Source organism: Vibrio sp. B1ASS3 (genome assembly GCF_905175355.1).
Taxonomy (GTDB): domain Bacteria; phylum Pseudomonadota; class Gammaproteobacteria; order Enterobacterales; family Vibrionaceae; genus Vibrio; species Vibrio owensii.
On record NZ_HG992743.1, the window covers coordinates 2,076,172 to 2,133,842 of the forward strand.

The 57,671-nt window shown below is 46.1% G+C and carries 49 protein-coding genes and 3 pseudogenes (1 of these 52 running past the window's edge); 27 read left to right on the top strand and 25 right to left on the bottom strand.

Translation table 11 applies throughout. The features are described from left to right. Window positions 1-485, bottom strand: the beginning of a protein-coding gene (locus tag KJB05_RS27470) for an IS4 family transposase (RefSeq protein WP_213053078.1). The gene continues 895 nt to the left of window position 1, outside the view; 485 of the gene's 1,380 nt are visible here — the first part of the coding sequence; it begins with the start codon at window positions 483-485; its stop codon lies off the left edge, out of view. 394 nt (window positions 486-879) lie between these two features. Between KJB05_RS27470 and KJB05_RS27475 the strand changes: the two genes are divergently transcribed. Then, the gene (locus tag KJB05_RS27475; RefSeq protein WP_208446514.1) at window positions 880-1,977 is read left to right on the top strand and encodes a YdcF family protein; all 1,098 of its coding nucleotides are present in this window, start codon (window positions 880-882) and stop codon (window positions 1,975-1,977) included. A 53-nt stretch (window positions 1,978-2,030) separates the two neighbouring features. On the opposite strand, the gene KJB05_RS27480 is transcribed toward KJB05_RS27475, so the two are convergent. Both KJB05_RS27480 and KJB05_RS27485 read right to left on the bottom strand, forming a co-directional pair. Continuing rightward, window positions 2,031-2,366: a type II toxin-antitoxin system RelE/ParE family toxin gene (locus KJB05_RS27480; protein WP_208446513.1), complete on the bottom strand. Its 336-nt coding sequence runs from the start codon at window positions 2,364-2,366 to the stop codon at window positions 2,031-2,033. 13 nt (window positions 2,367-2,379) lie between these two features. Next, window positions 2,380-2,622: a type II toxin-antitoxin system Phd/YefM family antitoxin gene (locus KJB05_RS27485; protein ID WP_045421516.1), complete on the bottom strand. Its 243-nt coding sequence runs from the start codon at window positions 2,620-2,622 to the stop codon at window positions 2,380-2,382. A gap of 336 nt (window positions 2,623-2,958) precedes the next feature. Between KJB05_RS27485 and KJB05_RS27490 the strand changes: the two genes are divergently transcribed. Then, on the top strand, window positions 2,959-4,338 hold the full coding sequence (locus KJB05_RS27490; RefSeq protein WP_213053078.1) for an IS4 family transposase: 1,380 nt from the start codon (window positions 2,959-2,961) through the stop codon (window positions 4,336-4,338). A gap of 64 nt (window positions 4,339-4,402) precedes the next feature. On the opposite strand, the gene KJB05_RS27495 is transcribed toward KJB05_RS27490, so the two are convergent. Continuing rightward, window positions 4,403-4,825, bottom strand: a complete 423-nt coding sequence (locus tag KJB05_RS27495) for an organic hydroperoxide resistance protein (RefSeq protein ID WP_005374640.1) — start codon at window positions 4,823-4,825, stop codon at window positions 4,403-4,405. Window positions 4,826-4,962: 137 nt separating this feature from the next. Here KJB05_RS27495 and KJB05_RS27500 point away from each other — a divergent pair, with 137 nt between their 5' ends. The 3 genes from KJB05_RS27500 (at window position 4,963) to ahpF (ending at window position 8,025) form a co-directional block, all read left to right on the top strand. Next, complete coding sequence (locus tag KJB05_RS27500; protein ID WP_208446491.1) at window positions 4,963-5,421, top strand: MarR family transcriptional regulator; 459 nt, start codon at window positions 4,963-4,965, stop codon at window positions 5,419-5,421. A gap of 305 nt (window positions 5,422-5,726) precedes the next feature. Then, the gene (gene ahpC / locus KJB05_RS27505; RefSeq protein ID WP_005374632.1) at window positions 5,727-6,284 is read left to right on the top strand and encodes an alkyl hydroperoxide reductase subunit C; all 558 of its coding nucleotides are present in this window, start codon (window positions 5,727-5,729) and stop codon (window positions 6,282-6,284) included. Between the two features lie 172 nt (window positions 6,285-6,456). After that, window positions 6,457-8,025: an alkyl hydroperoxide reductase subunit F gene (gene ahpF / locus KJB05_RS27510; protein ID WP_208446490.1), complete on the top strand. Its 1,569-nt coding sequence runs from the start codon at window positions 6,457-6,459 to the stop codon at window positions 8,023-8,025. 145 nt (window positions 8,026-8,170) lie between these two features. On the opposite strand, the gene KJB05_RS27515 is transcribed toward ahpF, so the two are convergent. From KJB05_RS27515 to KJB05_RS27530, 4 genes are all read right to left on the bottom strand, one after another. Next, window positions 8,171-9,705, bottom strand: a protein-coding gene (locus tag KJB05_RS27515; RefSeq protein ID WP_208446524.1) for an IS3 family transposase whose coding sequence is annotated in 2 segments (ribosomal slippage) — window positions 8,171-9,243 and window positions 9,243-9,705 — 1,536 coding nt in all. Because the reading frame shifts where the segments join, the coding sequence is not laid out codon by codon here. 129 nt (window positions 9,706-9,834) lie between these two features. Next, on the bottom strand, window positions 9,835-10,755 hold the full coding sequence (locus KJB05_RS27520) for an IS5 family transposase (protein WP_213053073.1): 921 nt from the start codon (window positions 10,753-10,755) through the stop codon (window positions 9,835-9,837). Between the two features lie 724 nt (window positions 10,756-11,479). Next, window positions 11,480-12,019 carry a CAP domain-containing protein gene (locus tag KJB05_RS27525; protein ID WP_208444796.1) on the bottom strand — a complete coding sequence of 180 codons (540 nt, stop codon included), beginning with the start codon at window positions 12,017-12,019 and terminating at the stop codon, window positions 11,480-11,482. Between the two features lie 144 nt (window positions 12,020-12,163). Continuing rightward, entirely contained in the window at window positions 12,164-12,616 is a 453-nt protein-coding gene (locus tag KJB05_RS27530; protein ID WP_208444795.1) for a GNAT family N-acetyltransferase, read from the bottom strand. Between the two features lie 354 nt (window positions 12,617-12,970). Between KJB05_RS27530 and KJB05_RS27535 the strand changes: the two genes are divergently transcribed. After that, window positions 12,971-13,666, top strand: a complete 696-nt coding sequence (locus KJB05_RS27535; protein ID WP_005434212.1) for a VC0807 family protein — start codon at window positions 12,971-12,973, stop codon at window positions 13,664-13,666. 103 nt (window positions 13,667-13,769) lie between these two features. Here the strand turns inward: KJB05_RS27535 and KJB05_RS27540 are convergent, their stop codons facing one another. After that, a complete protein-coding gene (locus KJB05_RS27540) occupies window positions 13,770-15,803 on the bottom strand; it encodes a TonB-dependent receptor (protein WP_208444794.1) in 2,034 nt (677 codons plus the stop codon). A gap of 275 nt (window positions 15,804-16,078) precedes the next feature. Between KJB05_RS27540 and KJB05_RS28990 the strand changes: the two are divergent. The 3 genes and pseudogenes from KJB05_RS28990 (at window position 16,079) to KJB05_RS27555 (ending at window position 18,207) form a co-directional block, all read left to right on the top strand. Continuing rightward, a pseudogene (locus KJB05_RS28990) lies at window positions 16,079-16,483 on the top strand (helix-turn-helix transcriptional regulator). Between the two features lie 60 nt (window positions 16,484-16,543). Further along, the gene (locus KJB05_RS27550) at window positions 16,544-16,933 is read left to right on the top strand and encodes a VOC family protein (RefSeq protein WP_041059193.1); all 390 of its coding nucleotides are present in this window, start codon (window positions 16,544-16,546) and stop codon (window positions 16,931-16,933) included. Between the two features lie 188 nt (window positions 16,934-17,121). Beyond that, entirely contained in the window at window positions 17,122-18,207 is a 1,086-nt protein-coding gene (locus KJB05_RS27555; protein WP_208444793.1) for a methyl-accepting chemotaxis protein, read from the top strand. Window positions 18,208-18,309: 102 nt separating this feature from the next. On the opposite strand, the gene KJB05_RS27560 is transcribed toward KJB05_RS27555, so the two are convergent. Together KJB05_RS27560 and KJB05_RS27565 are read right to left on the bottom strand one after the other, a co-directional pair. After that, window positions 18,310-19,323, bottom strand: coding sequence for a zinc-dependent alcohol dehydrogenase family protein (locus KJB05_RS27560; RefSeq protein WP_208444792.1), 1,014 nt, complete (start codon window positions 19,321-19,323; stop codon window positions 18,310-18,312). A 95-nt stretch (window positions 19,324-19,418) separates the two neighbouring features. Beyond that, window positions 19,419-20,018, bottom strand: a complete 600-nt coding sequence (locus KJB05_RS27565) for a LysE family translocator (protein WP_005429054.1) — start codon at window positions 20,016-20,018, stop codon at window positions 19,419-19,421. 120 nt (window positions 20,019-20,138) lie between these two features. Between KJB05_RS27565 and KJB05_RS27570 the strand changes: the two genes are divergently transcribed. Then, the gene (locus KJB05_RS27570) at window positions 20,139-20,621 is read left to right on the top strand and encodes an Lrp/AsnC family transcriptional regulator (protein WP_005434199.1); all 483 of its coding nucleotides are present in this window, start codon (window positions 20,139-20,141) and stop codon (window positions 20,619-20,621) included. A gap of 41 nt (window positions 20,622-20,662) precedes the next feature. Here the strand turns inward: KJB05_RS27570 and KJB05_RS27575 are convergent, their stop codons facing one another. After that, a complete protein-coding gene (locus KJB05_RS27575; protein WP_208444791.1) occupies window positions 20,663-21,478 on the bottom strand; it encodes a helix-turn-helix transcriptional regulator in 816 nt (271 codons plus the stop codon). Window positions 21,479-21,562: 84 nt separating this feature from the next. Here KJB05_RS27575 and KJB05_RS27580 point away from each other — a divergent pair, with 84 nt between their 5' ends. The 4 genes and pseudogenes from KJB05_RS27580 to KJB05_RS27595 all read left to right on the top strand — a co-directional run. Further along, window positions 21,563-21,805 carry a hypothetical protein gene (locus KJB05_RS27580; protein ID WP_005429049.1) on the top strand — a complete coding sequence of 81 codons (243 nt, stop codon included), beginning with the start codon at window positions 21,563-21,565 and terminating at the stop codon, window positions 21,803-21,805. A 55-nt stretch (window positions 21,806-21,860) separates the two neighbouring features. Further along, window positions 21,861-22,553: an MOSC domain-containing protein gene (locus tag KJB05_RS27585; protein ID WP_208444790.1), complete on the top strand. Its 693-nt coding sequence runs from the start codon at window positions 21,861-21,863 to the stop codon at window positions 22,551-22,553. 232 nt (window positions 22,554-22,785) lie between these two features. Next, a pseudogene (locus KJB05_RS27590) lies at window positions 22,786-23,391 on the top strand (LacI family DNA-binding transcriptional regulator); the annotation flags it as partial. Then, window positions 23,385-24,356: pseudogene (locus KJB05_RS27595) on the top strand (aminotransferase class I/II-fold pyridoxal phosphate-dependent enzyme); the annotation flags it as partial. The pseudogenes KJB05_RS27590 and KJB05_RS27595, both read left to right, overlap by 7 nt. Before the next feature lie 73 nt (window positions 24,357-24,429). Here KJB05_RS27595 and KJB05_RS27600 read toward each other — a convergent pair. The 3 genes from KJB05_RS27600 to KJB05_RS27610 form a co-directional block, all read right to left on the bottom strand. Beyond that, a complete protein-coding gene (locus KJB05_RS27600; protein ID WP_208444789.1) occupies window positions 24,430-25,668 on the bottom strand; it encodes a DEAD/DEAH box helicase in 1,239 nt (412 codons plus the stop codon). Between the two features lie 162 nt (window positions 25,669-25,830). Continuing rightward, complete coding sequence (locus KJB05_RS27605) at window positions 25,831-26,373, bottom strand: peroxiredoxin-like family protein (RefSeq protein WP_208444788.1); 543 nt, start codon at window positions 26,371-26,373, stop codon at window positions 25,831-25,833. 109 nt (window positions 26,374-26,482) lie between these two features. Further along, on the bottom strand, window positions 26,483-27,019 hold the full coding sequence (locus tag KJB05_RS27610) for a nuclear transport factor 2 family protein (RefSeq protein ID WP_009706635.1): 537 nt from the start codon (window positions 27,017-27,019) through the stop codon (window positions 26,483-26,485). Window positions 27,020-27,168: 149 nt separating this feature from the next. Between KJB05_RS27610 and KJB05_RS27615 the strand changes: the two genes are divergently transcribed. After that, window positions 27,169-28,059 carry a LysR family transcriptional regulator gene (locus tag KJB05_RS27615; RefSeq protein WP_208444787.1) on the top strand — a complete coding sequence of 297 codons (891 nt, stop codon included), beginning with the start codon at window positions 27,169-27,171 and terminating at the stop codon, window positions 28,057-28,059. A gap of 65 nt (window positions 28,060-28,124) precedes the next feature. Here the strand turns inward: KJB05_RS27615 and sigZ are convergent, their stop codons facing one another. From sigZ to KJB05_RS27645, 6 genes are all read right to left on the bottom strand, one after another. Further along, window positions 28,125-28,685, bottom strand: a complete 561-nt coding sequence (gene sigZ / locus KJB05_RS27620) for an RNA polymerase sigma factor SigZ (RefSeq protein WP_020195529.1) — start codon at window positions 28,683-28,685, stop codon at window positions 28,125-28,127. Window positions 28,686-28,761: 76 nt separating this feature from the next. After that, a complete protein-coding gene (locus tag KJB05_RS27625; RefSeq protein WP_171306006.1) occupies window positions 28,762-29,160 on the bottom strand; it encodes a rhodanese-like domain-containing protein in 399 nt (132 codons plus the stop codon). Between the two features lie 24 nt (window positions 29,161-29,184). After that, complete coding sequence (locus tag KJB05_RS27630; protein WP_208444786.1) at window positions 29,185-30,360, bottom strand: aminotransferase class I/II-fold pyridoxal phosphate-dependent enzyme; 1,176 nt, start codon at window positions 30,358-30,360, stop codon at window positions 29,185-29,187. Window positions 30,361-30,551: 191 nt separating this feature from the next. Beyond that, complete coding sequence (gene uxuA / locus KJB05_RS27635) at window positions 30,552-31,739, bottom strand: mannonate dehydratase (RefSeq protein WP_005434165.1); 1,188 nt, start codon at window positions 31,737-31,739, stop codon at window positions 30,552-30,554. Window positions 31,740-31,868: 129 nt separating this feature from the next. Beyond that, on the bottom strand, window positions 31,869-32,660 hold the full coding sequence (locus KJB05_RS27640) for an FCD domain-containing protein (RefSeq protein WP_208444785.1): 792 nt from the start codon (window positions 32,658-32,660) through the stop codon (window positions 31,869-31,871). A gap of 107 nt (window positions 32,661-32,767) precedes the next feature. Further along, the gene (locus KJB05_RS27645; RefSeq protein ID WP_045385795.1) at window positions 32,768-33,751 is read right to left on the bottom strand and encodes a TRAP transporter substrate-binding protein; all 984 of its coding nucleotides are present in this window, start codon (window positions 33,749-33,751) and stop codon (window positions 32,768-32,770) included. Window positions 33,752-34,073: 322 nt separating this feature from the next. On the opposite strand from KJB05_RS27645, the gene KJB05_RS27650 reads away from it, so the two are divergent. From KJB05_RS27650 to KJB05_RS27680, 7 genes are all read left to right on the top strand, one after another. Further along, window positions 34,074-34,586, top strand: a complete 513-nt coding sequence (locus KJB05_RS27650; RefSeq protein ID WP_009706639.1) for a TRAP transporter small permease — start codon at window positions 34,074-34,076, stop codon at window positions 34,584-34,586. 14 nt (window positions 34,587-34,600) lie between these two features. Then, on the top strand, window positions 34,601-35,902 hold the full coding sequence (locus KJB05_RS27655; protein ID WP_009706640.1) for a TRAP transporter large permease: 1,302 nt from the start codon (window positions 34,601-34,603) through the stop codon (window positions 35,900-35,902). Window positions 35,903-35,983: 81 nt separating this feature from the next. Next, window positions 35,984-37,447: a fructuronate reductase gene (locus tag KJB05_RS27660; protein ID WP_208444784.1), complete on the top strand. Its 1,464-nt coding sequence runs from the start codon at window positions 35,984-35,986 to the stop codon at window positions 37,445-37,447. A gap of 12 nt (window positions 37,448-37,459) precedes the next feature. After that, window positions 37,460-38,872, top strand: coding sequence for a glucuronate isomerase (gene uxaC / locus KJB05_RS27665; RefSeq protein ID WP_208444783.1), 1,413 nt, complete (start codon window positions 37,460-37,462; stop codon window positions 38,870-38,872). A 3-nt stretch (window positions 38,873-38,875) separates the two neighbouring features. Then, complete coding sequence (locus KJB05_RS27670) at window positions 38,876-39,853, top strand: sugar kinase (protein ID WP_208444782.1); 978 nt, start codon at window positions 38,876-38,878, stop codon at window positions 39,851-39,853. Window positions 39,854-39,862: 9 nt separating this feature from the next. Next, a complete protein-coding gene (locus KJB05_RS27675) occupies window positions 39,863-40,492 on the top strand; it encodes a bifunctional 4-hydroxy-2-oxoglutarate aldolase/2-dehydro-3-deoxy-phosphogluconate aldolase (RefSeq protein WP_208444781.1) in 630 nt (209 codons plus the stop codon). A gap of 331 nt (window positions 40,493-40,823) precedes the next feature. Then, complete coding sequence (locus tag KJB05_RS27680) at window positions 40,824-41,333, top strand: YgjV family protein (RefSeq protein ID WP_020194163.1); 510 nt, start codon at window positions 40,824-40,826, stop codon at window positions 41,331-41,333. Window positions 41,334-41,361: 28 nt separating this feature from the next. On the opposite strand, the gene KJB05_RS27685 is transcribed toward KJB05_RS27680, so the two are convergent. Both KJB05_RS27685 and arcC read right to left on the bottom strand, forming a co-directional pair. After that, entirely contained in the window at window positions 41,362-41,979 is a 618-nt protein-coding gene (locus KJB05_RS27685; RefSeq protein ID WP_208444780.1) for a TetR/AcrR family transcriptional regulator, read from the bottom strand. Between the two features lie 126 nt (window positions 41,980-42,105). Continuing rightward, window positions 42,106-43,014, bottom strand: a complete 909-nt coding sequence (gene arcC / locus KJB05_RS27690; RefSeq protein WP_208444779.1) for a carbamate kinase — start codon at window positions 43,012-43,014, stop codon at window positions 42,106-42,108. 399 nt (window positions 43,015-43,413) lie between these two features. Here arcC and KJB05_RS27695 point away from each other — a divergent pair, with 399 nt between their 5' ends. The 4 genes from KJB05_RS27695 (at window position 43,414) to KJB05_RS27710 (ending at window position 48,467) form a co-directional block, all read left to right on the top strand. Continuing rightward, complete coding sequence (locus KJB05_RS27695) at window positions 43,414-44,817, top strand: APC family permease (protein ID WP_208444778.1); 1,404 nt, start codon at window positions 43,414-43,416, stop codon at window positions 44,815-44,817. Between the two features lie 15 nt (window positions 44,818-44,832). Beyond that, window positions 44,833-45,924: an agmatine deiminase gene (aguA, locus tag KJB05_RS27700; RefSeq protein WP_208444777.1), complete on the top strand. Its 1,092-nt coding sequence runs from the start codon at window positions 44,833-44,835 to the stop codon at window positions 45,922-45,924. Between the two features lie 75 nt (window positions 45,925-45,999). Continuing rightward, on the top strand, window positions 46,000-47,046 hold the full coding sequence (gene argF / locus KJB05_RS27705; protein ID WP_208444776.1) for an ornithine carbamoyltransferase: 1,047 nt from the start codon (window positions 46,000-46,002) through the stop codon (window positions 47,044-47,046). A 143-nt stretch (window positions 47,047-47,189) separates the two neighbouring features. After that, window positions 47,190-48,467: a RidA family protein gene (locus KJB05_RS27710; protein ID WP_208444775.1), complete on the top strand. Its 1,278-nt coding sequence runs from the start codon at window positions 47,190-47,192 to the stop codon at window positions 48,465-48,467. A 697-nt stretch (window positions 48,468-49,164) separates the two neighbouring features. On the opposite strand, the gene KJB05_RS27715 is transcribed toward KJB05_RS27710, so the two are convergent. Together KJB05_RS27715 and KJB05_RS27720 are read right to left on the bottom strand one after the other, a co-directional pair. Beyond that, window positions 49,165-53,481 (bottom strand): Ig-like domain-containing protein, encoded by a 4,317-nt coding sequence (locus KJB05_RS27715; RefSeq protein WP_244142913.1) that lies wholly within the window; start codon window positions 53,479-53,481, stop codon window positions 49,165-49,167. A 385-nt stretch (window positions 53,482-53,866) separates the two neighbouring features. After that, window positions 53,867-54,868, bottom strand: coding sequence for an arginine deiminase-related protein (locus KJB05_RS27720; protein ID WP_208444774.1), 1,002 nt, complete (start codon window positions 54,866-54,868; stop codon window positions 53,867-53,869). 405 nt (window positions 54,869-55,273) lie between these two features. Between KJB05_RS27720 and KJB05_RS27725 the strand changes: the two genes are divergently transcribed. Further along, on the top strand, window positions 55,274-57,112 hold the full coding sequence (locus KJB05_RS27725; RefSeq protein WP_208444773.1) for an ABC transporter ATP-binding protein: 1,839 nt from the start codon (window positions 55,274-55,276) through the stop codon (window positions 57,110-57,112). The last annotated feature ends 559 nt before the right edge of the window (window positions 57,113-57,671 follow it).

A 57,671-nucleotide genomic window follows, 5' to 3' on the forward strand; every position in this document is an offset into this window, starting at 1 on the left:
TAAGGACGAGTCGCGTGTTGGTGCTTTTGCCCACGCTTAGTAATATCTCGGCTCCATCGTTGTTGCTCTATAAGACCAACAATGGTCTGACTTTGTGGTGCAAAAAGTAACGTCGAATGTACATGGAGAGCTCGAATTCTGTCGCCTTGATTCGTGTGCCCGAGTTCATCTTTTATACTTCGATGAGGAAAACAGAGCGTTGTTGTATCTTCAAGCGCGAGTAATTCCTCATGCTCGTTAGCTCGAGATACCGTTGATTGAAAACCTGCTTCAGCGATGTCTTTTGCATCGATGTTTTCATTGCGGATAAAGCGATATGCCCCTTCCATATCGGCGGGAGAAAAAGGAAGTTTAGCCACGGAGACTCCTGGTTGATTAGCAATGGAAGTCGCTAAACTGATGAGGCGTTGTGTTCTTCGAGGATCTTTAAGTTGTGCTTGTCCAAATTGTTCTTGCGCCCAAAGTTTAGCGTCTGAGTGTGTCATCTTAGTGTTTCAGTAAGGATTCTTAAGTGATCAGATCGCACACACTTGAAAGAGTTCAAAAAAAAATCCCTAAGCTACAAGCTTAGGGATTTGTGTATAAGAGACAGGCATCGTTGCAGGCTTTGTCATTTCTTACTCTGGTTGCTTAAATCCGTTCTTCCAAACGCTGTTTATCTTTTAATCCAATTACTTAGAACACGAACGAATACCTCAATATTTTCGTGATCCTACTTCGCGTTTTGACCACGCGCGCTCATTCGCTCGGCTGAGTTGGGATTCATTTCACAGATTATTCATGAAGCGAACCTAGACTGAAAAAATTCCATCGACCCCGTTCGACCTACAACGCTAGGCACAATAAAAACTAGGTACTACAGCACCTCTAGGACATTCCATGAAGAAGAACTTACTTGCCATTGCTCTTGGTAGCGTGATTGCGCTGACTGCTGCCCCATACTCTATCGCAGCTAACGATGCTGCCGTCCAATCTTCCGCCGACTACTCACAGATCGTCACCAAACGTCAGGTTGTCGACCAACTGCTGAATGACGCGGTACAAGCATTCAAATCCCCTGCGCGTATCTCGCATGCAGGTTTTACCGCCAAAATGCCGAGCAACATGGAGATTGTTACCGACCGCTTACTAGAAGCATACAAACTTGAGCCGTACCGTACTGACCTACTGATTTCTGCAGCAAACGCGCAGATCTACAACAAGAATGCAGATCGCGCGATTGAACTGTTTGAACAAGCCCTTTCTGTTGCACCAGACGATGTGGATTTGCACGCTTACTTAGCGGTATGGCAACGCTTTGAGGGCAACCAAGCGGAATCAGCGAAACACATGGCGACACTCACGAAGCTCAATGCAGGTAAAGCGGCAGACATCCAACGCATCTTCGACACCGTAGACCGCGTACTTGCAACGCCACTAAAAGAGAAAGCCGACAAAGGCAAATTGGATGACAAAGGCGCAATCGTCACGCTGGGATACGCGCTGAACCCAGATGGTTCGATGCACCAGATCTTGGTTGAGCGTTTGGAAACCACGCTAGCCATGGCAAAAGCAAACCCAGACGCGTTGATCGTATTGACGGGCGGCGTACCGAAGAACCACAAAACCGAAGGCAAGTTAATGGCGGATTGGCTGATTGAAAAAGGCATCAGCAAAGATCGCATCATTGAAGAAAACTACGCCACCAGCACGGTAGGCAACGCCCTATTCAGCAGCTACGCATTGGCGCGTCATAACATTAAACACGCGACCATCATAAGCTCAGCGAGCCACGTACGTCGTGGTCAAACCTTGTTTGAAATCGCAAGCTGGCAAACTGGCCCGCAAGGCATCACTTTTGACACCGTAAGCTACCCAGACAAACCACTGAAAGACTTAGCCAAAGCCAGCGGTAGCGAGCTGCTTGGTATCTACCGCGATGCACTGCGTACCTACGGCATGTGGAGCTACCGCTCTTACCCGCTAGAGTCGCGTTAATACACTAGAGCCAGATAGCAAAAGAGACCGCGTTAATGCGGTCTCTCATAGAATCATTTGAACATGATGCAGTGGTCAATCAATGCGTTTTGTAGGTTTTGTTTGTCACTCAGAATCACGAGAGCATAGATAGTATTTTTGTCACCAATTCGGTAAAGCAGCTTGAATCCATCAAAGCTAAATTGCCGGATGTCGTAAACACCGATTGTTGTCAGTTCATAACAAGGGGGATAGATAGACGGGTTATTCAAAACGTTGTGTTCAAACCTCTGCTGAACCGCAATTAATCTATCAATCACATCGTTGCGAGCGCTCCAGTTCGATAAATAGTTAATAGTCTGAATAGCCGCATTTTCAAAGGTTTGTGTATAGAGAACTTTTGCTTCCATGCTCTTATCAAACTCAATCTTTGAGTGCTGCTAACGTGCTCTTCATATCTTCTGATGACTTTACACGTTCATTCGCAACATCATTTTGAGCAAAGCTAACAAACTTCATTAAAGCAATGGCTTCATCACGCCTCTGACGTTCTTCATAAGACTCAACGACATAAATAGGCTTACCATTTTGCGTAATCGTCATTGGTTCATCCAGTTCAAGCTTCGCAGCATTCTTTTTTAGATAACTTACCGTTTCAGTGCTCATCACATGACTCCTATCGGCAACCTCGCTGGTGTAACAACAAGCGAACCCAGCCGAGCTATACTGCAGGTTTGACCGAAATATTTGAATCAATAGAAAGTGCTAATCACATTCTATTTTTCGTTTAGATTTTGACCTAATCTTGCCAACTATACCCGTGCATTTCGAACAAACCAAATTAAGTTTAAATTTAGACTCCTACTTCAAATATAGAAAAAGCCTGCGTACTTGCCTGTCTCTTATACACAAATCCCTAAGCTTGTAGCTTAGGGATTTTTTTTTGAACTCTTTCAAGTGTGTGCGATCTGATCACTTAAGAATCCTTACTGAAACACTAAGATGACACACTCAGACGCTAAACTTTGGGCGCAAGAACAATTTGGACAAGCACAACTTAAAGATCCTCGAAGAACACAACGCCTCATCAGTTTAGCGACTTCCATTGCTAATCAACCAGGAGTCTCCGTGGCTAAACTTCCTTTTTCTCCCGCCGATATGGAAGGGGCATATCGCTTTATCCGCAATGAAAACATCGATGCAAAAGACATCGCTGAAGCAGGTTTTCAATCAACGGTATCTCGAGCTAACGAGCATGAGGAATTACTCGCGCTTGAAGATACAACAACGCTCTGTTTTCCTCATCGAAGTATAAAAGATGAACTCGGGCACACGAATCAAGGCGACAGAATTCGAGCTCTCCATGTACATTCGACGTTACTTTTTGCACCACAAAGTCAGACCATTGTTGGTCTTATAGAGCAACAACGATGGAGCCGAGATATTACTAAGCGTGGGCAAAAGCACCAACACGCGACTCGTCCTTACGAGGAGAAAGAGAGTTACAAATGGGAGCAAGCTTCTCGCCGTGTCGTTGAGCGCCTAGGGGATAAGATGTTAGATGTTATCTCGGTCTGTGACCGAGAAGCAGACCTATTCGAATACTTAACTTATAAACGTCAACATCAGCAGCGCTTTGTCGTTCGCTCAATGCAAAGTCGTTGTCTAGAAGAACACGCTCAAAAGCTTTACGACTATGCGCAAGCGTTACCAAGTGTCGAGACAAAGGAGCTTACCATCCCCCAAAAAGGAGGGAGAAAAGCGAGAGATGTAAAGCTTGACGTTAAATATGGTCAGGTGACATTAAAGGCTCCGGCAAACAAAAAAGAGCACGCAGGCATACCTGTTTATTATGTTGGTTGCCTTGAGCAAGGGGCATCAAAAGACAAGTTAGCATGGCACCTCTTGACGTCGGAGCCAATAAACAACGTTGAAGACGCCATGAGAATTATCGGTTATTACGAGCGTCGATGGCTGATTGAAGACTTCCATAAAGTCTGGAAAAGTGAAGGTACGGATGTGGAGTCACTAAGACTCCAAAGTAAAGGTAACTTAGAGAGGTTAAGTGTCATCTATGCCTTTGTTGCGACTCGTTTATTGGCGTTACGTTTCATTAAAGAAGTTGATGAGCTATCAACAGAAAGTTGTGAAAAGGCCTTGGGCACAAAAGCTTGGAAGCTGCTGTGGTTGAAACTAGAAAGCAAGACATTACCTAAAGAAGTACCCGATATGAGCTGGGCGTACAGAAATCTTGCTAAATTAGGCGGTTGGAAAGATACCAAGAGGACGGGCAGAGCTTCAATAAAGGCACTATGGGAAGGATGGTTTAAACTGCAAACCATCCTTGAAGGCTACGAGCTCGCAATGTCTCTTGATCACTAGACTTGTGATCAAGAGACAGGCGTACTTGCAGGCTTTCTTGTCTTTGTGCAGTGGTTGAAACCGCTTAAATTGCTTCGCCGTTTACCGTTACTGCCACATCAATGTTGCCACGAACTGCGTTTGAATATGGGCAAACTTGGTGTGCAATGCGCGTTAGCTCTAGCGCTTGTTCTTGTGGCATGTCTAGCTCTACCGCTAGGCTCACTGTTAGTGCAAAGCCGCCGTTGTCGTTCGGACCAATGCCCACTTCTGCCGTTACAGGAGCGCTTTTCAGGTTTACTTTACCTTCACGTGCAACGTGAAGAATCGCGTTAGAAAAACACGCTGAATAGCCCGCTGCGAAAAGCTGTTCTGGGTTAGTTGCTGCGCCTGTGCCGCCCATTTCCTTCGGGTATGACAGCTCTAGATCGAGAAGACCGTCATCAGTTTTTACTTGACCATTACGACCAGCCAAAGCGGTAGCTTGAGTTTTGTATAGAGTAGTCATACGAGTGTCCTTCTTAATTTAAGTTGCGCACAATTTAATTGTTTGCAATCTTATATCGAAGTAAAGATCGTTTGCAACTATATTGTGCACAATTTATTTTATGACTCTCTTTCTCTATGAGCAGGTAGGCAACGCCAATGAGCCAGTGTTACACCGACAACACCATGACCGACGACGATAAACTCTTACTCGAAAACCAAGTTTGCTTCCCGCTCTACAGCGCAGCAAATGCAGTGATCCGAGCTTACCGCCCATTGCTGGACGAGCTTGATCTGACTTATTCGCAGTACTTAGTGATGATGGTGCTGTGGGAGAAAGACGGTGCCAGTGTGAAAGAGTTGGGGTCACAACTGCATTTGGACTCAGGCACACTCACGCCGCTGCTTAAACGCTTAGAAGCAAAAGGCTATGTAGAGCGTGGTCGCAGTGAAACCGATGAGCGCGTTCGCGTACTCAATCTAACCGAGCAAGGTCGTGCCCTTAAAGAGCAAGCTAAGTCAGTGCCAAACGCCATGATGTATAAAATCACCTTAGAGCTAGATGAAATGATCATGCTGAAGAAGTTGTGTGGCAAAGTCCTCGACAATCTGAGCTAACAAGATAGAAGCATCCGCTTCCCCACTTCCTATTAGAAAGAGCCTGCCGAGATGCAGGCTCTTTCGATTTTAGCTAGACGATCTACTCAAAGTCATCATCGGTATTCTCTATTACTAATCTGCGTTCATCTTCAATAAAACCTATCAAAGCAAACTCACTTACATCGGATTTCCCTATCAAGGGAAATAGGAAATGGCTATCAATAGGATAGTTACAAGCGATTTTCCTTAAACACACTCCGATGAGAATATACTTTCCGAAAGCAACAACAGCTCAGCTTAAAACATTCAAAGGAAAGTAAATTATGATTAATACTCAAATCAAACCATTTGCAGCTACAGCGTACAAAAACGGCGAATTCGTTGAAGTAACAGAACAAGACGTTCTAGGTAAATGGGCAGTATTCTTCTTCTACCCAGCAGACTTTACGTTTGTATGTCCAACAGAACTGGGCGACCTAGCAGACCACTACGAAGAGCTACAAAAACGTGGCGTAGAAGTGTACTCAGTATCAACTGACACACACTTCACTCACAAAGCATGGCACGACAGCTCAGACACAATCGGTAAGATTCAGTACTACATGCTTGGCGACCAAACAGGCAACATCACAAACAACTTCGGTGTGATGCGTGAAGGTCAAGGTCTTGCAGACCGTGCAACGTTCCTAATCGACCCAGAAGGTACTATCCAAGCAATGGAAATCACTGCTGAAGGTATCGGTCGTGACGCAGAAGACCTACTACGCAAAGTGAAAGCAGCTCAATACGTAGCAGCGCACCCAGGCGAAGTTTGCCCAGCTAAATGGAAAGAAGGTGAAGAGACACTAGCTCCATCACTAGACCTAGTTGGCAAAATCTAAGCCACTGAAATTTAAGTTCTAATCAGTTCCCGATTTCCTTTTTCTGATTAGAACTGAATTAGAGAGCACTTCAGGTTAGATACCTTGACGACCTTCTGCCTGATTTGCTCTCTCCCCCTCAGGTTTTATCTACAGTAACCACTTTTTAGTTTTAATTAAGGTAGTAACAACTATGTTAAACCAAGCGATCCAACAACAACTCAAACAATATCTGGCTAATGTAAAAGAAGAAGTTCGTTTAGTGGTTAGTCTAGATGAAAGCAAAGCATCGAATGACATTTTGTCTCTAGCGAACCAAATCGCAGAGATGAGCGACCTAATCACCGTTGAACGTGACGACAACGCAAGCGCACGTAAACCAGTGATGGCGGTAACTAACCCAGCAAAAGGCACAGCACTACGCTTTGCAGGCTTGCCAATGGGTCACGAATTTACCTCTCTAGTATTGGCACTGCTTCATTCGGGCGGTCACCCAATCAAACTAGAACCAGAAGTGATTGAGCAAATCGCAGCACTAGACAAAGATCTAGACGTAGAAATCTTCATTTCACTGTCGTGTCAAAACTGTCCGGACGTGGTTCAAGCGTTCAACATGATGGCGGCAATCAACCCGAAAGTAAAAGCAACCATGATCGACGGTGGTTTGTTCCAAGATGAAGTGAAACAACGCGACATCATGGCAGTACCAAGTGTATTCGTGAACGGTGAGCTATTCGGTCAAGGCCGTATGTCTCTGACTGAAATCCTAAACAAAGTGGATGACGGCGCGAGCGAGAAAGCGGCGAAAGCACTAAGCGAAAAAGACCCATACGACGTGCTTGTTGTCGGCGGTGGTCCTGGTGGTAGCGCAGCTGCTCTATACGCCGCTCGTAAAGGTATTCGCACTGGTGTTGTTGCTAAACGCTTTGGTGGTCAGGTTATGGACACCATGGCAATTGAGAACTTCATTTCGGTAAAACGTACTGAAGGTCCAAAACTAGCAACTGACCTAGCAGAACACCTAAAAGAATACGATGTAGACGTCGTGACTGAGCAACAAGCTGAGAAGCTAATGGGTGCAGCACACACAGAAGATGGTTTGATTCACATCCAACTTGAAAGCGGCGCAACGCTGAAGAGTAAGAGTGTCATCCTTAGCCCTGGTGCACGCTGGCGTGAAATGAACGTTCCAGGTGAGCAAGAGTACCGCAACAAAGGCGTCGCGTACTGCCCACACTGTGACGGCCCACTGTTCAAAGGCAAGAAAACTGCAGTTATCGGTGGTGGTAACTCAGGCATCGAAGCCGCTATCGACCTCGCTGGTATCGTAGAACACGTAACGGTTCTTGAATTCGCAGACGTACTTCGCGCAGACCAAGTGCTTATCGACAAAGCGAACTCACTACCAAACGTAGACATCATCACGATGGCGCAAACAACAGAAGTAGTAGGTGACGGTACTCGCGTAACAAGCTTGAAGTACAAAGACCGCAACACAGATGAAATCAAAGAGATTGAACTGTCAGGTATCTTTGTTCAAATCGGTCTAGTACCAAACACAGAATGGCTAAAAGATTCAGAAGTAGCCCTATCTGAGCGCGGCGAAATTGAAGTCGGCAGCCGTGGCGATACTAGCCTAGAAGGTGTGTTCGCAGCCGGTGACGCAACAACCGTTCCTTACAAACAGATCATCATTGCGATGGGTGAAGGTGCAAAAGCAAGCTTAGGCGCATTTGACTACCTAATCCGTAAGCAAGGTTAATCTCCAATTTCTTGAGCACAAAGCGCACGGTGCTGTGTTTTCTTCCCCGGAAAACCAATCGGGGCACCGTGACAGCGATGAGTAACAAGAAATAAAATCAAAAAACCGGCGTTTTTCAAGGTAGTTGTCATCATTCGCTTACTTATTAAGCGGCTTCTTTATCTGGATTTAAGTGAACCACTCCAGCTGGCTCACAGTTCCTAATATCATCTGACCATCGCTCTGGATTCTTGCGCTTTGCTGCAAGTAACACCTTTGCGCGACGCTCTAAAATCTCTCGGTCTTTACCATTGTGTCGCTGTGAAGGTGTCACATAATTTATCTTGCTATGCTTGTGTTCCGTATTGTACCAACGTACAAAAGCCTCAACCCAACAGCGACTCGCATCCAACTGTTCAAAGCCTTTTGTTGGCCAACTCGGCATATACTTTACCGTTCGGAACAGTGACTCCACATACGGGTTATCATCGCTTACTCTTGGGCGACTATAAGATGAGGTAATGCCTAGCTCATCCATTTTTGCTTTGAACGTCAGTGATTTCATTGGTGCTCCATTATCCGAGTGCAGCACCAGCGGTTGATTAAAGCATTGTTCACGCATCAACGTTCGTTGCAATAACTGTGACGCTAGCTCACCACACTCACATTCATAGACATCATAACCAACGATTTTGCGGCTGTAGATATCTTCTATTACGTACAGATAGTAGTGCTGTCCACGAACTCTTGAAGGCAAGTAAGTAATATCCCATGTATAGACTTGGTTCGGTCCTGTTGCTGTATAACTTGTTGGCTTAGGTGGTTTTTGCCGACTTCTCTGACGCCCTCGATTATGAAGTTGACCTTGCGCTCTCAGAACCCGATAGTAGCTCGCTTCAGAGGCGATATACTCGCCTTTATCAAGAAGCGTCGGAACGATTTGAGTCGGTGGTAGACTAGCGTATTCCGAGCGATTACAGACCTCTATAATCGCATCCCGCTCTTGTTGTGATAGCTTATTCGCTGGCTCTGGCCTAGTACATATTGGCCTTTTGTCAGCTTGAACTTCACCTTGCTGATACCAACGCCGATAAGTTCTCAGGTCGATTTGGGCTTCATGGCAAGCTGGCTCTAAACGGCAACCACTTTGTCTAGCCTCGTGTATAAGACCAACCAAGCACTGCCTTTCATCGGTTGAGGTTAGTCGTCCTCTGGCTCTTCCCCGTAAAAGGCTCTCAGCTTTTTTCGCAGGACTAACAGAGCTGCGGTTTCAGCGAGCGCCTTTTCTTTGTGTCGTAGTTCTTTTTTCAGCTCTTTAATTTCAAGCTTGTCGGCTTTCGCTTGTTTCTTAGCTTCGGCTTCACGCTCTTTACTCGACATGAAGCCTTGCATACATTCGCTTCGCCAGTTTTCCACTTGCTCGGGGAACAGGCCTTTTTCACGACAATATTGGCTGAGTTCATTCTCGGTCATCGAGTAAGTTTCAGCGACGATGGCAAGTTTAGTTTGAGCAGACCACTGCTCTGATGAAGTATTGCTATTTGGCACAGCGGCTCCTGAACGTCTGAGTTGCTGTCGCCAATGATACAGGGTTGCTGTACTAATACCTTCTTCTTTTGAAACCTGGCTTACCGACATGGAGTATGGAGGCAGTAGTTTCTTCAATATAGCTTCTTTTCTTTCTGCTGGAATACGAGACAAAATTCATTCTTTACCGCCCAAACTGGTTAAATTTTAACAGTGACAACTATCCTGCCAGAGGGGGAAACCTAGAAGGGCTTTGTTGCTTAATTCGGTGAGAAGACATGGCAGTCCCATGTTGAACGCTTCTTAAACAACATACTGAGTTTCAGGCATACCAAGCCCTGTTAGCTTGTTCAGCGCTTTGATCATGGCATAAGTTTCGCCAACCTGAGCGTTGTAGTTTCTTAAGCTTAATTTTCCACCTAACAACTGTTTCACCCGATGCATTGTTGTCTCTGATAGTGAGCGCTTATGATAGCCATACCGCTTTTTCCACTTCTCGTTGGAACCGTAGAGCTTCTGGCAACCTACTGCTAAATTTCGAGGGTGTCCTTGCTCCCAGAAGGCTGCCCCTTCTCGTGGCGGAATGAGCGGAACTGCTCCCTTGATTCGTATAGCATCGTGACAACTCCTTGTGTCATAAGCACCATCACCTGATATCTCGATGATTTTACGACGTGTCTGCTTGAGTAAGTTGGGGAGCACTTCGGCATCGGTTACGTTCGATAAACTCAGCTCTGCTGCGATTATCTCGTGGGTGCTCGTATCTACTGCGATATGCAACTTACGCCATACTCTGCGCTTCCCATCAGTACCATGCTTCTTAGCCTTCCATTCACCTTCGCCATAAACTTTGAGGCCAGTGGCATCAATTGCCAGGTGTTGTATCGCACCTCTGGTTTTAGTTTTAAATGAAATCTCAACTTCCTTGGCTCGACGGCTTATACAGGTGTAGTGTGGACAAACTAGCGGGATATTAGCTAGCTTAAATACAGAGTCTAGAAAACCTTGTAGCGCTCTCAATGGCATAGAGAAAATGCGTTTCACCATCAGTGCAGTAGTAATGGCTAAGTCGCTGAACCGGCGAGGTCTACCACGCTTGCCTTGTTTGTTTTGTTTCCACTCAGCTATCGTTTCCTCATCAATCCAAAAGGTCAGAGAACCACGGTTGATTAAGGCTTTGTTGTACTGCTTCCAGTTAGTTGTTTTGTAACGAGGTTTAGGCATGAGGCTACGACGATTGATGGGTGTAGCCGATCAGATCGTAGCTTCTAGATTTAGTTCCATCGATTTAAGCAACAAAGCCCCTTCAGAATAACGGTGGGAAAGCCTGATCTCACAGCAGCAAAGAATAACCCTCCCCCTTGATAACCACATCCAAATGCTTGACAAACCATGTCGAGAAAAGGGGGAGTTGGAGGGGGTTGCAAGCACATAACCCAGCATTCAACCTCAAACCACCAACCCCACCTAACCTCCCCTTGTATCAAACTCCAAAGCTCTCAACACTCCGATCTCAAAGGGGAGGGACTGGTTCTGCATTCGCGGATAATTCAATTAACAATGTAACATCACAACGCGCTGAAAACAGATTCTGAATAATCGCTTAGGCTCTTTCAGAATGACGATGGGAAAGCACGGAACTAACAGCAGCAAAGAATAAACCTCCCCCTTGTATCAGACTCCGAAGCTCTCAACACACCGAGCTCAAAGGGGAGGAACTGGTTCTGTGCTCGCGGATAATTTAATTCACACTGTCAGCATCGCAACGCGCTGAAAGTAGATTCTGAATAATCGCTTAGGCTCCTTCAGAATGACGATGGGAAAGCACTGAGCTCACCGCAGCAAAGAACACTCTCCCCCTTGATAGCCGCATTCAAATGCTTGGCAAATCAGGTCGAGAAAAGGGGGAGTTGGAGGGGGTTGCAAGCACCTAACCCAACGTTAAGCCTCAACGCTGCTTAGCAAACACTTGAGTCCAATAATAGCGATAGCTTGCTGACTGGTTTTCAACCATGGAGGCACCCATCTGGTCGAAGTTGGCATTCATGATATTGAGGCAGTGGCCTTCACTTGATAGCCAAGAGTTCATCACGGCATTAATTGAGCTTTGCCCGGCAGCCACGTTCTCACCCAGTCGACTCCAAGTGTAACCCGTCGCGTTGACTCGGCTTGAAAGTGTGCTGCCATCCGACCCTGTGTGACTCATAAAATCACTGTTTGCCATATCACTAGAGTGCCCATAAGCGGCGCTTTCGAGATCGTAACTCCAAGTCAGTGCGCCAACCGGTGGCATTGTTTTAGAGCCACATTGCTGAGTTTTAGAACGAGCATCGTTTACAGCGGCCAGCATCTGCTCAGCAAAAGTGGTTTCTGTCGGTGGCGTATCTGGGGATTGTGAGCCACTGTCTGCAGGTGATGACGAGTCTCCATCGCCACCACATGCGCTGAGAAGTAGCGCCAATGCTGGCACTAAGATCTTTGTTGGCATTGTCTGTCCTTATATTCATAACGAAAGGCAAAATACGCTTTCGATAACCAAGAGCAATAACCTAACAAAAATTCATTTGAGCGCCATATGGTGCAGAGTGTTTTGACCGAATACTCACATGGCGTTTTCAATAGGCGAATCTGGCTACTTTGGGAGATTCAATTCCATATCAATACGGTGCATATCCTTGCCCCATCCATCGGGAATGTAGTTCAGTTCTACGGCACCATATTTGGCAAAAAACGGCGCAGATAAATGACTTGCCGCAATTTTGATTTGTGGGATGTTTAAGCGCTTAGCACGATCAATCGCTCGGCTCATAAACTCATGCCCTATCTTCATGCCTTGCGCTTTAGGTGAGATTAAAATCCAGTTCAAGCTATGAAATGCCAGTGTTTTACCACTCAAACCATAAGCACCAACGAGTTCACTATTTAGAAAGCACACTTCATAACCTGTTGGTTCGCTATCAAGAAACTCCGCGTAATCTTCTCTTTCATTGGTTGCGAAATATTCAGGGCAGTTTTCATCGAAGATGCGTAGGCAATCCTCTTTATCACTTGGTAGGAAGGCTCTGAAAGTTATGTTATTTGCCATGCGACTGCCTCTTTCGATTATGTATTTGGAGATGCTAACCGATCTGTTTGGCATTGGCATTAACAAAAGTTAAAACCATCGTTCTGAAGGAGAGAGAATGCGCTTTTTAGTACTTGGTGAACTCTGCCAAATTTAGCGTCTTAAGCGAACACGACTTTTGAGATCTCGATGCAGCACATTTTTGCCCCACCACTCGTAAATATGAACAGAGATCTCCATATATGTGGATAATTGGGCGTTTATTTCATAAGTCGTTACACAACTCGGGGCTTTAGGGCTTTACATCTGGCGCAATGAGATGAACACTTCCCACCAAAGTAAAATCGCAGCCGACATAGTAGAGTCAGTAAAATTATGAGTAACACGACGGCGAAAAAGTCGAATCCATTATTCGAGATCCTGTTTAACGTCATCATTCCTTCATTCATTTTGATGAAGTTCAGTGGTGAAGAACACCTAGGTACAGCATTGGCATTGGTTGTCGCTTTGATGTTCCCTTTGGTGTACGGCGGTATGGATCTTATCCGCAACAAGAAGTTTAACTTCATCTCTGCACTGGGCTTTATCAGCGTGCTCTTAACCGGTGGTATTGGCCTGTTAGAGCTAGACACGCGCTGGTTGGCATTGAAAGAAGCCTTAATCCCAGGTTTGATTGGTCTTGCTGTGTTGGGCTCAACCTTCACTCGCTACCCACTTATGCAAAAGATGCTGTTGAATGACACGATCTTGAACCTCCCGCTGATTAACGAGCGTCTGGCTCAGAATGGCAAAACACAAGCGTTTGACCGCTGCCTAATGTCTTCAAACTACATGTTCGCAAGTACGTTCGCATTCTCTTCAGCGATGAACTACTTCCTTGCTACGTGGATTGTAACCAGCCCAGCAGGTACAGCAGCGTTCAATGAAGAGCTGGGTAAACTAACGCTCTACAGCTACCCAATGATTGCGATTCCGAGCATGTTGATGATGTTTGGTATTTTCTACTACATCTGGCGCCAAGTTCGTGCAATGACGTCGCTAGAGACTGAGCAGATTTTCCATACCAAATAACGCTCGTTCCGCCTTGATAGGCAAAGTGAGATAAAAAGAACCCCGATAGTTGAGCACCAATTATCGGGGTTTTGTTTTTTTGGAGTGATTTAGTTAAGCGTGATTAGAAGCTGTAAGCCACAGACGCTTTAAAGTTACGACCTACTTCGTAGCTGGTGTATTTCACTGACCCCCAAGAGATACCAAAGCCTGTATGCTCTGCGTATAGCTTGTTGAACACGTTGTCGACCGCTAGATTAACTGATAGGTCTTTCGCGAAATCTGGTACGTACACAGCCCATAGGTTATGTGTTGCGAAACCAGGGCGTTCCACTTTCTCGCCATCTTCGTCTGTGTAGTCGTTACCCGGAACGAAGCGTGAATCCCAACCGAACACCACTTCACTGGTTACGTCATATTTGAAGCCCGCCTTGATGTTGTGAATACCCGTCTTGTTCATGTGGCTCGTCTTGCCGCTTTCTAGACTGGTTTGCTCACCATCAGAGTATGAGTGGTTTGCGTACAGGTCGAAATCTTCAATGCTGTAAGTAAATACGGTTTCTACACCCCAAACTTCTACATCATTTTGGTTAGCCAAGGTTCTGTTGTTCTTGGTCGGGTGCATTTGGTTATCCAGATCATACTGGTAAGCAGTGAAGCCAAGAATCGCATTCTCCGCCATCAACAAACCAGACATATCGTAATCGAAGCCCGCTTCGTAGTTATTACCTGTCATGGCTTTGGTGTCTGCCTGAGTTACGTCAGCCGCCGATTTCATGGTCAGTGTTTCAGGTAGTGAAGCGCCTTTGAATAGACGACCGTATCCAATACGCAGTCTTAGGTTATCTGTGGTTTGGTATTCACCTTGGAACTTAGGCGACAGCTGGTCGTATTTACCTTTAAATACACCACCCAGTTCATGCACGTCATAACGAAGACCAGTAACAAAACGGAAGTCATTAATCTCGAATGCGTCTTGCGCGTAGATGCCGTAAGCCGTTACTGTACCGCCGTCGATGTCGTAGTTCTTCGTCTCACCGAGTTTCGAACCCGACGTGTAATAACCAAGGCCAGAATCAACCCACTGCTCTGATTTGTAACCCTCGAAGCCGTAAGTCAACTCATGCTCGCCCACCCAAGAGATGTTGCGGATGTCACCACCAATTGTCGTCACGTTGTACTCACGAGAAGGAATTGATAGATCACCATCTTTGGTAAATTCCCAAGCGCCATTCACTTGGTTCCAATCGCCATACTCTTCAGTTAGCGCATCACGATCCATGTACTGACGGTTGTAGTATAGGTTCGTCTTTAGATTCACTAAGTCACTGCCATTGTCATAGCGATGCATGAACGTCACCGTATCTCGGTTAATCGAGTGGTAGTTGTGCTCATCATGTGCGTACAGTGCACCCGCTTTCTCACCCGATAGCTGACGTTTACCACCGTCTTCGTACGTGTCGTAAGACAGTTTAAACTCGTTCGCGTCGTTTGGTACGAACACCACTTTCACCAAGCCAGACTTCAGCTTACCTTGCTTAGAAGTTACATCATCTTTACCCGGAATGTGCAACTCACCGTCATCTGAGTAGTTCGCAATACCCATCAGTTGGAGCTCATCGTTCAGTTTCGCGTAAACCGCAACGTTCGTCGTGAAGCGTTCGTAAGCCGTTTGATACCCCGTTTTAACGCGAGCACCGATGCTTTCGTCTTCTGCAAGGAGGTCACTGGGATCTTTCGTTTCGTAGCTGAATGAGCCGTTAATCGCACCCGCACCCGACAGTACCGAGTTACCGCCTAGGGTGATTTCAGCAGATTTAAGCATGGCTGGGTCAAACGTCTGGTCACCAGAGTGGTGGAATAACTGACCTTCTTGGCGTGCACCATCAATGGTGACAACCGAGTATTTGTCTTCCATACCGCGAATGTAAACCTTGCGCGAGTAACGTGCGTTACCGTCAACCGTTACACTCGGCATGGTGTTCAGGATGTCTTTAATATCAGACGCTTGTTTTTGTTCTAATGTCTCTGAGTTGATTTCAGTTTGAACAAGTTGATCAAGAGCAGAACCGACAACGACGATGTTTTCGTCAGAAGCGTGAGCAGCAAAAGAGGCAATCGCAAAGGTGATGGCTGCGGAAAGTGACTTCAGTTTCATAATACTACTTATATTTTATAAACAATAACGAGGGAGCGCAGCATAATACATGAACTTAATGATAATTAATCTCATTTACATTCTTTACGTTAATGAGTGATTTCTTTTTAATCAGATCGAGCAAATCACCATCAAATAATCCGCATTTAGGAAGGAGGTTGGGATGAGGTATGAAAGGTATTTCGTGCAAGGTCGAGCACTTAACTCACTCGTTTGTCCAATCTTGCCGAAGCAGTGTTAGACTCAATACGATGCTTTCAGAATATGGAAATACGATGTCATCTCGCCCAAAGACCTTCTATGAACAAGAAATTGACCGCGTATACAGCGAGATGCCGTTGAGCCCAAAGCAATTTCTCCTGATCAGGCAATCAAAAGCGTTTATGGAAAAGCATCACTCAGAAAACATCGAATAAAACGACTTAGCCAAAGCCGCCTTTATGTCGCGCTTTCACTATGTGCGGATTTTCAAACAGATGTATGGCGTGACGCCACGAAGCTATTTGAGAGATATGCGGATTAAGAAAGCCAAAGCGCTGCTCAAGGAAGGTCACTCGATAACAGATACTTGTTTTCAGGTTGGCTATGAGAGCTTAACCACGTTTTCGAGCGTCTTTAGAAAGAGCACAGGTTACTCACCCAAAGCGTTTCAAAAAATGCATATAAGCAATCTAGAATAAGTTTTTGAGCCTCACTTTCAGTATCTTTTCCTCATCCAAACCCAGCAAAGGTAAATACCCGTGATCAGAATTTCCCTAACCAGCGTGCCTGTGGACGATCAGGACAAAGCCCTTGATTTCTACACCAATGTTCTTGGCTTTATCAAAAAGACCGAAGTACCAATCGGTGAACATAAATGGCTAACCGTCGTCTCTCCACAAGAGCAATCAGGTGTGGAGCTATTGTTAGAACCGATGGCATTTGGTCCAGCAAAAGTGTATCAAGCCGCCCTAAAAGAAGCGGGGATCCCGTGGACGTCCTTCGCTGTCGATGACCTCAATGGCGAGTATGAAAGGCTGACTGCGCTTGGCGTACAATTCTCTATTGAGCCAAGAGAGGCGGGCACTGTGATGATTGCCGTGCTTGATGATACTTGCGGAAACTACATCCAATTGATGCAAGAGCTCTAAAGCTATAACAACTAAGTGTAAGTAGGTGGAGGCTGTCAGATCTTTCTTAAGATTTGAAGCCTCTGCTTGGTTATAACCTTACATAAAAAGTGTGATTCGACCGAGCAAAGATATGAAAGTCATCGTGTATTCGATACTCAACTCGATTAACATGGTTTTTTTAACATTCTGTAATATTTATAAAACCTATGTTTGGATTAAAACGAATCAAAGCAGAAAATGAGGCGCTAAAACAAGAGTTAGCAGACCTTAAGCAGAAGTATCAAACCGACGTTGCCGTTCTAGAAAATCAGCTCCAAGAAACCCAACAACTTGTTGGCTCAGCACAACAAGATCACCACAACTGTGATGAGTTAATGTCGAGCAGCTTAAAAGGGGGCGATATGCTCCAGACCATTCGAACTGAAATGGTCGAAAGTGCTCAGTCCATGGCGAATGAAAACCAAGAGCTGCAACAGCTTGATGAAATGTTTAAGCAAACACATCAGGCCTTAGCACGGCTTGATAACAGGGCTGTAAAGATCAGCACTCAAGCCTCACAAAGCATTGAATCTGTTCAAATATTAGATAACACCGCCACTTCTATTTCCCACCTTGTATCTACTATTCAAGAGATTTCTGACCAAACTAACTTGCTCGCTCTCAATGCCGCCATTGAGGCCGCACGAGCCGGTGAAGCAGGTCGTGGATTTGCCGTGGTCGCAGACGAAGTGAGAACACTTGCGGGTAAAGCGAGCGAGGCCAGTGAGAAAATTGATTCGTTGGTTAACCAAGTACTCACACAAGTCAGCGCAATTAAAAACTCCATCGATGAAAACCAAACTTGCGCGGAAGAAGTCTCTGCCTCTTCGGCTCAAATTGGCACCATCGTGAATGAAGTGGTGGTGAAGTCAGAACACATGAAGCAAGTGATTCATATCGCTTCAACGCGTGCCTTCTTGGATACGGTCAAACTCGACCACGCCATCTGGAAAAACAACGTTTACCGCCTCCTACAAAGCGGCGCATTCGGTGAAACGGTGAATAGCCACTCAGAGTGTCGTTTAGGCCAGTGGTACTACCGTGGAGATGGCAAGGCTTACAGCCACCTAAGAAGCTATGCGCTACTTGAAGAACCACACAAAGGCGTGCATGACAGCGGACGTGAAGCGATGAGCCAAGCCAAATCTGGCAACATGGCCGGCATGGTGACCGCAATTAACGCTATGGAAGATGCCAGCGAACAAGTAGTCGTTCAGATAGACCGCTTGATGGAAGAAATCATCGCGAGTTAAAAGTTCCTCGATTCATCTTTACTAAAACGCGAAAGGGATGGTGAATTCCATCCCTTTTTTATTCTTCAATTTACCCAGTAACCTAAAGGCGCTTGAAAATCATCACGGCACGGTCAGAATAATTTTGCCTTGCAGCGTGACCGACTCATCTTCTATCAGCTCGAAGGCACGCTGGAACTGTTCTAACGGAAGGTAGCAATCCACATCAAGTTGTATCTGGTGTTCCATAAAGTGTTCTAGCATCTCAGCAAAAACTTGCTTACGAGCGGTCTTACCAACTGACTCTTCCCAATAGCGCAAAAAGAACGTACTGAAGTCGATATTGCTTTGCTTCATACAAGCGAAGAAAGCAGTCTCATAAGGGGTGAGTGAAAGCGTTCCGTAATTGATGTATGTTCCCGAATTACGTACAACTTGGATGAGCTCTGTGCCCACTTTGCCGCCAATAGCATCGAACGCGACATTCGGTTGAAGCAACTCTCGGGCATCAATTTGAGATTGCAGATCTTGCTTGCTATCTAACACTGCAATGGAGTCGAATGGATAACGCTCTGGTGCGGAGCTTATCGCAATTAAAGTAAAGCCAAGTGAGTGCGACAACTGAGCGAAGATCTTACCAATCGCAGAATTACCCGCGTTGATGATCACCACATCCTTTTTGCCTAACTTGGCCACTTTAGTAGTGATCACCCAAGCCGTCAGGGCATTGATATACAACTGGCAAGCGTAGCCATTCTCAAGATCTTCTGGCACTGCAAAGACATTCTCCGCAGGCGCATCGACATAGCTTTGCCAAGCCCCACTCTGTGCCACCAGCACCTTTTGCCCGATGTAAAATTCGGTTTGATGCGGATCGTTTATCTCAACCACACACCCAACCGCTTCAAAGCCGGGGACTCGCGGCGGAACATGGGTACGACGATACTGCCCTACTCCCTGAATCGACAATCGGTCACTTGGATTAATGTTTGTGGCTTCGATTTGTACACGAACTTTACCCAAAGCCAGTGGCTCTAACTCTAAATGCTCCAACACCAACGATTCACTTGGCAAACCAAAGCTCAGTTGATTAACGCGAGTATTTATCTTGGCCGAGTTGGTCTTTGTTAAGCTCATCTGGATACCACGGGATTACTAGAGGAAGTATGGCGCGCCATAGCGAAACGGGTATATAACGTTTTCTCGGCGCGCGCGTCAAATTGGATAAGAGTTTAAACGGGCTGACTCAGCATAAACACCACCACTAAAGCGAGGCTGCTGCCCATGCATCGGTTTACCCACACTACCTTTTGTGGTGACTGAATAAAGCGGTTCAATACAGTGCCAAAGTACGCCCACGCAAACATCCCCAGCACACCGGTTCCCACCATCACGCTGATAATGATCACCACCTGAGTCAGGTAATCATTGTTTGGCGAGATAAATTGAGAGAACACCGTCAGCGAAGCAACCCAACTTTTCGGATTTAGAATTTGCACCCAAACCCCAGATAAAAAGCCGGACTTTTTCGCATTCGAATCATTGTCGAGTTCCATCGTGGCAATCGACCATGCGAGATACAACAGGTACGCCGCGCCAATCCACTTTAAAGCCGTGTACAAATCTGGGTAAAGGGTAAACAAACTGACAAGCCCCACACTTGCACCAACCAACATGATGATCACCCCGACTGCGTTGCCCAATACAAACGGCACTGTCGCGGAAAACCCATATCGGCTTGAAATACCTAACAGCGCGACGTTACCTGCTCCCGGCGTTAAAGAAATAGAAACGGCAAACAACAAAAATGCCGCCAACAATTGAGCACTCATGCACTCTCTCCCAAAAAGTAATCAACGAATATGGAAACAGTCTAACGATTTGGGTAGAAAGAAAATTGCTATCTGCGCTACGATAAAAGTCAATTTGAGCAAACTATTTCTAAAATGATTATGAAAAAGAAAGAATCCACCAATTTTGAATTGGATAGTACCGATTTCGCCATTCTTGACCATATTCAGAAAGATGGTCGCATGAGTAATTCCAAGCTCGCAGAGACCGTTAACCTGAGTGAAACGCCCTGCTGGCGACGCTGGAAAAAGATGGAAGAGGAAGGCTACATTGAGGGTTACGCCGCGAAGTTAAACCGCAAAAAGCTCGGCTTCCAAGTCTCTGGTTTTACGCTAGTGACATTAGGCAGTCATGAGGTAGAAAACACCACGCCTTTTGAAGACTTCGTAGCAGAAACCGATTGGATCTTAATGTGTCACTGCATTGCAGGCAGCGCAGATTACATGGTGCAAGTGGTGGCGAGAGACTTAGACGAATACTTTGACCACATCAGTGCCATTCGCCGCGTAAAAGGCATCAGCGCCATTCAATCCAACGTCTCAGTTAAGGAAATCAAGAGTACTTTCCAGTTGCCGCTAGAGTAGTGTGATGGTCGAGATTGATATTGTGGACGAGATTGTACTCGCTATCCCCGTCGACCATTAACGCGAAACTGTTGTGGGGTGACATCAAAATAGGCTTTAAACGCTTTGATGTAGGAAGAGTCGTTTTGATACCCCACTTGATCGGCAATGCTTTGGATAGAGAGCTCTTCGTCCAACAAAGACAGCGAATAAATCAGCCGAATTTGTTGTCGCCAAAGTTGAAACGACGTGTTGAACTCTTTGGAGAACAAGCGCGACAACGTTCGCTCGGATGCACCGACTTTCTCTCCCCACTGTTTGAGTGACCAATCCAATGCTGGTGTGTCGGTCAGCGCTTCAAATATCAACTTTAAACGCCTGTCTTCAGGCAGCAGTAACTGAAAGGTCTGCACGTTATCTTTCATGATTTGATCATGCAACACGCCAAGCAATCGTGATACTTCCTCATCACTGACGAACCCTTCGCATTGGCGGCGTATTTCCTGTAACAACTCATTCAGAAACGGAGTAAGTGTGATGGTTCGAACTTGATGCTCGTATTCAATGCCGAACTTAGGGTTTAGATAGATACCGACAAATGTCGTATGGCTTAGCGCGATGGATTCATGTTGAATACCCGCAGGCACAAACAGCGCAGAGGTATGAGGCACAAGGTGTTGGTAGTGCTCGGTTTTGGTTTGCAATAGCCCTTTGATCGGGAAAATGACTTGATGCCACGTGTGTTGGTGCATCGCATCAATGTAACCTTTCGGCATGTCGATGGTCTTAACCAAAGCTGGTGAGTGGGGATTGGCAGCCATCATCTCATTGGAGGTCATGACACCGGAGTGAGAATCGATTTGGCGGGTTGGCATCATTAACTGTCCTTACATCCCTATTCTGACACAAGTTCACTAGGCTATCATGCTCGGCAAAGTGAATGAAGCCGTGAGGTGCGACGTATGCGATATCAAGTTGAAATATCCAAAGAAAACCAACTCTTATTCAAAGTTGATATTGATAACATCAACCAAGACAAGTGCGAAGCATCGCTTGAAACCGTGTTAACCAAGTTTCCTAAAGCGGAAGGTTATCAACGCCATGTGTTGGTTTCAGATAGCGAAACGCGTTACCTAAAAAGCACAGAAAAGCGCATTGAAGTACTGGCAGCGATTCCGGTATTTAAGTCATTGGGCGAGCGCTAACGTTGTCTTGTCTCACGCCGTTTGGCAAATCAGTTTCAGGCAATAAGGAAAGAATATGAAGAAGTTAGGCGTAGTTAACAGCGTATTAGCAGGTAAAACCGTTGCCTTTGCACATGGTGCGAAAAGTGCAATTAACAAACAGGTTCTGCCGCAGCGTCAGCACGCAACAGAGCTGGGTTTTACCAACGACGAACAAGGCGATCCACGCTTTCATGGTGGGATTCAAAAAGCTCTTCATATTTACCCAAGCGAGCACTATTCGGTTTGGCAGCAAGAGTTAGGCGATAAAGCAATTTTCCAAGCAGCTGGCGCGTTCGGCGAAAACCTGAGCTCAAGTGGCGTAACAGAAGATTCCATTTGCTTGAAAGATAAGATCCGCATCGGCTCAACCTTGTTAGAAGTATCCCAAGGGCGCATGCCCTGCTGGAAACTCAACGTGCGCTTTGAGCAAAACGACATGGCGAGAAGACTGCAAGACACGCTTCGAACAGGCTGGTACTTCCGAGTGCTACAAGAGGGCGATATCGGCGCAGGTGACGAAATTATTCTGTGCGAAAGACCTTACCCAGACTGGTCATTGGCTCGCATCATGGGCGCAGTATTTACTGGTTGCCTAGATGAAACGGAGCTAAGCCAACTGGCGGAACTTCCATTGGTTGAATCTTGGGGCAAGCTTGTTGAACGCCGCTTAGAAACAGGCGAAGTCGAAGATTGGGAAATGCGTTTGGTTGGTCCAACTGCGGGTTAATTCCTTCCTCTCTTCCCTAAAATGACCAAATTTATAGGCCACACACCTGATATCGTCAGGTTTGTGGCTTTTTGTTCTTCCTATCTTGTTGAATTACCAACACAAGCAAACAGCCTCTTTTTCTAAAGTTCTATCCTTTGAGCTTACTAACATAACCAACAATAAATAGCCGCTACACTCAGCCACGTTTCATCTTCCTTTGTTTATCCTGTTACCCTCTTGGAGAAATCTAGTGGCAACCATGAAAGACGTCGCGGACATGGCTGGCGTATCTACGGCAACAGTCTCGCGTGTTATCAATCGCACCAGTTATGTTGAACCAGTAACGCAAGAGCGAGTCGAACGCGCCATTAAAGAGCTCAACTACCGCCGAGATGCGCGAGCAACAGCGCTAGCAAACCGCAGCAATAACACGCTAGGTTTACTCACGGGGAACTTGGCTGACCCTTTTTTCGCCTTGATCGCCAAAAGCGTAGAAGAAGTGGCCCGTGCCAATGGTTGTCAGTTGGTCGTAGTCAGTGGTGGGCACAATGCGCAACGAGAAAAAGAAGGGCTCGACTTTCTCATCAGTCAGGGCTGTGAGGCGATGGTCGTACACTCAAAGATGCTCGATGACACCACGCTGATGCAATACGCTGCACAGCTTCCGGCGATGGTGTTACTCAACCGCACCATTGCACAAATCTCCAATCGTTCTGTCTGGGTAGACAACCGAGTCGGTGCGCGCAAATCGGTCGAATATTTGATTCAGCAAGGTCATCGCAAGATAGCCTGTGTCACCAGTGACTTACCCATTGAAGATCGAACCGACCGCCTTGAGGGTTATCGAGACGCGATGATGCGTACTACCAAGCCACTATCGATTGGTATCAAAACCAACATGCTACCCACGTTGAGCGTGACTGGATCACTACGGTACATGGCGTACTTCCTGGGCTCGCGATCGCATTACAAATGCTCACCGAAAAAGGCGATGGCATCGTAATGCAAAGTCCGGGATATGGCTCCTTCCGTAAGATCATTGAATTCAACGATCGTGTTGTCGTCGAGAACCCACTGACGGAAACCAACGGCGACTATCAACTCGACTTTGATCATCTCGAAACCTGCTTTGCTAATGGCGCAAAAGCAATGATCTTCTGCAATCCACATAACCCAACGGGGCGAGTTTGGTCTGAAAGCGAAATGACAAAGGTTGCCGAACTGTGTGAGCAATACCAAGTTTGGCTGCTAAGTGATGAAATCTGGGGCGATTTAGTGGTTGGTGATGCGCAGTACTACTCTGCTTTGCGTTTGCCACAAGCGCTCACAAAACGTCTAATCGTGGCTACGGCTGCAAGCAAGACGTTTGGCTTGTCTTCACTGCGAATCTCTAACTTTATGATTCCAGATGAATCACTCCGAGCGCAGTTTACTCGCAGGCTAGATGCTCATGGCATGGACGTGTTCAATAGCCTATCGATGAGTGCGGCGACCATCGCTTATCAAGAGTGTTCTGATTGGTTAGTGGACTTAAAAGACTACTTGCGAGTCAACATCGCCAAACTTGAGCAGTTTGTGCAAACGGAACTCCCAGAAGTGAAGTTTGTTGCGCCACAAGCAGGCTATTTGGCTTGGTTAGATTGTCGTGCGCTTAACTTGACCGACGCCGAGCTGGAACAAAAATTTGTCTCGACTGGACTTGTCCCAAGTATGGGCATTGCTTTCGGTAAAGAAGGCTCAGGCTTTGTTCGCCTTAACTTAGGTTGCCCAACTGGCACACTGGATGAAGCCTTGGTAAGAATCAAACATGCGCTAAGCTAACCATACAAACAACAGATATAACAAAGCCACGCTTCTCTCATTGAAGCGTGGCTTTTTGTTTATTTTGCTCTGTTTATTTAGCTTTTGGCGCTTGGCGTTTCGGCTTGCCTTGGAACTGCTTAATACTCTTCTTGGCATTGGTTCGGCGATTGGCTTTTTTATCACGTGGAGCACGTTTGCTTTCGCCTGTTGATGGCTTATCCGTTACTGGGAAACCTTCAAGATCTTGCGTTGGCAATTCACGTTGAGTCAGGTTACGGATCGCGGTAAGCGCTTCGGCTTCGCCATGGCAGACTAGCGACATTGCAACACCTTGCTCGCCTGCACGGGCTGTACGTCCTACTCGATGAACATAAGTCTCTGCGTGCATTGGCAACTCAAAGTTAATCACTACTGGTAGTTGCTCGATGTGAATACCACGGGCTAATAGATCGGTGGCAATTAGCACCTGTGTTTGCCCAGATTTAAACTGCGCCAGCGCTTCTTCTCGCTCTGCTTGGCTCTTATTACCGTGCAGCGCATTGGTTGTGATTCCAGCTTTGTTCAACTTCTTCGCCAAACCATCAGCGTTCTCTTTCGCACCAATAAATACCAATACCTGCGTCCATGTATTTTGCTTGATCAGTTCAATCAAGGCTTTGGTTTTGCTGCCTTTGTTGACGAGATACAGCGTTTCGGCAATATCTTGATTGGTGCTGTTTTCTTGATGCGCTGCTACCTGTTTTGGTGCATGCATGAGCTTCTTGGCTTTGCCCTTCAACTCATCAGAAAACGTTGCTGAGAACATCGCGGTTTGACGCTGGTTTGAAACCTGCTCTGCAATGTTTTGTACGTCAGGCCAAAAGCCCATATCCAACAAGCGATCCGCTTCATCCAACACTAGGTGATGGATGTTACTCAGCTCCAACCCGTTGTTCGCCAGATCAACTAAACGACCTGTTGTCGCCACAAGAATGTGAGGATTTGACGCAAGTGCTTGTAGTTGCGCCTCTTTATCCACACCACCGCACAAACACACTGCGTTGAGACCAATAGATTGACCAACTTGGTTAATCGCCTCGCTCACTTGTGTCGCCAGTTCACGTGTAGGCACTAGAACCAACGCTTTTTGCTCTGGATTTACACTTAGCTTTTCCAACAGAGGCAAACCATAAGCAAGGGTTTTGCCGCTGCCCGTGTTTGCTAATGCCAATACGTCTTTACCACTGAGTAGCTCAGGAATTGCCAAAGCCTGAATATCGGTTGGCTTCTTGAAGTCTTTTGGCAGTGCTCGAATCAGCTCAGAGCTCAAAGAGAGAGTAGAAAATGGCATTAGCTTAACCTTGTGCTTTTGGTTGAAGAGGCAGTAAAACAATATAGATGCAGTAAATCGCAGGCGCGGACTTTACCACAATCCATTAGACGAACAATCCCATTTTAGAAGAGGAAGTCTGCAAACGTCGTTGGTTTTTAATGCCTCAAACAAAAACAGTGATTAGATTGCCGCTTGGTAGGTACCACGAATAGGATAATCATTTTCTGGGTTACGGATAAACGCCAATCCTGAGAGCAGAACTTCTAGATCAGGTCGAGCGAATGGACCGTTGGAGATATCGACTAACTGAACTTGTCCTTTACTGTTCACCACAAACAGGCCCGGCTCTGCAAAGAGACGGTCTGTCTCTTTTTCTGAGCGAGGCTCCGAGATATACAAACCTAACGTTTGCATCTGCTCTACTGTCAGGCCATAAGCGACTGAGAACGTGACGCTCAGTTGCTCCATATGCTGCTCTAACTGTGCTTGGCTATCTGCGGAGACTGCCACGATGTCCATCCCGAGTTGTAAGAATCGCGCTTTTAGTGTCTCTAGCTCGTTGAGGTAACGAGTACACAAAGGGCAGTGTTTGCCGCGGTAAACTATCACTAAGCGCCAATCGACATTCTCAGAAGGTGTACCCAGCTCGATAGTTTCGCCACTTAGCGTTGGCAGAGTGATAGAGGGGAACAAATCACCTGCGGTAAATTTTGTGGTTGTCATTATTCAGTCCTATTTACTTCACGTTGTTTAAGATAAAACGAGCGCGACACAGGTTGGAGTGGAGAGCATTGCAGCCCTCACATGTCGCGCTCCAACTAACAGACCGGAGTTATCGTTGAATGTATTCGTAACTTTCGTCAAATTTGTTGCGTTTACCTACGTACTTATCTTCAAAGTTTGGGGACCACACTGCGCTTGCATCTTGGTTTTGGTTCCAATCAAAAGCGGTAAAGCGGTGCACCATTTTCCAAACACCATCACGACGTTCAAAACGGTACAGGTGGCGACCACCTAAAATGCCTTCTTTGTCCACGCCATCTTCTTCATGCACGTGGTACGCCCACACATAGCTCTCTGCAGTTGCTGTATCACCATCTACTTCGATGAGAACGTTACTAATGCGGTGCTGTGTAATTTTGATTGCTTCAAACCCCTTCATTGCTGGTTCAACAAAAGCGTGGGCATTATCGTTATAGAAAAACAAATCTGGAAAGATTGGGTCTTGATGGTCTTCAATAGCATCTTCCCAGTAAGTGGACTTCATCAGCTCTGCGTCCATACGGTCTAAAGAGCGAGCATGACGGAAAATCACCTCAGTAATATCTTGTTTATCAAGTAGTAGTTGCAGTTTTTGTTGCATGTCCATAAGCGCCTCCATTGGCGAATCAATCTTGGTTAATCTTTCTTACCGATTTGTCTTTCGGCTTGGGATGTATCTTAGAACCAACCAATATCGACTAAAACTGAGCTACAATGACTAGCATCTATGCTTATTTGGAATAATTGAGAACACTAATGGACCAACTAAGTGCAATGCGCGCATTTGTTCGAGTGGTACAAACGGGCAGCTTTTCTGCCACAGGTCGAGAGATGAATACCTCACAAACGACGATCAGTAAAAAAGTGGCAGCGTTAGAAAAGAAAATCGGCGTCAAACTCCTCGCTCGAAGCAGTCGCGATCATGCTTTAACGCCTGCGGGCACGAAGTATTATCAAACTTGCGTGGATATTTTAGGAGAACTGGATGAAGCCGAAGCTGAGGCAAGATCGGAGGTGGCTTCTCCGCAGGGAACGATTCGCATCTCAGCACCAGTGGCGTTTGGTCGCATTCTGCTTGCCCCTATCATGTCAGAGTTTTTCCAACGTTATCCTGATATCAAGGTAGATTTACAGCTCAGTGACCAGCACACCGACTTGATCAGTGATGGGATAGATGTCGCAATTCGAGCTAAACAACTGGAAGACTCGACGTTGATTGCGCGCCATTTGTTTGATAACCCAATGCTAGTTTTAGCCGCGCCGAATTATTTACAACAGCACGGTGAACCCAAAACTCCTGAAGACTTAAAACAACACAATTGTTTGGTTTATTCGCGGATGAAAGACATTAATGTATGGAGCTTTACCAAGCAAAATCAGAAACATGCCGTCGCGGTAAATGGTAATTTTCAAAGCGACAATGGGGATGTATTACTAGAGGTTGCATTAACTGGAATGGGGATAGTCACTCTTCCGATTTGGATGGTTGAACATCACTTAAAAGAAGGGCGACTTACACAATTGATGAGCGACTACACAGGGCAAAATTTACCTTTCAATGCTGTGTACTTACAAAGCCGTTATACGCCTCTTAAGGTTCGCTGCTTGATTGATTATCTCAAAGAAAAGCTTCCCAACGTTGAGTAGCAACAAAAAAGCGCAGAGCCAAAACTCTGCGCTTTTACATTGTAAATCGAGCGGATATCTTGGCTTTATGCCACTTCAGCACTGTACATTTGAGCCATGTGAAGGCACTGCGGTTCTGGTGAGAAATCAACGATACCTCCTCGACCTGCTTCAACATTGCAGTACTCAACTAACAAGGCTTTGAGCTTAACTCGACCGCGTTGAATTCGGCTTTTCGTTGCAGAAAGCGAAAGCCCTAACTGGTCCGCGACCGTTTGTTGAGGCAAACCGTCGAGTTCAGACAGAATCATGGCTTGGCGATATTTCTCTGGTAGACATTCAAACATTGGGCGCAAACAATGCCCCATGGTTTGGAGATTCTCCAGCTCAATCGGCATTTCCTCTTCAACCTGATTGTCTATCAACTCTTCGTAACTTTGGTGCGTACGATAGTGATCCATGATCGCGTTGTGCGTGATGCGATATAACCAGCTTTTGATTTTGCTTCGCGCTTCTAACTGGTCGATCTTTTGACTCGCCTTGATGTACACCTCTTGCAAAATGTCATCGGCTAAATCTGGATCACTGGTCTGTTTGACAATGTAGTTTTTAAGCTGCTCTTTGTGTGCCAACCACTCTGCTAACATGCGACGGTCTCTATACATAAAACAATAATTCGATATTAATCGAAATATAAACCGTATGGCAAGTATGATCTATACATTATGACTCAGACTCAACCGCGCCATCTGCTTTCACCCATTCAGCAAAACCACCAGCAAGGTTAAGCACAGGCCCAAGCCCCATGTCAGCGGCTTGTTTTGCCGCATAGAGGGAGCGAAGTCCATGCGCACAGTAAAAGACGTACGTTTTATCTTGAGCAAAAACTGGGTTGTGCACTGGGCATTGTGGATCAATCAAAAACTCCAACATGCCTCTTGGACAGGTAAATGCCCCCGGGATCACGCCAAGTTTGCGCCTTTCATCGGCTTCTCGTACATCCACGAATACGTAACCTTCGTCTGCAAACAGCGCTTTGGCATCCTCAATAGAGAGGTCTGCCACACTCAAGCGCGCTTCTTCTGCTAGGGCTTTGATGCCTTTAGTGATGGTTTGTGTCATCGTTTTATTCTCCTACCACTTCACTTACTTACGTTTATCGACAGCGGCTTTAAGCAACTCAAACGAGGTTTGAATTTGCTCTAAAGAACAAGCGAAATTCATGCGGTAGTAGTTTTCATTGGGTTCACCAAACCAAGTACCTGGCGTCAGTGCCATTTTAGCTTCTTCTGTCAGCAAGGTTTTCAGCTGAGAAGATTCCAATTCTAAACCAGAAAAATCCAACCAAATTTGATTGGTTCCTTGTGGCAAGAATGCTTTCACCTGTGGCAAGTTGTGCTCAATAAACTCAATAATCCAGTTACGATTGTTTTGCGTGTAAGCATGAAAACCTTCAAACCACTCTTTACCTTGTTGGTAAGCCGCAATGGTCGCGTAGGTGGTAAACGCATTGCCATGATCGATAGAAAGTGAAGCGGATGTCGCTTTGATCTTCTCGAAAAGAGCCTGGTTATCGCTGTAAATGTAGCCGTTAGAGATGCTGTTCAAACCAAAGTTTTTCGCTGGAGAACCAATGATCGTCAGGCTGTTTTCATAACCTAATGAAGTCATACTGGTAAAGGTTGAACCTTCAAATACGATGTCGGCATGCACTTCATCGCTGATGATCATCACATTGTACTTCTCAGCTAACGCCACCATGCGCTCTAGTTCTGCTTTAGTCCAAACACGCCCCACTGGGTTATGAGGATTGCACAGCAAAATCATTTGCACTTCACCACTTTTCAACTGGTTTTCAAGCAGTTCAAAGTCCATCACGTAGTGGTCGTTTTCAATTTTCATTGTGTTGCCAACAACGGTTCGGCCAGCTGACTCAATCAAACGTCGGAACTGATGATAAACCGGAGTTTGAATCAATACGCCCTCACCTTCTTTGGTGAATTCGCGGATAAGCAACGCAATGGCACTCAGTACGCCCGGCACTTGAACAAAGTTATCAGTGCTAAGTTCAAGACCATGCAAATCCTTATTCCAATCAGCAATGGACTGAAAAACCGTCTTGCTATCAAACTCGTACGAGAAGGTTTCACGACTAACAAGTTGCTGCATCGCTTGCGAAATAGGTGATGCAATAGGGAAGTCCATGTCTGCAATCCAATACGGTACAACTTGGTCTGTTCCGTACACTTGGTTGAGCATTTGGCTATCATGCTTGATGAATTTGTCTTTAATATCTGAGTGCGTTGGCTGTGGCTTGAACATGGCATTCTCCGGTCGAAATCGTTTTTATACAGATAAGACGACTGTGGTCAGAAAAAGACGCAAAATATTTTTGGGTATTCATCTGACAGAACATTGCAGATACTTTTTATATATAAGATTCAGAGAATTAAGAACGAAAAAACGCAGAGCCTAGACTCTGCGTTTTGTTAGATGGGTTTGCGGTTTTTTACTTATTTGGTGTAGAAAGCGCGTTTTAGTGCCATTTCTAGACCACGCACTTCAGCAAGGCCTTTCAAGCGACCGATGGCTGAGTAGCCTGGGTTGGTCTTCTTCTTCAAATCATCCAGCATTTGGTGACCATGGTCAGGACGCATAGGAATCAAACGGTGATCGCCTACTTCTGCGCGGCGTTGTTCTTCATCCAAAATCGCCATCACCACGTTGTACATATCCACATCGCCATCTAGGTGCGCGGCTTCGTGGAACGTCATTGGGTTGCTTTCTTCACGCTTGGTTGAACGCAAGTGAGTGAAGTAAACACGATCGCCATGCTTTTTAATCATCTTCACTAGGTCGTTGTCACCACGCACACCGTAAGAGCCGGTACACATGGTTAAGCCGTTCATCTTGCTCGGTACTTTTTCGGTTAACCAATCGATGTCTTCGATGGTTGAAACAATGCGCGGCAAACCAAGAATTGGGCGCGGTGGATCGTCTGGGTGTACCGCCAATTTCAAGCCATGCGCTTCACACACTGGCATTAACTCCGCTAAGAAGTACGCCATGTGCTCACGCAGTTTGTCTTTACTGATACCAGCGTAGCGGTCCAATTGTGCTTGGAACTCTTCTAGCGTGTAACCTTCTTCTGCGCCCGGCAAACCAGCAATGATGTTGCTTGTCAGTTGTTGGATTTGCTCTGCCGTCATGTTGTTGAAGTACTCAAGCGCTTGAGCTTGCTCAGCTTCGGTGTAATCCGCTTCTGCGCCCGGGCGTTTAAGAATGTGCAGCTCAAATGCTGCAAATGCGATTTGGTCAAAGCGTAGCGCTCGAGAACCATCTGGCATTTCAAATTCAAGGTCAGTACGCGTCCAGTCGAGTACTGGCATAAAGTTGTAGCAGACCGTATCTACGCCGCACTCTGCAAGATTACGTAGCGTTTGTTTGTAGTTGTCGATCCATTGTTGGAAGTTGCCCGTCTGAGTTTTGATTTCTTCGTGAACAGGAACACTTTCAACCACCGACCACGTTAAGCCTTTCTCTTCGATGATGGCTTTACGTTTTAAAATCTCTTCTTTCGACCACACTTCACCATTTGGAATGTGGTGTAAGGCATTCACGATGCCTGTTGCGCCAGCTTGACGAATATCGTCTAGCGACACTGGGTCATTCGGACCGTACCAACGCCAAGTTTGTTCCATGACACTCACCTTTTTTAAGACGCACTCAGCCCGCTCGAATTATTCAAGCTAAGTGCACAACGACTTCTTAATATGCAGCCACGATAATGCAGCTGCGCTGACTAGAGCCGACCGAAGTCGGCAATGTGGTTAACCGTTTTCAGCGCCCTGCAGAACAACAGGGTTGGAACTGAATAAGTAACCATCAAAATTTGGGTCATCGATGTCAGACAGCTCCAACAGGCGCTGTTTAACGTTTTCAAGGTGTTGCCACATGGCATTTTTTGCAGCGATAGGATCTTTACGCTGCAATGCGGCGAGGATTTTGGCGTGATCGTCTAACCACTCTTCACGGTAGTCTTGACCAGCAATGTGAGAATGAAGTTTCTTCCACATTGGGCTGTTCTCGCGTCGCTCCCAAGATTGCTTCAGCATGTCCACCAGTACAGAGTTTTGAGTTGCCTCTGCAATGCACATGTGAAACTTCTCATCACCGTTGCAATCTGCGGTGCCACTGGCGAGTTCTTCTCGTTCTAACTCAAGGGCTGCGCGCATTTTCACGATGTCGCCAGGCGTTACTTGCATCGCTGCAAATTCCGCAATGTTACTTTCAAGCAACTGGCGAGCTTGGAGCATTTCAAACGGACCGGCATCATCGCTGATCACGTTCTCACGGGAGTTCGGTTGAGATGGAATATTGATGACATACACCCCAGAACCTTTTTTCACTTCGACAAGGTTTTCCAGCTCAAGCATGATGATCGCTTCACGCACTACCGTGCGGCTAACGTCGAGACGTTCTGCGATATCGCGCTCAGGCGGCAACCTATCACCAACCTTGTACAGGCCGTTGATTAACTCTTGTCTTAGGACTAGACCGGTTTCTTGATACGGTCTTTTCGGTTCAAAAGGCATCATGATGATATTATCACTATATTCCATCTAACTTCTCACGCCATCATAACGACCAATAACAATTGGTCAACCTCTATGTACCAGAATGTGGTAACACCTTGTTTTCGATTGTTTCGTACTAATTAAATTGTGAATTATTGAACGGCTTTAATTTTCTCAACCAATTCATTTAATTCAGGATTTGTCTTTTCTAGGTCCGCATACATTGGTTGAACCGCTTCAACAAATGCCGCTTTGTTTGGCTCTACAAAAGTCACGCCCATCTTCTCTGCTTTCGCGCGCTCTTTCGCTTCTGACTCAGCCCATAGCTTCTTCATGTATTCCGAAGAGTCAGCCGCTGCTTTCATCAGTGCTTTTTGCTGCTCTGGCGTTAGCTTGTCGTAAGTCTTCGTTGAGATAACCAAAACGTCCGGAACCATTGTGTGCTCATCTAAGCTGAAGTATTTCGATACTTCACTGTGACGGCTCAAGCTGAACGATGGGATGTTGTTTTCCGCAGCATCCACCACACCTTGTTGCAATGCTGTGTATAGCTCACCGTATGCCAATGGTGTTGGGTTACCACCTAACGCTTTTACCATCGCAATCGCAGATGGGCTCGGCTGTACGCGCACTTTCAGACCTTTTAGATCTTCCGGCGTATTGATTGGTTTATTGGTGTAGAAGCTACGCGCACCCGCATCGTAGTAAGTCACACCAATAAAGCCGCTGTCCGCTGAAGAATTCAGGATTTCACGACCTACTTCACCGTCTGTCACTTTGTAGTAGTGGTCTTTATCGCGGAACAAGTAAGGCATGTTGAATGCTGCGTAAGCTGGGGAGAAAGCTTCCAATTCTGCCGCGTTGCTCTTCACCATATCTAGAGCGCCGTTTTGCATTAGCTCCATGGATTCACGCTGTGTACCTAGCTGTGCATCAGGGTAAATGCGGATACGAACTTCACCGTCTGTCATTTCACGAACTTCTTTTGCCATAAAGTCCATTGCTTTATGTACGGCATGGTCACGAGGGTGGTTGTGACTCAGCTTCAAAGTGGTCGCAGCATAAGCAGAAGCGGTGGCGCCGAAGGTCATTGCAGCACCTACTACAGCGCTTAAAAGAGTCTTACGCGTCATCATTGTTCTATTCTCCTTGGATTGGTTGTCCAATATGTAGGGTAGTTTTAATTTTTTAACGGTATTTTTTGTTTCGAGGCCATTATTGGCGATCAAAAAACCTATCGTCAAAACAAAAATACAAATTGATTGACCAAAATCACAATCAAAACGTTTAAATTGGTCAACCAATCCAATTGTGAACCTGCTCACGTGACAACCAAATTGGCTAACTTATAATCCGACCAGAAAGATTAGCGTATGTTACTGCCCTACACAGAAACAACTTCTTACATTGGTTAACCAGTTGTTATGAGGTACGCGTATTTACTTAAAGGAAATAAAAATGAATAAATTGGTCAAATACATCAACAGGGGGCTGGCCGCCTTTACGGTCTCTCTCTCGACCTTCCTCGTCATTTGCGTAGTCTGGCAAGTGTTATCACGCTATGTGATTGGCAAACCAAGCACCGTTACTGACGAACTTGCTCGCTATCTCTTTATGTGGGTTGCGTTAATTGGCGCGGCATACACCACTGGTCTTAAACGTCACCTTGCTATCGACTTGCTAACAATGAAGCTGCAAGGCAAGCGCAAACTCATCAATGAAATCGTCATCCAAATTGCCATCGCACTGTTCTCTTACGTGGTGTTGGTTCACGGCGGTACACAACTCGCACTGAAAACACTGGCAACTGGCCAGTTAACACCAGCGCTCGGCTTGGAAATGGGTTACATCTACTTCTGCCTACCAATCAGTGGCGCACTGATGATCTTCTACTCTGCGGTATTTGCTTTCGACCGTGTAAAACAATTGACGTCTGGTGAAGCCCTACTCACCGACACACAACTTGATTAATCGAGGGTTCCACAATGGAATGGCAATTAATTCTCACCCTATTCGGTAGCTTCGCGGTCTTATTGACGATTGGCGTACCGGTTTCTTTCGCTATCGGTTTGTCATCGCTAGCCACTATTTTAATGAGCTTACCGCTAGAGCCTGCGATCGCCGTTGTGGCGCAGCGTATGGCGGCAGGCCTTGATAACTTTGCTCTACTCGCAATCCCGTTCTTTATCTTGGCGGGTAACATCATGAACCAAGGTGGTATCGCACTGCGTCTTATCAACTTTGCAAAAGTGCTTGGTGGCCGCCTTCCTGGTTCACTTGCACACGTGAACGTAATGGCGAACATGATGTTTGGTTCGATTTCTGGCTCTGCGGTAGCGTCTGCAGCAGCGGTTGGCGGCACCATGTCTCCTCTGCAGAAGAAAGATGGCTACGATGAGAACTTCTCTGCGGCAGTGAACATCACTTCTTGCCCATCTGGTTTGTTGATTCCGCCAAGTAACACACTGATCGTGTTCTCATTGGTGTCTGGTGGTACGTCTATCGCGGCATTGTTCCTAGCGGGTTACATTCCTGGCATTTTGATGGGTCTTAGCATCATGGTGGTAGCAGGTATCATTGCAAAACGCCGTGGTTACCCAGTGGCAGCACGCCCTTCTCTGGCAATGGTTTGGAATACCTTCTTGAAAGCAGCTCCATCTTTGGCACTGATTGTGATCATCATGGGTGGCATCATTGGCGGTATCTTTACGGCAACAGAAGCATCAGCTATCGCGGTGGTTTATACCTTTGTGTTAGCGGTGTTGATTTACCGCGAAGTGAAATGGCGTGACATTCCAAAGATCATCCTAGAGTCTGCGGTGACCACTTCTATCGTATTGCTACTGGTTGGCGCATCAATGGGCATGTCTTGGGCGATGGCGAACGCCGACATTCCTTACATGATTGCAGATGCCCTACTTGCTATCTCTGACAACCCAATGATGATTCTCTTGATCATCAACGTCATTCTGCTGATTGTCGGTATCTTCATGGACATGACACCAGCGGTACTGATCTTTACGCCTATCTTCCTGCCAATCGCACTGGATATGGGTATTGACCCTGTACACTTCGGCATCATGATGACCTTCAACTTGGCTATCGGTATCTGTACCCCACCAGTAGGTAGCGCGTTGTTCATCGGTTGTTCTGTGGCGAACGTTGCCATCGACAAAGTGATTAAGCCTCTACTTCCATTCTACGTTGCACTGATTGCAGCACTAATGGCCGTGACCTTTATTCCTCAACTAAGCCTGTTCTTGCCTAATCTTGTTCTTGGCTACTAAGCGCTTGGTTATAAGTTTTAGATTACGAATTATTAAAATACACCATCCCGCAGGTTCGCCTGCGGGAAAAGGGATACCAAAATGAAGACTATTTCCAATTCCACTCTGAATGACCACGTTCTGCTTCCGGACTACGACCGCTCAACACTTAAAAGCCGTATTGTTCACCTTGGTTTCGGTGCTTTCCACCGAGCGCACCAAGCTCTATTCACCAATGAAATGTTGAGCAAAACGGGCTCTGACTGGGGCATTTGCGAAATCAACCTATTTGGTGGTGAAGACTTAATTCAATCGCTGCGCGCCCAAGACCACCTCTACACGGTGGCAGAAAAAGGTGCAGAATCGACTGAGGTAAAAGTGATTGGCTCAGTCACCGAATCACTCCACCCAAGTCTCGACAGCATTCAAGCGGTGTTAGAAAAAATGGCCGAGCCACAAGTGGCAATCGTTTCAATGACGATTACCGAGAAAGGCTACTGCGCCGACCCTGCGACGGGCACACTTGATAAAAACAACCCGCTAGTCATTGCTGATCTTGCCAACCCAACGGAGCCAAAGTCAGCACTGGGTTACATCGTGCAAGCACTGAAGATGCGCCGTGAACGCGTCCTAACGCCATTTACCGTGATGTCTTGCGATAACGTGCAAGAGAACGGTCACGTAGCAAAAGCAGCGGTACTTGAGTTCGCTCAACTGCTCGACCCTGAATTGCGTGACTGGATTGAAACCAACGTTACCTTCCCTTGCACCATGGTTGACCGCATTGTGCCAGCAGCAACCGAAGAGACACTGACTGAAATCGCTGAACTACTTGGCTGTGAAGATCCATGTGGCATCGCTTGTGAACCATTCCGCCAATGGGTTATCGAGGATAACTTCGTGGCAGGTCGCTCGGATTGGAACGTGGCTGGCGCAGAATTTGTTGCCGACGTTGTGCCTTACGAAGAAATGAAGCTGCGCATGCTAAATGGTAGCCACTCGTTCTTGGCCTACCTAGGTTACCTTGGTGGTTACGCGCACATCTCTGACACCATGACAGATGAAGGCTACCGCAAAGCGGCATTCGATATGATGATGCAAGCGCAAGCTCCTTCGCTGACCATGCCAGAAGGCACCGATTTAGAAGGCTATGCGAAACTGCTTATCGAGCGCTTCACTAACCCAAGCTTAAAACACAAAACATGGCAAATCGCGATGGATGGCAGCCAGAAGATCCCACAACGCATGGGTGGCAGCTTACGATTCCATCTTGCTCAAGGTTCTAACTTCTCTTGGTTGGCAACAGCGATTGCAGGTTGGATGCGCTACGTATCCGGCGTGGACGAGCAAGGCAACGACATTGATGTCCGCGATCCAATGGCAGAGACACTACGTCAGATTTGCGACCAACACGGCTTGAACGTTTCTGTTGTGCCTGCGTTGCTCGCGGTTGAAGCCATCTTCCCTGCAGAGCTTGGTCAAAACCCACAAGTGATTGATGCAGTGAGCAGTGCTTACCAATCGCTAATCGATAACGGTGCTCGTGCCACTGTCGCTGCGTTGTAATAGGAGTTAACGATGAAGAATTTCTTGTGTGAAGACTTTTTACTCTCAAACGAAACTGCACGTCGCTTGTACCATGAGCATGCGTTCCACCAGCCAATTTATGATTACCACTGCCACCTAAACCCAGCGGAAGTGGCGCAAAATCGTCAGTTCGATAACTTGGGTCAAATCTGGCTTGAAGGCGATCACTACAAATGGCGTGGCATGCGCTCGGCAGGCATTGAAGAGCGTTTGATTACGGGTGATGCGAGCGATTACGACAAATACATGGCGTGGGCGAAGACGGTTCCTCAAACCTTGGGCAACCCGCTTTACCACTGGACGCACTTAGAATTGCGTCGCCCATTCGGCATTACCAATACGCTGTTTAGCCCAGATACCGCTGACCAAATTTGGCACCAATGTAATGAGTTACTGGCGACACCTGAGTTCACGGCTCGCGGTATCATGCAGCAAATGAACGTCGTAATGGCGGGCACGACCGATGATCCTATCGATTCGCTAGAACACCACAAAGCGATCGCAGAAGACGACACCTTTAACGTTAAAGTGCTGCCGAGCTGGCGTCCGGATAAAGCGTTCAAGATTGAATTGGACGTGTTTGCGGATTACATGCACAAACTGGGCGAAGTAGCAGACATTGAAATCCGCCGCTTTGATGATTTATTGAGTGCGCTTGATAAACGTTTGGCACACTTCGATGCACATGGCTGTCGTGCGGCAGACCACGGCATTGAGATCGTCCGTTACGCGCCGATCCCAAGCGAGGCTGATTTAGATGCGTTGCTGGCTCGTCGTTTAAATGGCGAAGTACTGTCAGAGCTTGAATGTGCGCAGTTCTCTACCGCGGTTCAAGTTTGGCTAGGCAAACGCTACGCGCAGTTGGGCTGGGTAATGCAGCTTCATATTGGCGCACAGCGCAACAACAGCACGCGCATGTTCCAACTGTTAGGTGCCGACGCTGGCTTTGACTCGATTGGCGATCGCCCATTTGCTTTTGAATTGGCGCATCTATTGGATGAAATGGACCAAACCAACGAGCTGCCTCGCACCATTCTTTACTGTTTGAACCCTCGTGATAACGAAATGATGGCGACCATGATTGGTAACTTCCAAGGTGGCGGCATCGCGGGCAAAGTGCAGTTTGGCTCAGGTTGGTGGTTCAACGATCAAAAAGACGGCATGCAACGCCAAATGGAACAGCTTTCTCAGCTTGGTTTGCTCAGCCAATTCGTCGGCATGTTAACGGACTCGCGCAGCTTCTTGTCTTACACTCGTCACGAATACTTCCGCCGCATCTTGTGTGATATGGTCGGCCGTTGGGCAGAGAACGGCGAAGTTCCAAATGACCTATCGTTGCTTGGTCCTATGGTTGAAGACATCTGTTTTGGTAACGCAAAACGCTACTTTGAAGAAAGGGCGTAACCAATGAAGCACATCGCCATTATTGGTGAATGTATGATTGAGCTGAATGGCAAACCGTTCGGCTCAATGCATCAAACATTTGGTGGAGATACGCTCAACGCTGCGGTTTATTTGAGCCGCGGCTGCGAAGCCAATAGCAAACCTGATGAAGTTAAAGTCTCTTACGTTACGGCGCTTGGTAATGACCCGATCAGTACAGGCATGCTGACTCGCTGGGAAGACGAAGGTATCTCAACAGACTTAGTGCTGCGCGATGAGACCCGTACGCCGGGTTTATATTTGATTCAGCTTGATGACCAAGGCGAGCGTACGTTCCTATATTGGCGCAACCAATCAGCCGCACGTTACCTACTTCAACATCCAAACTTTGGACTGGTTAAGCAAGCATTAACTCAAGTGGATGCGGTATTTATCAGCGGTATCTCTTTAGCCATCTTGCCAGAAGAAGACCGGATTTCACTGCTCAACTTATTGGTCGAACTGAAAGCCCAAGGCGTTGAAATCGCGTTTGATAGTAACTTCCGCCCAGCGCTATGGCCTCAAGACAATAATCAAACCGTCAAAAACGTGTACCAAGCCATGTATCAACTGACGGACGTTGCCATGGTGACTTTTGATGATGAGCAATTGATCTGGGGTGACGAAACACCAGAGCAAACCATAGAACGCCTTACCTCTCTTGGCGTGGGCAAATGTATCGTCAAGCTCGGCGCAGATGGCTGCTTGGTTCAAGACTCAACAAATCAGGGTTCGAGCGCGGCTCTGGCTCCACAAGCCGTGCCAACCCAACCCGTCACTCAAGTGGTGGACACCACATCAGCGGGCGACTCATTCAATGGTGGCTTCTTATCGGCTTATCTTGCTGGCGCCGATCTCGCGACTTCATGTCAAAGAGGCAACGCACTGGCAGGTGCTGTGATTCAACATCGCGGTGCCATCATTCCCAAAGCATTCACACAACCGGCGCTTGGCGTCGTTTAAGGAACACTCATGTCTAGCATTAAAGAACAATTGAAAGCTCTGAAAGTCATCCCAGTTATCGCCATTGATAAAGCAGAAGACATTATCCCATTGGGTAAAGTACTGGCAGAAAACGGACTACCAGCGGCTGAAATCACCTTCCGTTCAGCAGCGGCTGCAGAAGCGATTCGCCTACTGCGTGAAACCCAGCCAGACATGCTGATAGGCGCAGGTACGGTACTGAACCGCGAGCAAGCAATTGCAGCAAAAGAAGCAGGCGCAACCTTTCTCGTATCGCCTGGCTTTAACCCAAATACCGTTAAAGCGTGCCAAGAAATCGGGATTGATATCGTACCGGGTGTGAACAACCCAAGCACAGTTGAAGCTGCACTGGAAATGGGATTAACCACCTTGAAGTTCTTCCCTGCGGAGGCCTCTGGCGGCATCAACATGGTGAAATCACTGCTTGCGCCATACACCGACATCGAACTGATGCCTACTGGTGGCATTAACCCTGCGAACATCAAAGATTACCTAGCTATCCCGCGCGTATTGGCATGTGGTGGTACGTGGATGGTAGACAAGAAACTGATCGAAGTGGGCAACTGGGAAGAACTTGCTCGCCTAACTCGCGAAGCAGTAGCACTTGTAAATGAGTAATGATTGGTAAGTCATCTCAAGGCTCTTGGGTAACCCCTTAGCGATTTAGATAAAGTGCCCAGCCCTCCCTTTGTGGAGGGCTGATTCGTTCAAAGCATGCATCAATTGATTGGGTTATCGCGGGAAGTAGATTCCTGATCTCGCCTAGGCTTGTCGGAATGACGGATGACATATTCACCCTTATTCGTCATCCTGCAAAGCGAGGCACGAGCGTGATTCAGGATCTACTCACAGAGTGAATCAAACTCTAAAATGACAGCTACTTTGAAGGATGTTCAGGGCTTACTCACTTAATGGAAATAACTCAAAGAACAACACTCTAGGGAAACAAATGGAAAACTGGTTAGCACAAGGCATTGGTGGCATCGCGTTTATGGTTGGCGTGATGGCATTCTGGCAGAAAGATGACATGCGCTTTCGCTATCAGATGATGGCGTTTTGTTTCATCATGGGTATTCACTTTACTTTAATGGGCGCAACCGTCGCAGCCATTGGCGTGATCATTAATGGTATTCGCAGTTTTGCCTCAATCAAAACCCAGTCACGCAAAGTGATGTGGTTCTTCATTGCTCTTATGTGGCTGATGACCCTGCCAAACATCACTCACTTTTTTGAGCTACTCACGGTAATCGGATCGTCCGTCGCCACTTGGGCGCTCTTTTCCAAACAAGGCATCACTCTACGCAGCTTAATTTTGTTTAATTCCTTCTGCTGGGTCAGCCACAATATTTGGCTTGGCTCGATCGGTGGTTCATTAGTCGAGAGTACTTTTATCATCACCAATTTACTGACCATATATCGCTTGTATCAAGCTAAGACAAATCAGACTGAAGCTTGTTAAATATGCTAATTCACAAGAGCCAACAAACTTACGTCGAATGAAAATCAACTTTCTGACAAATTGGGGGAATGTAGAGCTGAAGATAAGACTCAGACAGGCGGAGGGCTTCTTTTGCCAGTTCTGGGGTGATGTAGCCATATTTGCGGTAAGAGAGAGAATAGATTTTGTCGGCAACTTGCAGGGATATAGCAAAAATATTAATCGGTTGAGGTAGCTGAGGAATGTCGAAGAACTGGCGATAAATCATCTCAACTTGATGTCCTAGCTCAAGATCGTGTTCTGTATCTGCATGACCTAACTCTGCAAACGTGTGGCGCCCTAATATCAACTTTTTGGCAATTGGATTGTTATTGTAGTAATTCACATAAGCGGTTTCTATCATTCGATTAATATCGGTCCAATGTAGAACTTGTTCTTCATCAACACATTGCTTTAATAATAAGTCGAAATCGACAAAAACATTCTCCAATAAACTATGAAATAAGTTTTCTATATTCGGATAATGATGATAAACCGTTGAAGTTGCCATTCCGCACTCTTTAGCAACGTCGTACATGGAAATATCCGTCGCTTCTCGCCTTTCCATCAAGCGGACAACTGCTTCGTTAATTTTCAACAACTTTGTTTCCGTACTAACTTTTCGCATCGTGATGTTGTCCTTCCAAATTTTAATTAACACCTAATATATAAGGTCACACTATCAATGTCCGCCAAAAGCGACCGTAACTTTGACATGCGACCTTATTGATTTGTGAATTAACTTATTTGCATATTATGGTTGTATATGTGTACCAGACTTCCCTTCAATGATTTCCAACGCAAAAGATAAATCACCGATATGACCACTTTGTCCTGTTTTTTCAACAAACTGGCAGCATGCATCGACTTTCGGTCCCATCGATCCTGCAGGGAAAGAATATTGCTTCATTTGCTCAATGGTCACATTCTCTAGCTTTTGCTCTTGTGGTGTTCCCCAGTTAAGACAAACGTGGGTGCCATCAGTCAGAATCAGTAAATGCTCCGCGCCAATTTGTTCTGCGATTAATGCCGCTGTCATGTCCTTATCAATAACCGCTTCAAAACCGACATATGCCCCGTCTTTTTCGATCACTGGCGCACCGCCGCCACCACCACAAATGATCAGGTGTTCTTTTTCAAGTAAGTCTTTGATTGCTTTGATTTCTAAGATCTCTTGTGGCTTAGGAGAAGGGACGACACGACGCCAATGCGCGCCATCAGGTTTCACAACCCAATGATTTGCCTCAGCAAGTTGTTTCGCTTGCTCCTCGGTATAAACTGGACCAATGAACTTGGAAGGATCTGCAACGGCAGGATCGTTTTCATCGACAACAATTCGCGTCAGTATCGTCGTGGTATAGCGGTCTTCAATCGCGGCATTAAGACCTTGCTGTATCAAATAACCAATCATGCCTTGCGTCTCTGCTCCAAGAACATCAAAAGGATAAGGAGGACAGTCTTTGTAAGCATTATTCTGCAAAGAAAGCAGACCGACTTGAGGACCATTACCATGCACAATGACTAAACGGTAGTTTTTACTCAATTCAGCCAGTGAACTCGCGGTTTGCGCGATACTTTTCTGTTGGTTTTCACAACTCATCACCTCTCCACGTTGCAATAGAGCGTTACCCCCAACAGCCACAACAATAATAGGTTTTGACATATCTAAATCTCCAAATAAGTGACGTCAGAATAGACTCAATTCACTGTATTGAATTCACAGCAAAGGATTGGAGATAAAAATCACAATTCGATTCCTGTCCATATTTTGGCTTAGAAAACCTTATTGATATCACGAACTCATTATTATTAGCACACTGAAACTCGATATGTGATCTCGTATATATTTTTGTGCTTAGCCAAGTAAGAAAAATCTGAATTTCATAAATTGATCAAGAACAAGTATTTCGATAATTACGTTTTTTTCCTCTAAAAATGCCTAACTTCTTTTAATTTCCAGCGCAATTAACCTCTCCAAAGCCGATATTAAATTCGCATCAAGGTTCGTTACATAAATTTCACTTTTAATAATTGCCATATTCGGTAGTTAAGGAGCGAAACAATGAGCAACGAAACTCAAGGGAAAATGGGGGTCATGAGTATTGCACTATTTACGTTATGTGCAGTACTGGTGGTCGACACACTCACGGCATCCGCCAGTATCGGGGTCAGCTCAATCGGGTGGTGGGTCGTAATGCTGATCTTTTTCGTCATTCCGTATGGATTCATCACCTCGGAATTGAGCACGACCTACCCTGGTGACGGCGGTATTTATGATTGGGTAAAAGAGGCGTTCAATTTTAAATGGGCAGTTCGTACCACTTGGTTCTATTGGATCAACGTCGGTCTCTGGATGCCTGCGGTATACATCATGTTCGCAGGTATGTTCGCCGAGCTGTTTATGCCCGACCTTTCATTGTGGGGACAAATTGCGATTTGTATTGCGCTCACATGGCTTACCGTTTGGATCTGTAACGTCTCAGCAGACATTGGGGTTTGGGTCACCAACATCGGTGCAATTCTAAAAATCTTGGTGATCGGCACATTGGGCGTAGGCGGCTTTATCTATGCGATGAAACACGGCGTGGCGAATGAATTCACGCTTGCAGCAATGGTTCCTACGCTTGATTCAGCAGTGGCATTTCTTCCTGCCATTGTATTCAACCTAATGGGATTCGAATTGGTTGCAACCATGACCAAAGAGATGAAAGACGTGCGCGATATGCCAAAAGCCGTATTCCTTTCTATTGGTATCACTGCATTCCTCTACATCTTCGGCACCATTGGCATTCTGATGGCTTTACCTGTCGAGAGCATCGGCTTGGTTGCAGGCTTAATCGATACCTTCAAAACCCTATTTGGTGATGGTCCGCTGGGCAATGCAATGGTGTATTTCTTTGGTGTCTGCGCTCTATTAACACTCATCGGCAACATGGTGAGCTGGACAATGGGCGCAAGCCGTGCCGCAGCAGAAGCAGCACAAGAGGGCGAATTACCAGCCGCTGTTGCAAAGGTATCGGACAAAGGCTCTCCAGTGGGTGCGAACAATATCACTGGCACAGTTTCTACCGTGGTGATCTTGTCATACGCCCTATTTGCTCAAGGCAATGACGACTTGTTTTGGTCCATCTTCGCCTTTTCAAGCTGCATTTTCTTATTGCCTTATCTGTTCATGTTCCCTGCTTATCTCAAGCTGCGCTTGGTAGATGGTGAGCGCGAACGCCCATTTAAAGTCCCTGGCGGTATGGGGTTGCAGTTTGTGATGTCCATTGTGTGCTTCTTCGTGATTTTACAAGCGGTAGTGCTCTTCATCTTCCCGGAAGCACTTGACCTAACCGTTGCCGATTGGAACTACACCGCTCCGGTCTTAATCGGTGTCATCACCACGATCTTAATTGGCGAATGGATCTTACACGGTGCCTTGAAACGCAAAAATCAACAAATGGAACAAAAAGCTGAGGCTTAGTTCAGGAGATAGACAATGAAAAAGCTATTAGAAACCACACCAAAGCAAGACGGGTTCAGAATGCCTGGTGAGCACGAACCTCAGAGTGAAATTTGGATGGCTTGGCCAGAGCGCACGGATAACTGGCGTAACGGTGCAAAGCCTGCGCAAAAAGTGTTTGCCGACGTCGCCAAGCAAATCAACAAAACCACACCTGTCACCATGCTGGTAAGCGCTGATCAATATGACAATGCAGTATCTCGCTTACCTGATGATATTCGCGTTTTAGAAGTGTCGACCGATGACTCTTGGATGCGTGATATCGGCGCAAGCTACGTCGTAAATGACAACGGTGAGCGTCGTGGTGTCGACTGGGAGTTTAATGCTTGGGGTGGGTTTGTTGATGGCCTGTATTGGCCATGGAAACGCGATGATCAAGTGGCTCAGAAAATGTGTGAAATTACCGCTGATGCACGTTACAGAGCGCCAATAATCCTTGAAGGTGGCTCAATCCACATCGATGGCGAAGGCACCTTGTACACCACAGAAGAATGCCTACTGGACGAGAGCCGTAACCCAGATCTAAGCAAGGAAGAACTAAGCAAAATTCTCCGTGAGCACCTCAATGTGGAGAAAATAGTTTGGTTGCCTCGTGGCTTATACAACGACGAAACCAATGGTCACGTCGATAACATTCTCCACATCGTCAAACCCGGAGAAGTGGTTTTGACTTGGTGTGATGACCCGAATGATCCGCAGTACGAAATCAGTCGCGAAGCCTACGACTGCCTAACAAGTCAAAGAGACGCGAAAGACCGAAAAATCAAGGTCCATAAGCTGCCAATGCCGGGACCTTTGTACATGGCCAAAGAAGAAGCGGCAGGGATTGATATTGCAGAAGGGATGGAGCGTGAAGCCGGTGAGCGTCTAGCCGCCTCGTACGCAAACTATCTCATCACGAACAACCAGATTGTTCTACCTCTACTCGATAAGCGATACGACGCAGAGGTGATTGCGCTCTTAGAGGAACTCTACCCAGGCTATGAAGTAAACGGTGTTCCTGCTCGTGAGATTTTGCTCGGTGGCGGCAATATCCACTGCATTACTCAACAAGTACCTCAAGTTTAAATCCATACGAATCCAACGACTCAAAATAAAAGGGGCGAGCTTAGGTAAGCCCCAAATGAAAATAGGAATATGATTATGAAATTACCTTCTTCAAGTGCAACTGACCTACACAAAGCCAACATTGAGCATATGGTGTCTATGAAAGATTTCTCAGTCCGAGAAATGGACAACATGATGGAATTGATGAGCTACCTAAAACAAGCGCGAAAAGACAATGCTGTCCCACAGCTGTTCAAAGGAAAGTCAGTAGGGATGATTTTCGAAGCTGGCTCGACTCGCACACGCGTTTCATTTGAAGTTGCCGCAACGCTACTTGGTGGTCACGCTTTGTTCCTATCGCCAAAAGACATCCATCTTGGCGGCAAAGAATCGATTGATGATACCTCACGTGTTTTGTCACGCATGTGTGATGTGATCATGGCTCGCACTAACAGCCCTGAAACGCTAGATGGTTTGTTAAACATGTCTACCGTACCGGTTATCAACGGCCTAGATACCCGTTTCCATCCAACGCAAATGCTGGCTGACTTATTTACCATTCGCGAGCACATCACTGATGGTCGTCAGCTTAATGAACTGACTTTGGCATTCATGGGTGACGCTACCGATGTATGCCGTTCATTGATGCTAACTTGTGCGAAATACGGCATGGGCTTTAAGCAAATTGGTCCGGTTAAATACCACATGGAACCAGAATGGGTTGAGCTTGCAGAATCGTTCTGCAAAGAGTCTGGCGGTCATATTGAGATCACCGATGACGTAGAGCGAATCAGTGATTGTAATGTGGTCTACGGCGATAGCTTCTACTGGGTTACTCAAATGGATGAGAAAGAAGAGCGCTTAGCTGCCTTCATGCCTGATTACGTGATCACGGAAGAGCTAATGGCAAAAGCGAAGCCAGGTGCAATGCTTCTGCACTGCTTACCTGCAAACGACAAAGAGGAAGTCACTCGCGGTGCGCTAGAAAGTGAATACTCTGTGGCATTTGACGAAGCAGAGAACCGCCTAACGGCGCAAATGGCCATCTTGGTTTACTTCACTCATAAAGATGCAATCACGCCAAGCGAAGAAACCATCAAGCGTCACGAAGACAAAATCCTGACCTTCCTCAGCACCCTATAACGATCCCATTCACTAACTAACGTTTTTATTCGGCACACATAGCCAGACTTGCCTCTGTTTTGAGCGGTTGGTCTGGCTATCTATTGCCTGTATCAGCGTATCCACAGCGTTCCTACAGCAGCCAGAATTGGAGAACATTCGAAATGCACGGCGAAATCATCAAAGTATCTAGAAATACAGAAAATGCACCAATCAACGACGGCTCAACTCAATCGGTGGCTTTCTCCCATTACAACAATATCTCAGCGCAACTGCCGATTGACCCAGAAAGCCAAAAGTTAGTGGAAGGAGGCATCAAAGAGCAAACTAAACAATGCTTAAGCAATATTAGATCAATCGTGGATAGCATCGAGCACAGCTTAAATGACGTCGTTAAAATCACGATTTATCTTAAATCTATGACCGATCTGGATGCTGTCGATGAAGTTTATAAACAATACTTCATCAGCCACCTTCCAACTCGAAGCGTAATTGCCGTTGCTGCACTGCCTTTGGAAGGCGCTTTAGTTCAAATCGACGCGCTCATTTCGAACGGCGAAGGAACACCCCCTCAAGAACCTTGCGAGCTGATCAAGCTGGTAAGAAACACAGCAAAAGCCCCAGCCAGTTTACTGTCGAGCCAAAGTGTTGCGTTCTCACATTACAACCACATTTCAGCCCAACTGCCGATCGAACCAGAAACAGGCAATATTGCTGAAGGCGGGATCAAAGCGCAAACTCGACAATGTTTAAAAAACATCAAGAGCATACTGAATAGTATTGATGTCCCTTTTGATGACATTGTTAAACTCAATATCCATCTGAGAAGTCTCGACGACGCCTTTGCTGTCAATCAAGTCTACAGCACATTTTTTCCAGACTCAGCGATAGCAAGAAGCGTTGCCTACGTGCCCGCTCGTACTGTCACCAAAGCAGAGAGGTTACCAATGGACGCCTTGATACAAATAGACGCGACGGTTTCTCATGGGGACGGAACGCCACCACAAGCCGTAGAAGATAGACATGGGATTGTGATTCGCGCCCACAACACAGAAGCGGCACCAGTCAGCAAGTTCTCAACTCAAACTGTCGCTTTCTCGCATTACAATAACATTTCTGCACAACTGCCAGTCCACCCGTCGAGTGGCGAAGTTATTGCCAATGACATAGGCGAGCAAACCATGCAATGCTTAGACAACATCAAAGCCATCATCAAAAGCGTGCACCATGTAATGGACGACATCGTGAAGCTGAATATTCAGCTCAAAGATATCAGTGACTTGCAAGTTGTGGAGGATATTTTAGCAAGCTACTTTGATAAAGAACTTCCGGCGTGCACTGTCATCGGTGTATCGGAAATCTTTATGGACGCTTCTATCCAAATAGACGCTATCGTTTCTAATGGTGAAGGCACATTTCCAAAAGAAGAGCTTAGCTACTGAGCCTCATAAAATTATCGAGAAAAAGGTCAGCCCAGTAGCTGACCTTGTTTTTATCTGCACTTTCCTTGCCAGACATATTGCCAAAACCCAAGACTTCAAAGCGAACCTATAAACAGCCCAAATACTCCAACAATTTTGCGCGAAATGAAGACAAATATCTTTGTGATGTGCCTTCTAAAAGAAGCTGCAAAATTATGGTGTGATACAGCAAAGCATCAAGTATAAAACGATGCTTAAAACCTCTCCTTTTCTTTTGAAATCAAACTTCTAATGAAAATGCGAGAAGAACCCTCACTCCGCCCTCTGTCAGAGCTTTGTCAAGACAGAGAACACTCTCTTATCCTCGCATAAAACCTTCACATCACGGTCATAATCTAGGGTCTAAAATTACCGTTGAACTCGTGTCTACGGACGAAATTTTCAATCGTTAGTTGTGGGAGGTTGCTATGGAAAAGTACTGTCCAATATGTCAAACAGAGTTGATCGATAGAAGTCACTATCTTATCTGTCCTAGAAACAATATTGGCGAATGCGCGTATGATGGCTACGAGGATCACCACAACCATTGCTGTCATGAAGTGGGCGAAAACACCCATGAAAAAGAATTGGTCGCTTTAGATTAAACAAATCTAACAGTGACGAAGCATAAAAATGCCACTCAATGTTGAGTGGCATTTTTCTTTGTATTGTCTGAGATTTACGGGCAGGTTACATCTACGCTACCAACCAAAGTACTATCGGCTTGGACTTCAATGTTAAAACTATTGCCATTGGTTGATTTGAGACATGTCACTGAAACCGAGTAGGTTCCATCATTGTTATCCACAATATCACTAAATGAGCCAAACCCCCCAGCTGTGAATATGAATGCGTCCGAAGAAGAGTCAACAGTCACTACGTGCCCTCCATGCCCTAAATCGATACCATTCGAATCTTTAAGCGTGATCGTGATATTACCTGAACCATTTAACTCCGTAGGTGTTACAACACTTTCTTCAGCATCGACTTGGGTAACCGTTAAAGGCAACGAATTACTCAATGAGAGATCCCCAACAGCAGCACTCACGACATAACTGCCTGCAGTATCTGCAGTAACTAACACCGTGTACGTACCATCACCATTATCTACAGGAGTGCCATAGCTTAGCCCCGTGCCTTCTGGGCTCAACACCAAATCACCGTAGCTTTGTGTGTAAGCACTGCCATCAGCTTTCTTTAAAGCAACCGTGATAACTGCACTATGATCGCCTCCCACACCAAAGGTGGAAGTATCACTCGTGATGGTAGACTGAGAAGCGCTTGGTGCTACCGCCTCAAATGTGAGGTTTGATGTACCAATGGTTCCAGAGTCATAGGTCGCGGTAATAGTGACCTCTCCAACAACGCTAGCGCTAATACTGCTTGTATAAACCCCATCGCCAGCATTCACTAATTCCGTCTTATCAGCAGAGCCCGCTGTAATCGAGAGTTCAGGACTGTTCGATGATGGTACAAACGCATTGCCAGCGTAGTCTTTCAGTGTAACTGTCAACTGAGCAGTACTGTTGCCATCTGCTGCAATGGTGGTGATATCGGCTTGCAATGCCGACTGCGATAAATCAATGACGGCATTAAAAGTAAGCTCAACATCGTTAGCCAACTGAGTGCCACCTATACTCGCACCAAAGGTATAAGCACCTGCGTTTACTGTTGTAAAGACTGCCGTATACGAACCATCACCGTTGTCTGTTTTTGATACTTCCGTTACCCCACTAGGCACAGAGAATGAAATCTCCCCCGCAGACGATGTATAGTCAGCACCATTGGTGTCTTTTAGCTGAACCGTTACGGTAATCTGGTCATTACCATTTGCGTTCGCGGATTCTTTATCACGACTGAATGCAGCAGCAGACAGATTTAAGACCTGAGCATAAGACAAAGAAATAGAGCTGGATAACTGGGTGCCACCAATCGACACTCCTATTGATTTGTTACCTGCACTCGAGCTAGAGAAACTCACAGTGTAAGTACCATCACCATTATCTTGAGAAGTAACGGAACTAACGCCTGTTGACATAGAGAGCTGAAGAGTGCCGCCTGAACTTGTGTAGTTGTTACCTTCCGTATCTTTCAATTGAATGGTTACTGTGATCACATCGGATCCGTCGGCATTCGCAGAACTTTTATCACGAGTAAATTCAGTGTTGCTGAGGTCAAGAACTGGAGTAAATTCAAAGGAAATGGATTCAGCAAATTTACTGCCGTCTAGCGAAGCTCCCACTGTGTAGGAGCCTGACGTAGAGCTTTTGTACTTCACAGTATAAGAGCCAGCGCCATTATCTTGGCTGTCGAACTTAGTTAACCCATTTGGTGTATCAAAAACGACTGCACCGCCAGAACTGGTGTAATCATCCCCCTCTTTGTCTTTTAGCTGCAAGGTCACGGTAATAACGTCAACACCATCTGCGCTTGCTGAACTCTTATCAAGTGAGAAGTCAGCGCTGTTGGTATCTAACACTGGCGTAAACTCGATATCTATGCTGCTAGATAGTGCGATACCTGCAATCGATGCTGTGATATTGAAGGTTTTTGACGTTTCACTGATGAAAACGCCTGTGTAAGTGCCATCGTCATTATTTTGGTAAGACTTCAAAGTTAACCCAGAAAGCTCGCCAAACTTGATGTCACCACCAGACGATGTATAGTCATTTCCATCCGCATCTTTGAGTTGTACAGTCACCTTAATTTGTTCACTACCATCCGCACTGGCGGACGCTTTATCCCGACTAAAGACGGCATTTGAGAAATCAACCACAGGAATAAACTCTACTGTCGCAGAGCCTCCTAAGGCATTGTCATCAATCTTACCGGAGATAACGACTTCTTGCGCTTTTGTAGACGTTACCTTGGCGCTATATGTACCATCACCATTAGAAGTAACCCCAGAAATCATGACCTCTTCAGCAGGTTCAGCACTCAAGGTAAGCTCACCTGAATTCGATTCACGAGCCGTACCAAACTCATCGCGCTCCTGAACGGTAATAATGATTTCTGCGACACCGTCTGCCAGCGCTTCTGTGTTCTCAGCAAAAACGAACGTTTGAAGGTAATCAATCGGTAATTCGGCAAGACAATATTCATTGGAGCTTGGTAACTGAATATCAAAAGTGATCGCATTATCGGCGCTCGTCGTGGCGGTTGTACGTTCGCCCCAGTAATAACGGTTCTCAAAGTAAGAATAGGCTGAGCCCATGTATTCAATCGATTCGACCGCATCACTTTGCGTGGCGTTACCATCAGAGTCTGTTCTCCCCCATAAATAGTGAGAATAGTCTTGGTTGTACATCCAAAAATACGCTTCAGGTGCGGCTTTAAAGCGCGTGACGGCCATATCGTCGTCGGTACATACCAAGCGAGTTTTAATGGCTTGGTCAATTTTGTCACACAATTGAAGTGACATAAGTGAAATAGTGGTCGTGTCTGCTTTGGCGGTAAATTCTACTTGTGCCCACGTCTGCCCACCGTAGTAATAGAGTCGATATAACCCGTCTTCAACCAAGTTGGAAAACGTAATGCTATCCCCATTTACTTCACCCGAACTTTCATAAGAATAACCGGAATATAAGTAGTAATAGCCGGAGTCGACTGTCTGAGTTTTCGTTTCGTCGATTGGGCAAACTAACGACAGCCCTGTTTCGATATCAATACGAGGAGGGTTTACAATATTCAAGGTAGCCTTGAACGATTTAGTGGAGTCACTCGAGACACCAAAACAGAAGTCATCGAGATCGAGTCCCTCAGAACCATCGGCTACTTCAATAACCTCACCGTCCACTTCAATCGACGCCAGTAAGCTATTACCTTGGCTGTCGAGCAGATCAAAATGGCCAGCAAAGGCAGGCACTCGATTGATGTTTAACTTTTCAGGGTCATCGCCCCACCCAGAAGGCTTGTAAGCCCAACCACCGCCAGCTTTGGCAAAGGAGAGGCGTAACTTTTGATTATTGGGGTCGCCATTCGCATCCACAACGTCGACATCAAGTTGACAGCGATCTTGTCCGTACCAATCCAGATTGTAGTATGAGAGGTGAGTGATTGGTTTCGAGACGGTAAAGGTGTTTTCGTTTTCTTGCTCTATGACGGCATCACCTTCATAGCGCCATTTACCCGTAGAGTCGGTATAGCTCCAAATAGGGATCGTGCCGTCATCCAAAGATAGTGGTTCACCTGTTTGCGGATTTATCGTGGATTTTGGAACTTCAAATGCCAAGGTAACCCCTTCGCCATCAAACGATGACACTTTGTTGCCACTCTCATCACCAATCTCAATCGCAACAAAACCAGCAGAAATAAAGGTTACGCTGTCAGGAGAGGTAATATCGCTTGGGAGCTCACCATCAAATCCTTCTGGTGATAAACCACCAGGGAAAAGGTATAGCGGGTTATTCTCATCATCAGCTAGGCCTTTTGGATCCGCTGAAAACAGCATCATCGAAACAGAAACCTCTCCTAAAGGCGTAAAAGACTGCCCATCTTCACCGATGAACCCCGTGCCGGCAGGAATCGATAACTTGGCAGTTGCGCCATCAAGGATTTTTCCTCCATCCGTGCTGTCATCTTTGCTAACCGTCGCGACATCCACCTGAGAACTGGTGACGTGACCATCTAAGTCAACACGTTCTTCCGCAAAAGTAGTTGCCTCTTCAGCCTTTTCTGACTTAGGAACAATTTCAATCCAATAGTTATCGGACATCGTGGTTTGGGTCAGATCAAACACTTGAGAGTTAGAGAAAAAACCATCCCCTCTCACAATCACCGTCATCTTAGCCACTCCACCATTCACATCACTGGCGTTATCGACATCGAATGTGAATGGCACAATGCCAGATTCAGGCACTACCACAACGTTACTTTGAAATGCTTCCCCCAGATGGAAACCAGCCACTTCTCTTCCTAGAACATCTTGTACTCGAACGGCAAACGTCTCATTCTGATTGGCAACATCGAAAACAAACAGCAGTTCTAGATTAGACATTTCGGTCTCATCAACTCGATTAGAGACATTAAGTGACAAGCTTTGTTGGTGAGAGATTTGAGACGTTAATGAGGTGGTCGTTTCAGTGGTAGAGTCATTACAGCCCGATATAACAAGCAAAGACATCATTCCTATCAGGCAATACAACCCCGCCCTTCTGCACGTGTTGATCATAACCATAACCTAGCCTTTATTTTTATATGAAACATAATACATATAAATAGCAGCTAAATAATACACCTGCATGATGTATGGACAAAATCATACTCAGAGCACATTAGGATGAAACAAATGTTTTGCTATTCATTTGGGCATTTCTGCAATACAAATAAAAAAGCACCACATCTTTCAACATGGTGCTTTTTGGGGGAAATTCAGGGGGAGTCTATAGCACGGCTTTGCGGCTTGGTAGGAACACTTCGCCTAACATGCAACGTACTGAGCCACCGCCAATCGATTCGATGGTAGAAACGTCGAATGGCAGCACTTTACCGTGAGTCGCCAGTTGATTTTTTTGTGCTGGTGAGAACGCATCGTAAGCCGATTGAGACATAGCAATGACCTTATCGCCACGTACCGTTTCCAGCTGAAGGATGTTGCCGCAGAACTGGTTCATCTGCTCAAGAGAAATCGAGATCACCTGCTTATCTTTCGCCAATGATTTAAGCACAAAGCGACGCTCAAACTCAGGGATCACTTCATCACAAATCACGCAGAACTGCTCACCCACCGCCATCATCACGTTGGTGTGGTAAATCGGCGCGCCAGAAGGCAAACGGGTTTGGAAAGAAATCACACGATCATAACCAATGCGCTTGGCATAATCTTCTAACACCAGACGATCACAACGTTGAGAAAGCGCGGCATAAACGGTTTTGTTGAAATGGTCGAACACCATCACGCCTGTGCTTTCTAGGTAGGCTTCTTCTCCGAGGTATTCGGTTAATGAATCTTGTTGATGCACTTCACGACCCGCTTTTGCTAATGCAGCGACCAGCGCATCTGGGCGAACTTCATGCTGACGGTTTTCACACGCCATCGGGAAGGTATACAAATTGCCTTCTGGAGTGGTGCTAAACCAGTTATTCGGGAACACCGCATCTGGCGTGGCAATGTCTGATTGAGGGTAATCAAACTCGACGACTTGCACGCCTTCTTTACGCAATGTTTCAACCATCGCGGAAAATTCAGCCATGGTGTTACGTGAGACTTCTTCTCGAGTCAGAGAAACTTGGTGTTGAAACTCGTTGTCTTGCGCGGTTTCTTCGTTAAAACGAAACTCTTTCGGCGGCACCATCACAACGCAATTTGCGGTATGACGCAGAGCACTTTGCGTGCTTTCTTCTTTTCCATGTGCATTCTGAGGCACTGATTCGTGTAATAGCATCCAAACATTCCTTTTCACTAGAATGATGAGATTGTAAATTTATTGTTAACTTCGGTTTTGCTGTTTTTAATAATAAATTCATCAGCCAAAGGTAAATATTTCTGACAAAAACTCTTTTTGCCCGACTTTTTATTGTCACCGTGCCGATTTACGGTTTTGTGGCGTGTGAATGACAATCTCAAGAACAATGCACAAGTGAATTCTTTATAACCAACTAGTTACATTTAAAATGCAATCGGTTAGACTATTTTTTCGCCTCTCTCACGTACGTAATTTGTCTGCTTTTCTGGCTAGCAGACCTCAATATGTCTTATCACCACGTTCAGTGTTTCGACCTCGTCCAAGGTAGAAAGAATTGATGAATTCACTCTCTGGCGTGGCAATGTTTTAACTTTAGGATGAGTTATGTTTAAACGATTTGAAGGCTTTACTGAGCCGTTCCCCAAATCACAGCCTGACCAACCCCCAACCGGGATTTACGCCTTCTTGCGCCATTACACTCGTGGCTTTGAGAAACCGCTGATCATCATGTCGATCATGTCGACGATTGTGGCAATCGTAGAAGTGTCTCTGTTTGGTGCCATGGGCCAGTTGGTTGATTGGCTATCCACCAGCAACCCAGAAACTTTTTTGCAAGATAACAAAGCGGACCTTATTTTCTACGGCTCTTTATTGCTGGTTGTCATGCCAATTTTAGTGGTGGTTTACTCGCTGCTGATTCACCAAACTTTGCTGGGTAACTACCCGATGTCGGTACGTTGGCTTGCACACCGTTACTTGCTTAATCAAAGTCTGAACTTCTATCAGGATGATTTTGCAGGACGTGTCGCCACCAAGGTGATGCAGACCTCTTTGGCGGTCCGAGAAACCGTCATGAAGACGATGGATGTGTTTGTTTATGTCTTGGTTTACTTCACCAGTATTATCGTGATGCTGGCGGCAGCAGACTGGCGCTTGATGATCCCAATGTTGGTTTGGCTAATGGCGTACATCGCGATTCAGATCCACTTTGTTCCGAAACTAAAGGCCGTGGCTACTGAGCAAGCCGATGCACGTTCCACTATGACTGGGCGCATTGTCGACAGCTATACCAACATTCAAACCGTGAAGCTGTTCTCGCATAGTAAACGAGAAACCGAGTACGCCGAAGAAGGCATGAAAGGCTTCTTGAATACCGTATATCGCCAAATGCGCTTGGTGACCGGCTTCGACGTAGCGGTAGAGATCTCCAACTATCTATTGGTGTTCTCGGTGGCTGCGCTGTCGATTTATTTGTGGCTGGATAGCGCGATCAGCGTTGGTGCCATTGCAATTGCTGTCAGCTTAGCTCTGCGTATCAACGGTATGTCAATGTGGATCATGTGGGAAGTCGGTGCCCTATTCGAAAACTTGGGTACGGTCGTAGATGGCATGAAGACGCTGTCTAAACCGATCGACATCAAAGACAAAGCCGATGCGAAAGATCTGCAAGTTTCTCAAGGCGGCATCCACTTCGATAACGTTAGCTTCCACTACGGTGAGAAAAAGGGAGTGATTAACAACCTCGACCTTAATATCAAACCGGGTGAGAAAGTGGGCTTAGTTGGACGCTCAGGCGCAGGTAAATCCACCTTAGTGAACTTGTTATTGCGCTTCCACGATGTAGAAGAAGGCTACATCAAGATTGACGGGCAGGAAATCTCTAGCATCACTCAAGACTCGCTTCGCTCGAATATTGGTATGGTGACGCAAGATACGTCTTTGCTACACCGCTCAATCCGCGACAATATCTTGTATGGCAACCCAGATGCGACTGAAGAAGACCTGATTAAGGCGACTAAGCAAGCGCACGCACACGAGTTTATCGAAACCCTAACCGACCCGTTCGGCAACGTGGGTTACGACGCACAAGTGGGTGAGCGCGGTGTGAAACTGTCTGGTGGTCAACGCCAGCGTATTGCGATTTCACGCGTACTGCTAAAAGACGCACCTTTGCTGGTACTTGATGAAGCGACTTCAGCACTGGATTCCGAAGTGGAAGCCGCCATTCAAGAAAGCTTGAACGAGCTAATGCAAGGCAAAACCGTTATCGCCATCGCACACCGTTTGTCGACTATTGCACAAATGGATCGCTTGATTGTGCTTGATAAAGGTAACATCGTCGAACAAGGCACACACAAAGAGCTTATTGCCAACAACGGCATTTACGCTCAGCTTTGGGCGCACCAAACAGGTGGCTTCCTTGGGGAAGAGTTGGAGAGTTGATGCTCTTTAGGTAGCAGTAAATAACCAAACAAAAACGGCGCACCAAGCGCCGTTTTTTATTCAATTTTGCTATATCCATCCGTTTTATTCAGAAACCAACCCGACACATTTAGTGATCATGATCACTTAAAATCTCAACTATGAAACAACTTTATGGATGCAAATCACACTTTTTCTGCTAGTATAGCGCCCCGTTGCGTATTCGTTAGCAGTGGACACAACGCAGAGTATCTCGCTGGATTCATTTGTAATTTCACTTTTTGAGAAACAGCTATACTCAATTGATGGCTTAGTTATTAATCTAATAATAAGGTAATTAGCTTATGTGTAAATGTGGTTCAATGCAGATCGTACAAGTAAAACAAAGTTGGGCGGATAAATTATTCGGCTACTCAGAGCGCTGGAAATGCCAACTTTGCCGTAAGGTCTTCCGCTTCTAAAAGCACAATAAAAAATAATCTTAGAGTTTCTAAGAAAAAGCAGTGGCCCGACAATGATTGTCGGGTTTTGTTTTTTTCGCCCCTGCTCTATCTCGCCCACATGAATCCTATTGCTCTCA

Bases quoted from the DNA above. Each gene is read 5' to 3' on its own strand.
- KJB05_RS27570 (WP_005434199.1), top strand. From the start codon at position 20,139: ATGAAAAAGAAAGAATCCACCAATTTTGAATTGGATAGTACCGATTTC.
- KJB05_RS27645 (WP_045385795.1), bottom strand. From the start codon at position 33,751: ATGATGACGCGTAAGACTCTTTTAAGCGCTGTAGTAGGTGCTGCAATG.
- KJB05_RS27490 (WP_213053078.1), top strand. From the start codon at position 2,959: ATGACACACTCAGACGCTAAACTTTGGGCGCAAGAACAATTTGGACAA.
- KJB05_RS27560 (WP_208444792.1), bottom strand. From the start codon at position 19,323: ATGAGCTTAACAAAGACCAACTCGGCCAAGATAAATACTCGCGTTAAT.
- KJB05_RS27615 (WP_208444787.1), top strand. From the start codon at position 27,169: ATGGACCAACTAAGTGCAATGCGCGCATTTGTTCGAGTGGTACAAACG.
- KJB05_RS27520 (WP_213053073.1), bottom strand. From the start codon at position 10,755: ATGCCTAAACCTCGTTACAAAACAACTAACTGGAAGCAGTACAACAAA.
- KJB05_RS27585 (WP_208444790.1), top strand. From the start codon at position 21,861: ATGAAGAAGTTAGGCGTAGTTAACAGCGTATTAGCAGGTAAAACCGTT.
- arcC (WP_208444779.1), bottom strand. From the start codon at position 43,014: ATGTCAAAACCTATTATTGTTGTGGCTGTTGGGGGTAACGCTCTATTG.
- KJB05_RS27725 (WP_208444773.1), top strand. From the start codon at position 55,274: ATGTTTAAACGATTTGAAGGCTTTACTGAGCCGTTCCCCAAATCACAG.
- ahpF (WP_208446490.1), top strand. From the start codon at position 6,457: ATGTTAAACCAAGCGATCCAACAACAACTCAAACAATATCTGGCTAAT.
- KJB05_RS27710 (WP_208444775.1), top strand. From the start codon at position 47,190: ATGCACGGCGAAATCATCAAAGTATCTAGAAATACAGAAAATGCACCA.
- KJB05_RS27715 (WP_244142913.1), bottom strand. From the start codon at position 53,481: ATGTCTAATCTAGAACTGCTGTTTGTTTTCGATGTTGCCAATCAGAAT.
- KJB05_RS27605 (WP_208444788.1), bottom strand. From the start codon at position 26,373: ATGACAACCACAAAATTTACCGCAGGTGATTTGTTCCCCTCTATCACT.
- KJB05_RS27480 (WP_208446513.1), bottom strand. From the start codon at position 2,366: ATGGAAGCAAAAGTTCTCTATACACAAACCTTTGAAAATGCGGCTATT.
- KJB05_RS27660 (WP_208444784.1), top strand. From the start codon at position 35,984: ATGAAGACTATTTCCAATTCCACTCTGAATGACCACGTTCTGCTTCCG.
- KJB05_RS27675 (WP_208444781.1), top strand. From the start codon at position 39,863: ATGTCTAGCATTAAAGAACAATTGAAAGCTCTGAAAGTCATCCCAGTT.
- KJB05_RS27685 (WP_208444780.1), bottom strand. From the start codon at position 41,979: ATGCGAAAAGTTAGTACGGAAACAAAGTTGTTGAAAATTAACGAAGCA.
- KJB05_RS27540 (WP_208444794.1), bottom strand. From the start codon at position 15,803: ATGAAACTGAAGTCACTTTCCGCAGCCATCACCTTTGCGATTGCCTCT.
- aguA (WP_208444777.1), top strand. From the start codon at position 44,833: ATGAAAAAGCTATTAGAAACCACACCAAAGCAAGACGGGTTCAGAATG.
- KJB05_RS27535 (WP_005434212.1), top strand. From the start codon at position 12,971: ATGAGTAACACGACGGCGAAAAAGTCGAATCCATTATTCGAGATCCTG.
- sigZ (WP_020195529.1), bottom strand. From the start codon at position 28,685: ATGTTAGCAGAGTGGTTGGCACACAAAGAGCAGCTTAAAAACTACATT.
- KJB05_RS27525 (WP_208444796.1), bottom strand. From the start codon at position 12,019: ATGCCAACAAAGATCTTAGTGCCAGCATTGGCGCTACTTCTCAGCGCA.
- uxuA (WP_005434165.1), bottom strand. From the start codon at position 31,739: ATGGAACAAACTTGGCGTTGGTACGGTCCGAATGACCCAGTGTCGCTA.
- KJB05_RS27565 (WP_005429054.1), bottom strand. From the start codon at position 20,018: ATGAGTGCTCAATTGTTGGCGGCATTTTTGTTGTTTGCCGTTTCTATT.
- KJB05_RS27475 (WP_208446514.1), top strand. From the start codon at position 880: ATGAAGAAGAACTTACTTGCCATTGCTCTTGGTAGCGTGATTGCGCTG.
- KJB05_RS27680 (WP_020194163.1), top strand. From the start codon at position 40,824: ATGGAAAACTGGTTAGCACAAGGCATTGGTGGCATCGCGTTTATGGTT.
- KJB05_RS27670 (WP_208444782.1), top strand. From the start codon at position 38,876: ATGAAGCACATCGCCATTATTGGTGAATGTATGATTGAGCTGAATGGC.
- KJB05_RS27530 (WP_208444795.1), bottom strand. From the start codon at position 12,616: ATGGCAAATAACATAACTTTCAGAGCCTTCCTACCAAGTGATAAAGAG.
- ahpC (WP_005374632.1), top strand. From the start codon at position 5,727: ATGATTAATACTCAAATCAAACCATTTGCAGCTACAGCGTACAAAAAC.
- KJB05_RS27575 (WP_208444791.1), bottom strand. From the start codon at position 21,478: ATGATGCCAACCCGCCAAATCGATTCTCACTCCGGTGTCATGACCTCC.
- KJB05_RS27495 (WP_005374640.1), bottom strand. From the start codon at position 4,825: ATGACTACTCTATACAAAACTCAAGCTACCGCTTTGGCTGGTCGTAAT.
- KJB05_RS27655 (WP_009706640.1), top strand. From the start codon at position 34,601: ATGGAATGGCAATTAATTCTCACCCTATTCGGTAGCTTCGCGGTCTTA.
- KJB05_RS27625 (WP_171306006.1), bottom strand. From the start codon at position 29,160: ATGACACAAACCATCACTAAAGGCATCAAAGCCCTAGCAGAAGAAGCG.
- argF (WP_208444776.1), top strand. From the start codon at position 46,000: ATGAAATTACCTTCTTCAAGTGCAACTGACCTACACAAAGCCAACATT.
- KJB05_RS27695 (WP_208444778.1), top strand. From the start codon at position 43,414: ATGAGCAACGAAACTCAAGGGAAAATGGGGGTCATGAGTATTGCACTA.
- KJB05_RS27555 (WP_208444793.1), top strand. From the start codon at position 17,122: ATGTTTGGATTAAAACGAATCAAAGCAGAAAATGAGGCGCTAAAACAA.
- KJB05_RS27650 (WP_009706639.1), top strand. From the start codon at position 34,074: ATGAATAAATTGGTCAAATACATCAACAGGGGGCTGGCCGCCTTTACG.
- KJB05_RS27640 (WP_208444785.1), bottom strand. From the start codon at position 32,660: ATGGAATATAGTGATAATATCATCATGATGCCTTTTGAACCGAAAAGA.
- KJB05_RS27720 (WP_208444774.1), bottom strand. From the start codon at position 54,868: ATGCTATTACACGAATCAGTGCCTCAGAATGCACATGGAAAAGAAGAA.
- KJB05_RS27500 (WP_208446491.1), top strand. From the start codon at position 4,963: ATGAGCCAGTGTTACACCGACAACACCATGACCGACGACGATAAACTC.
- KJB05_RS27610 (WP_009706635.1), bottom strand. From the start codon at position 27,019: ATGGACATGCAACAAAAACTGCAACTACTACTTGATAAACAAGATATT.
- KJB05_RS27485 (WP_045421516.1), bottom strand. From the start codon at position 2,622: ATGAGCACTGAAACGGTAAGTTATCTAAAAAAGAATGCTGCGAAGCTT.
- uxaC (WP_208444783.1), top strand. From the start codon at position 37,460: ATGAAGAATTTCTTGTGTGAAGACTTTTTACTCTCAAACGAAACTGCA.
- KJB05_RS27600 (WP_208444789.1), bottom strand. From the start codon at position 25,668: ATGCCATTTTCTACTCTCTCTTTGAGCTCTGAGCTGATTCGAGCACTG.
- KJB05_RS27630 (WP_208444786.1), bottom strand. From the start codon at position 30,360: ATGTTCAAGCCACAGCCAACGCACTCAGATATTAAAGACAAATTCATC.
- KJB05_RS27580 (WP_005429049.1), top strand. From the start codon at position 21,563: ATGCGATATCAAGTTGAAATATCCAAAGAAAACCAACTCTTATTCAAA.